At 72.7% G+C, this 55,391-nt stretch carries 54 protein-coding genes, 1 tRNA gene, 1 pseudogene and 1 riboswitch (1 of these 57 cut by a window edge); of the genes and pseudogenes, 31 read left to right on the top strand and 25 right to left on the bottom strand.

Features of this window, described 5'->3' with window-relative positions:
- Together AB0398_RS20690 and AB0398_RS20685 are read left to right on the top strand one after the other, a co-directional pair.
- A protein-coding gene (locus AB0398_RS20690; RefSeq protein WP_366377050.1) for a hypothetical protein crosses the window boundary here: on the top strand, positions 1-145 show its 3' portion. Its footprint begins 254 nt before the window's first position; only the last 145 of its 399 coding nucleotides appear in the window; the start codon falls outside the window, past its left edge; its stop codon occupies positions 143-145.
- A 90-nt stretch (positions 146-235) separates the two neighbouring features.
- Positions 236-637, top strand: coding sequence for an FKBP-type peptidyl-prolyl cis-trans isomerase (locus AB0398_RS20685; RefSeq protein WP_366377049.1), 402 nt, complete (start codon positions 236-238; stop codon positions 635-637).
- Between the two features lie 49 nt (positions 638-686).
- Here AB0398_RS20685 and AB0398_RS20680 read toward each other — a convergent pair whose 3' ends face one another.
- From AB0398_RS20680 to AB0398_RS20670, 3 genes are all read right to left on the bottom strand, one after another.
- Positions 687-1,544: a hypothetical protein gene (locus AB0398_RS20680; RefSeq protein ID WP_366377048.1), complete on the bottom strand. Its 858-nt coding sequence runs from the start codon at positions 1,542-1,544 to the stop codon at positions 687-689.
- Positions 1,545-1,721: 177 nt separating this feature from the next.
- Complete coding sequence (locus AB0398_RS20675; RefSeq protein WP_366377046.1) at positions 1,722-1,919, bottom strand: DUF397 domain-containing protein; 198 nt, start codon at positions 1,917-1,919, stop codon at positions 1,722-1,724.
- Positions 1,901-2,743, bottom strand: a complete 843-nt coding sequence (locus AB0398_RS20670) for a helix-turn-helix transcriptional regulator (RefSeq protein WP_366377044.1) — start codon at positions 2,741-2,743, stop codon at positions 1,901-1,903. Before AB0398_RS20670 ends, AB0398_RS20675 begins: the two co-directional genes overlap by 19 nt.
- Before the next feature lie 175 nt (positions 2,744-2,918).
- Here AB0398_RS20670 and AB0398_RS20665 point away from each other — a divergent pair, with 175 nt between their 5' ends.
- Positions 2,919-3,311, top strand: coding sequence for a hypothetical protein (locus AB0398_RS20665; RefSeq protein ID WP_366377042.1), 393 nt, complete (start codon positions 2,919-2,921; stop codon positions 3,309-3,311).
- Between the two features lie 33 nt (positions 3,312-3,344).
- Here the strand turns inward: AB0398_RS20665 and AB0398_RS20660 are convergent, their stop codons facing one another.
- A complete protein-coding gene (locus AB0398_RS20660) occupies positions 3,345-4,532 on the bottom strand; it encodes a teichoic acid biosynthesis protein C (protein WP_366377040.1) in 1,188 nt (395 codons plus the stop codon).
- 160 nt (positions 4,533-4,692) lie between these two features.
- Here AB0398_RS20660 and AB0398_RS20655 point away from each other — a divergent pair, with 160 nt between their 5' ends.
- Positions 4,693-5,310 (top strand): hypothetical protein, encoded by a 618-nt coding sequence (locus AB0398_RS20655; protein WP_366377039.1) that lies wholly within the window; start codon positions 4,693-4,695, stop codon positions 5,308-5,310.
- 45 nt (positions 5,311-5,355) lie between these two features.
- Here AB0398_RS20655 and AB0398_RS20650 read toward each other — a convergent pair whose 3' ends face one another.
- The 3 genes from AB0398_RS20650 to AB0398_RS20640 are packed head-to-tail and all read right to left on the bottom strand — an operon-like array spanning position 5,356 to position 6,934.
- Positions 5,356-5,961 (bottom strand): GNAT family N-acetyltransferase, encoded by a 606-nt coding sequence (locus AB0398_RS20650; RefSeq protein ID WP_366377037.1) that lies wholly within the window; start codon positions 5,959-5,961, stop codon positions 5,356-5,358.
- Positions 5,962-5,987: 26 nt separating this feature from the next.
- On the bottom strand, positions 5,988-6,566 hold the full coding sequence (locus AB0398_RS20645; RefSeq protein ID WP_366377035.1) for a hypothetical protein: 579 nt from the start codon (positions 6,564-6,566) through the stop codon (positions 5,988-5,990).
- Positions 6,563-6,934, bottom strand: coding sequence for a PadR family transcriptional regulator (locus AB0398_RS20640; RefSeq protein WP_366377033.1), 372 nt, complete (start codon positions 6,932-6,934; stop codon positions 6,563-6,565). Before AB0398_RS20640 ends, AB0398_RS20645 begins: the two co-directional genes overlap by 4 nt.
- 135 nt (positions 6,935-7,069) lie before the next feature.
- On the opposite strand from AB0398_RS20640, the gene AB0398_RS20635 reads away from it, so the two are divergent.
- Complete coding sequence (locus AB0398_RS20635; protein ID WP_366377031.1) at positions 7,070-7,702, top strand: VanZ family protein; 633 nt, start codon at positions 7,070-7,072, stop codon at positions 7,700-7,702.
- On the opposite strand, the gene AB0398_RS20630 is transcribed toward AB0398_RS20635, so the two are convergent.
- A complete protein-coding gene (locus AB0398_RS20630; RefSeq protein ID WP_366377029.1) occupies positions 7,608-10,013 on the bottom strand; it encodes a YfhO family protein in 2,406 nt (801 codons plus the stop codon). The genes AB0398_RS20635 and AB0398_RS20630 overlap by 95 nt on opposite strands.
- A gap of 261 nt (positions 10,014-10,274) precedes the next feature.
- Here AB0398_RS20630 and AB0398_RS20625 point away from each other — a divergent pair, with 261 nt between their 5' ends.
- The 11 genes from AB0398_RS20625 to AB0398_RS20575 all read left to right on the top strand — a co-directional run bounded on the left by AB0398_RS20625 (position 10,275) and on the right by AB0398_RS20575 (position 22,753).
- Positions 10,275-10,952: a SurA N-terminal domain-containing protein gene (locus tag AB0398_RS20625; protein WP_366377027.1), complete on the top strand. Its 678-nt coding sequence runs from the start codon at positions 10,275-10,277 to the stop codon at positions 10,950-10,952.
- A 19-nt stretch (positions 10,953-10,971) separates the two neighbouring features.
- Positions 10,972-11,931, top strand: coding sequence for a nucleoside triphosphate pyrophosphohydrolase (locus tag AB0398_RS20620; RefSeq protein WP_366377025.1), 960 nt, complete (start codon positions 10,972-10,974; stop codon positions 11,929-11,931).
- A 135-nt stretch (positions 11,932-12,066) separates the two neighbouring features.
- Complete coding sequence (locus AB0398_RS20615; RefSeq protein ID WP_366377023.1) at positions 12,067-13,434, top strand: cytochrome P450; 1,368 nt, start codon at positions 12,067-12,069, stop codon at positions 13,432-13,434.
- Positions 13,435-13,528: 94 nt separating this feature from the next.
- On the top strand, positions 13,529-14,662 hold the full coding sequence (locus AB0398_RS20610) for a transglycosylase family protein (RefSeq protein ID WP_366377022.1): 1,134 nt from the start codon (positions 13,529-13,531) through the stop codon (positions 14,660-14,662).
- Between the two features lie 258 nt (positions 14,663-14,920).
- Positions 14,921-15,092: riboswitch (cyclic di-AMP (ydaO/yuaA leader) on the top strand.
- A 3-nt stretch (positions 15,093-15,095) separates the two neighbouring features.
- The gene (locus AB0398_RS20605; protein ID WP_366377020.1) at positions 15,096-15,821 is read left to right on the top strand and encodes a transglycosylase family protein; all 726 of its coding nucleotides are present in this window, start codon (positions 15,096-15,098) and stop codon (positions 15,819-15,821) included.
- A 322-nt stretch (positions 15,822-16,143) separates the two neighbouring features.
- The gene (gene eno / locus AB0398_RS20600) at positions 16,144-17,436 is read left to right on the top strand and encodes a phosphopyruvate hydratase (protein WP_366377018.1); all 1,293 of its coding nucleotides are present in this window, start codon (positions 16,144-16,146) and stop codon (positions 17,434-17,436) included.
- A gap of 102 nt (positions 17,437-17,538) precedes the next feature.
- Positions 17,539-18,009 carry a septum formation initiator family protein gene (locus tag AB0398_RS20595; RefSeq protein ID WP_030215997.1) on the top strand — a complete coding sequence of 157 codons (471 nt, stop codon included), beginning with the start codon at positions 17,539-17,541 and terminating at the stop codon, positions 18,007-18,009.
- A gap of 39 nt (positions 18,010-18,048) precedes the next feature.
- A complete protein-coding gene (locus tag AB0398_RS20590; RefSeq protein WP_366377016.1) occupies positions 18,049-18,591 on the top strand; it encodes a DUF501 domain-containing protein in 543 nt (180 codons plus the stop codon).
- Entirely contained in the window at positions 18,588-19,502 is a 915-nt protein-coding gene (locus AB0398_RS20585) for a Ppx/GppA phosphatase family protein (RefSeq protein WP_366377014.1), read from the top strand. The genes AB0398_RS20590 and AB0398_RS20585 overlap by 4 nt, the downstream gene beginning before the upstream one ends.
- Before the next feature lie 401 nt (positions 19,503-19,903).
- Positions 19,904-21,283, top strand: a complete 1,380-nt coding sequence (locus AB0398_RS20580; RefSeq protein WP_125664989.1) for an NAD(P)/FAD-dependent oxidoreductase — start codon at positions 19,904-19,906, stop codon at positions 21,281-21,283.
- A gap of 168 nt (positions 21,284-21,451) precedes the next feature.
- A complete protein-coding gene (locus tag AB0398_RS20575; RefSeq protein WP_366377012.1) occupies positions 21,452-22,753 on the top strand; it encodes a cyclopropane-fatty-acyl-phospholipid synthase family protein in 1,302 nt (433 codons plus the stop codon).
- An 87-nt stretch (positions 22,754-22,840) separates the two neighbouring features.
- On the opposite strand, the gene AB0398_RS20570 is transcribed toward AB0398_RS20575, so the two are convergent.
- Together AB0398_RS20570 and AB0398_RS20565 are read right to left on the bottom strand one after the other, a co-directional pair.
- Positions 22,841-25,372, bottom strand: coding sequence for an FtsX-like permease family protein (locus AB0398_RS20570; RefSeq protein WP_366377010.1), 2,532 nt, complete (start codon positions 25,370-25,372; stop codon positions 22,841-22,843).
- A gap of 76 nt (positions 25,373-25,448) precedes the next feature.
- On the bottom strand, positions 25,449-26,219 hold the full coding sequence (locus AB0398_RS20565) for an ABC transporter ATP-binding protein (protein ID WP_366377008.1): 771 nt from the start codon (positions 26,217-26,219) through the stop codon (positions 25,449-25,451).
- Between the two features lie 388 nt (positions 26,220-26,607).
- Here AB0398_RS20565 and AB0398_RS20560 point away from each other — a divergent pair.
- The 4 genes from AB0398_RS20560 to AB0398_RS20545 all read left to right on the top strand — a co-directional run bounded on the left by AB0398_RS20560 (position 26,608) and on the right by AB0398_RS20545 (position 29,937).
- Positions 26,608-26,692 (top strand) — tRNA-Leu (locus tag AB0398_RS20560).
- A 230-nt stretch (positions 26,693-26,922) separates the two neighbouring features.
- Positions 26,923-28,431, top strand: coding sequence for a DUF2079 domain-containing protein (locus tag AB0398_RS20555; RefSeq protein WP_366377006.1), 1,509 nt, complete (start codon positions 26,923-26,925; stop codon positions 28,429-28,431).
- A 160-nt stretch (positions 28,432-28,591) separates the two neighbouring features.
- Positions 28,592-29,494 (top strand): Bax inhibitor-1/YccA family protein, encoded by a 903-nt coding sequence (locus AB0398_RS20550; RefSeq protein WP_366377004.1) that lies wholly within the window; start codon positions 28,592-28,594, stop codon positions 29,492-29,494.
- 113 nt (positions 29,495-29,607) lie between these two features.
- Positions 29,608-29,937: a hypothetical protein gene (locus tag AB0398_RS20545; protein WP_366377002.1), complete on the top strand. Its 330-nt coding sequence runs from the start codon at positions 29,608-29,610 to the stop codon at positions 29,935-29,937.
- 52 nt (positions 29,938-29,989) lie between these two features.
- Here AB0398_RS20545 and AB0398_RS20540 read toward each other — a convergent pair whose 3' ends face one another.
- The 3 genes from AB0398_RS20540 to AB0398_RS20530 all read right to left on the bottom strand — a co-directional run bounded on the left by AB0398_RS20540 (position 29,990) and on the right by AB0398_RS20530 (position 33,543).
- Positions 29,990-30,808: a hypothetical protein gene (locus tag AB0398_RS20540; protein ID WP_366377235.1), complete on the bottom strand. Its 819-nt coding sequence runs from the start codon at positions 30,806-30,808 to the stop codon at positions 29,990-29,992.
- 263 nt (positions 30,809-31,071) lie between these two features.
- Positions 31,072-32,292: an acetyl-CoA C-acetyltransferase gene (locus tag AB0398_RS20535; RefSeq protein ID WP_366377000.1), complete on the bottom strand. Its 1,221-nt coding sequence runs from the start codon at positions 32,290-32,292 to the stop codon at positions 31,072-31,074.
- Positions 32,293-32,505: 213 nt separating this feature from the next.
- Complete coding sequence (locus AB0398_RS20530) at positions 32,506-33,543, bottom strand: SGNH/GDSL hydrolase family protein (protein WP_366376998.1); 1,038 nt, start codon at positions 33,541-33,543, stop codon at positions 32,506-32,508.
- A 103-nt stretch (positions 33,544-33,646) separates the two neighbouring features.
- Here AB0398_RS20530 and AB0398_RS20525 point away from each other — a divergent pair, with 103 nt between their 5' ends.
- Positions 33,647-35,035: a cystathionine beta-synthase gene (locus tag AB0398_RS20525; RefSeq protein ID WP_366376996.1), complete on the top strand. Its 1,389-nt coding sequence runs from the start codon at positions 33,647-33,649 to the stop codon at positions 35,033-35,035.
- A gap of 441 nt (positions 35,036-35,476) precedes the next feature.
- Positions 35,477-36,328, top strand: a complete 852-nt coding sequence (locus tag AB0398_RS20520) for a MurR/RpiR family transcriptional regulator (RefSeq protein ID WP_366376994.1) — start codon at positions 35,477-35,479, stop codon at positions 36,326-36,328.
- 29 nt (positions 36,329-36,357) lie between these two features.
- Here AB0398_RS20520 and AB0398_RS20515 read toward each other — a convergent pair whose 3' ends face one another.
- The 6 genes from AB0398_RS20515 to AB0398_RS20490 all read right to left on the bottom strand — a co-directional run bounded on the left by AB0398_RS20515 (position 36,358) and on the right by AB0398_RS20490 (position 40,672).
- Positions 36,358-36,729 (bottom strand): hypothetical protein, encoded by a 372-nt coding sequence (locus tag AB0398_RS20515; protein WP_125667118.1) that lies wholly within the window; start codon positions 36,727-36,729, stop codon positions 36,358-36,360.
- Positions 36,730-36,809: 80 nt separating this feature from the next.
- A complete protein-coding gene (locus tag AB0398_RS20510) occupies positions 36,810-37,313 on the bottom strand; it encodes a roadblock/LC7 domain-containing protein (protein WP_366376992.1) in 504 nt (167 codons plus the stop codon).
- Positions 37,314-37,354: 41 nt separating this feature from the next.
- Positions 37,355-38,137: a transcriptional regulator gene (locus tag AB0398_RS20505; RefSeq protein ID WP_366376990.1), complete on the bottom strand. Its 783-nt coding sequence runs from the start codon at positions 38,135-38,137 to the stop codon at positions 37,355-37,357.
- Positions 38,134-38,541 carry a hypothetical protein gene (locus tag AB0398_RS20500; RefSeq protein WP_366376988.1) on the bottom strand — a complete coding sequence of 136 codons (408 nt, stop codon included), beginning with the start codon at positions 38,539-38,541 and terminating at the stop codon, positions 38,134-38,136. Before AB0398_RS20500 ends, AB0398_RS20505 begins: the two co-directional genes overlap by 4 nt.
- A gap of 161 nt (positions 38,542-38,702) precedes the next feature.
- Entirely contained in the window at positions 38,703-39,221 is a 519-nt protein-coding gene (locus AB0398_RS20495; protein ID WP_366376986.1) for an SRPBCC family protein, read from the bottom strand.
- Between the two features lie 32 nt (positions 39,222-39,253).
- The gene (locus AB0398_RS20490) at positions 39,254-40,672 is read right to left on the bottom strand and encodes a diaminopimelate decarboxylase (protein WP_366376984.1); all 1,419 of its coding nucleotides are present in this window, start codon (positions 40,670-40,672) and stop codon (positions 39,254-39,256) included.
- Between the two features lie 119 nt (positions 40,673-40,791).
- Here AB0398_RS20490 and hutU point away from each other — a divergent pair, with 119 nt between their 5' ends.
- The 4 genes from hutU to hutI are packed head-to-tail and all read left to right on the top strand — an operon-like array spanning position 40,792 to position 46,377.
- Complete coding sequence (gene hutU, locus AB0398_RS20485) at positions 40,792-42,525, top strand: urocanate hydratase (RefSeq protein ID WP_366376982.1); 1,734 nt, start codon at positions 40,792-40,794, stop codon at positions 42,523-42,525.
- A 17-nt stretch (positions 42,526-42,542) separates the two neighbouring features.
- A complete protein-coding gene (locus AB0398_RS20480; RefSeq protein WP_366377234.1) occupies positions 42,543-43,781 on the top strand; it encodes an allantoate amidohydrolase in 1,239 nt (412 codons plus the stop codon).
- Positions 43,772-45,112, top strand: a complete 1,341-nt coding sequence (locus AB0398_RS20475) for a formimidoylglutamate deiminase (RefSeq protein WP_366376980.1) — start codon at positions 43,772-43,774, stop codon at positions 45,110-45,112. The genes AB0398_RS20480 and AB0398_RS20475 overlap by 10 nt, the downstream gene beginning before the upstream one ends.
- Positions 45,113-45,129: 17 nt before the next feature.
- On the top strand, positions 45,130-46,377 hold the full coding sequence (gene hutI / locus AB0398_RS20470) for an imidazolonepropionase (RefSeq protein WP_366376978.1): 1,248 nt from the start codon (positions 45,130-45,132) through the stop codon (positions 46,375-46,377).
- Positions 46,378-46,521: 144 nt separating this feature from the next.
- On the opposite strand, the pseudogene AB0398_RS20465 reads toward hutI, so the two are convergent.
- Positions 46,522-46,681 (bottom strand): annotated as a pseudogene (locus AB0398_RS20465) (IS5/IS1182 family transposase); the annotation flags it as partial.
- Positions 46,682-46,779: 98 nt separating this feature from the next.
- On the opposite strand from AB0398_RS20465, the gene AB0398_RS20460 reads away from it, so the two are divergent.
- The 5 genes from AB0398_RS20460 to AB0398_RS20440 all read left to right on the top strand — a co-directional run bounded on the left by AB0398_RS20460 (position 46,780) and on the right by AB0398_RS20440 (position 50,751).
- Entirely contained in the window at positions 46,780-48,312 is a 1,533-nt protein-coding gene (locus AB0398_RS20460) for a glycoside hydrolase family 6 protein (protein WP_366376976.1), read from the top strand.
- Positions 48,313-48,467: 155 nt separating this feature from the next.
- Positions 48,468-49,208 carry a hyaluronoglucosaminidase gene (locus tag AB0398_RS20455; RefSeq protein ID WP_366376974.1) on the top strand — a complete coding sequence of 247 codons (741 nt, stop codon included), beginning with the start codon at positions 48,468-48,470 and terminating at the stop codon, positions 49,206-49,208.
- A 23-nt stretch (positions 49,209-49,231) separates the two neighbouring features.
- The gene (locus AB0398_RS20450; protein ID WP_366376972.1) at positions 49,232-49,378 is read left to right on the top strand and encodes a hypothetical protein; all 147 of its coding nucleotides are present in this window, start codon (positions 49,232-49,234) and stop codon (positions 49,376-49,378) included.
- Positions 49,379-49,737: 359 nt separating this feature from the next.
- Positions 49,738-50,103 (top strand): hypothetical protein, encoded by a 366-nt coding sequence (locus AB0398_RS20445; RefSeq protein WP_366376970.1) that lies wholly within the window; start codon positions 49,738-49,740, stop codon positions 50,101-50,103.
- Between the two features lie 60 nt (positions 50,104-50,163).
- Positions 50,164-50,751: a hypothetical protein gene (locus AB0398_RS20440; RefSeq protein ID WP_366376968.1), complete on the top strand. Its 588-nt coding sequence runs from the start codon at positions 50,164-50,166 to the stop codon at positions 50,749-50,751.
- A 12-nt stretch (positions 50,752-50,763) separates the two neighbouring features.
- Here the strand turns inward: AB0398_RS20440 and AB0398_RS20435 are convergent, their stop codons facing one another.
- From AB0398_RS20435 to AB0398_RS20415, 5 genes are read right to left on the bottom strand one after another with little or no spacing between them, the layout of a single operon-like run.
- Positions 50,764-51,309, bottom strand: coding sequence for an NUDIX hydrolase (locus tag AB0398_RS20435; RefSeq protein ID WP_366376966.1), 546 nt, complete (start codon positions 51,307-51,309; stop codon positions 50,764-50,766).
- Positions 51,310-51,323: 14 nt separating this feature from the next.
- Positions 51,324-51,674 carry a VOC family protein gene (locus AB0398_RS20430; RefSeq protein WP_366376964.1) on the bottom strand — a complete coding sequence of 117 codons (351 nt, stop codon included), beginning with the start codon at positions 51,672-51,674 and terminating at the stop codon, positions 51,324-51,326.
- 39 nt (positions 51,675-51,713) lie between these two features.
- A complete protein-coding gene (locus tag AB0398_RS20425) occupies positions 51,714-52,067 on the bottom strand; it encodes a hypothetical protein (RefSeq protein WP_366376962.1) in 354 nt (117 codons plus the stop codon).
- A gap of 29 nt (positions 52,068-52,096) precedes the next feature.
- The gene (locus AB0398_RS20420) at positions 52,097-54,037 is read right to left on the bottom strand and encodes a lipopolysaccharide biosynthesis protein (protein ID WP_366376960.1); all 1,941 of its coding nucleotides are present in this window, start codon (positions 54,035-54,037) and stop codon (positions 52,097-52,099) included.
- On the bottom strand, positions 54,034-55,218 hold the full coding sequence (locus AB0398_RS20415; RefSeq protein WP_366376958.1) for a DegT/DnrJ/EryC1/StrS family aminotransferase: 1,185 nt from the start codon (positions 55,216-55,218) through the stop codon (positions 54,034-54,036). Before AB0398_RS20415 ends, AB0398_RS20420 begins: the two co-directional genes overlap by 4 nt.
- Positions 55,219-55,391: the final 173 nt, after the last annotated feature.

Raw genomic sequence — 55,391 nt, 5'->3', positions numbered from 1 at the left:
CGGCAAGGCCGACCTCTTCAAGGTCGTCAAGGTCATCGACGACACCTTCGACGTGAACAAGTGCGGCCAGGAACTGTCGGCGCTCGCCCAGCAGCTGAACTCGGACAAGTTCGTCCTCTGCCTGGAAGAGGTCGCCGCGAAGTAGGCGCGCGTACTTCCCGAAAAGGGCCGGAACCCCTGGCGGGTTCCGGCCCGTCGTCCGTTCCGGTCCGGGCCCACGGGTAGCGTGCACCCGGTGGACAGCGAAGCGACCGCGAAGAGCGGACCGACGAAGCCCGAGGTCGTCCTCCCGGAGGGCGACGCCCCCACCGAGCTGACGACCCGGGACCTCGTCGCCGGGGACGGGGACGAGGCGAAGCCGGGCAGGGTGGTGCGGATCCACTACGTCGGCGTCACCTTCGCCTCCGGGAAGGAGTTCGACTCCTCCTGGGGCCGCGACGAGCCGTTCAAGTTCGCCGTGGGCGGCGGCCGGGCCATCAAGGGCATGGACCGGGGCATCAGGGGGATGAGGGTCGGCGGCCGGCGCGAGATCGTCGTCCCCCCGCGCCTCGGCTACGGCAAGCAGTCGCCCTCGTCCCTGATCCCGGCCCACTCGACCCTCGTCTTCGTGGTGGACCTGCTCTCCGTCTCCGCCTGAGTCTCCGACCGGGCCGGGCCGGGGGCGGCGGCCCGGCCGCTCCGAACGGTCAGTCGGGCAACTGGACGTTCCAGGTGCGGTTGCCCGCCGCCTGGTGGTTGACCGCCACCGCCTCCTCCGGGTTCTCCGCGTCGAAGGCGGACGTCACGCGGTGCACCATCTCGTCGCTCTCCCAGTAAGGCTCGGCCTTGGTGAAGCGTCCGCCCTGCTTCTTGCGGACCTTCCACCGGAACCGGACCGTGTAGTCGACCAGGAAGTAGCCCGCCGACATGCGCGTGCTGGTGGAGAAGCCGGGGTTGTCGACGAAGGTGATCCGGTCGGCCGTGTTGAGGACGTTGCCGTCCTCGTCGTTGTACGGCGGACGGAAGGGACCGTCCACGACCCAGGCCCGGCTGGACTTCTTGGGCCGGTAGTTCGTCGACGACGGAACGATCTGCCGGCTCTCGTCGGAGACCTCCTGCCAGAAGTCGTACGCCTCGGCCGCCGGCGTCTCCATCCCGTTCGCGCGGCGCAGGGTCGCGGTCTGGGCGAAGCCGATGGCGTTGCTGCCGTTCAGCGACTGCTCCTGGTCGCCCTCGTACGCGGAGTTGAAGACGAGGGTCGGGTTGCCGATCTCCTCCTCGACCTTCTTCTCCTTGCCCTTCACCGAGGGCGTCGCCCCGGCCTTCCCGCTGCGAGTGGTCCGGGTGACCGCTCCCGCCTCGGTCTTCTGCTGGTTCGTCGGCGGGCTCTCGCCGCGCTCGACGACCTCGTCCTGACCGCGCTTGGTGCGCGTGCTGGGCGCGGCGTGCGGCACCACCGGCCCGCCCGCGCCCCGCGAGATCATCCGCCCGAGCGCGTCGTTGCCCACCGAGCGCTGCATGACCGCGGCCGCCGCCGGGACGACCGGCTCGAACCCCGCGGACACCCGCCGGTCCCGACCAGGACCCTCCGCGCGCCGCGCCGACTTCCCGGCTCCCTCGACTTCTTCCCGGTGCTTGCGTAATGGCACGGCGCTCACTCCCACGCGTAGATGATCTGCCCCTGCCACACGGTAACCGGGAGCCTCGGGGCACGACAGGGGCCCCGTTTCCCGGCCCGCGCCTCAGCCCCCGGCCTTCACCCCGTCCACGAAGGACGCCCAGGCGCTGGTCGCGAAGACGAGGACGGGGCCGGTCGGGACCTTGCTGTCACGGACGGGGACGTGGGGGAGGCGGTCGGCGACCTCCAGGCACTGGCCGCCGTCGTAGTTGCTGTAAGAACTCTTGCGCCACATGATGGTGCTCAGATCGACGGCTTGCACGCTGCTTCCTCCAACGTCTGCATGATGAACTTCCTGGAATCGGCTGGTGAAAGGGCCAGGTCGCGGACTGAGTCGTATCGAAGTTGGAGCCGATCGACGGCGGCCGTTTCCTCGACGACCTGGCCGGAGTGAGAGGTCTCCACCCAGGCCACCGTCCGGCCGTCCGTGGGCTTCAGGAACATCACGTCCGTGCCTCCGAGGGTGTACAGCCCGAACGAGTGGAGTACCACTTGGATGGTCACGTTCCGACGCTCACCGACTGTGAGGAGGTGCTCCAACTGCTCCTGCCACTGGTCCCGGACCGGTAGTGGCGTGCGGAGCACCGTCTCCGAGAGGATCGTGCGGAACGAGGGGGCGTTCTCACCCTCCAGCAGGGTGCGCCGCCCCCATCGGGCCTCGACCTGTCTGGTCAGTTCGTCGCCTTTGAACCTGCCCAGCTCCAGCACGGCCTGTGCGTACGCCTTCGTCTGGAGCAGGCCGGGCAGCAGGTAGGGCGCGTAATGCCACAGACTGATCGCCTCTGCCTCCAGTGTCATGTATCTCCGGTACCGCTCCTTGAACTGCGTCGGGTCCCCCATCGCCAGTTCCCACAGCGTCAGCAACAGCCCCGGCGTCCCGTAGTACTGGTCCAACGCCTGCACGACCTCCGGGCCGCCCAGCGTCTCCCCGTTCTCCATCTTCGAGAACAGGGACCAGTCCCAGCCGACTGCCTCGCCCAACTTCCTCAGGGGAAGATCCCGTTCGGCCCGCAGCGACCGCAGTTCCTCCGCGAACCGCTTCCTCGGCTCCTGGCTCCGGCCCGTGACCGCCCGTCTCGCCGGCATGGCGCGCCCTCCCCTTGTGGAAGATGTGGAACTACCCGCGCCACCTGCAGAAGTACCGCCCGACCGCGCTCTTCGTCCCCTGGAACCGGGCCATTCTCGTCTCGTACCCGGAACACGCACGGTAGTCCACCCATGGCGCTCCGCGCAGGGTGTGGAGGAGAAGGAGAGAGGGCGCATGGAGTCGCACGGACCGGAGCGCGGGGCGCTCGTGTACGACCAGGTGGCGCGCGTGGTGGGGGAGTTCCGGGGGAAGGCCGGGCCGTACGCGATGCTGCGGCCCGTGGGCGGTGGCCGGGAGTGGCAGGCGGACCCCGCCGACCTGCGCCCGGCCACTCCCGCCGAGCGGCTGAGCGCGGGCGTGCGGGCGGCCAACGACCGGGCCCGCGCGGGGGCGGAGGCGACGGCCCCGGTGCCGGACCTGAGCCACCCGCCCCGACCCGTACCGCACTGCGTGGCCTGCGCGCTGCTCGTACGGGAGCGCCGGGAGGCCCGGGAGCGGTTCGACCGCAGCGCGGAGACGGACGCGAACGTCCTGATGCGCCGCCACCTGGCCCGGGACCACCCCTGAGCGTTCACTCCCGTGCCGGGATGCCCGTGCGCGTCACGAGGGCTGGATGAGCACGGACTTTCCGTAGATGCTCGCCACGCGCGAGCCGGGCTCCCCCGAGGCGAAGCCCATGCCGATGCTGAACACACCGGGCTTGGAGAGGTCCGGAACGTAGACCCCGAGGCCTTCGGGCTCGCGGTAGTCCAGCGTGTACGCGGCCGTGGTGTGGAGGGGGTTGACGTTCTTGTTGAAGGGGGACGGCGGGGCGGGGGCGAAGGTGCCCGTGGTGAGGTCCACGGAGGTGAGGAACGTGTTCCCGATGTCGGGCTTGGAGATCACCACGTCCTGGCCGTCGATGTTCTCGACGAAACCGTAGTTGTTGCCGTGGTACAGGTAGAGGTACCGGCCGACGACGGCGTAGCCCTGGAGGTAGGGGTGGCCGTACGTGGTGAGGGGCCAGCCGGGGACCGAGGTGATCTTCGGCTCGCTGATGCTCGCGAGCGGCTGGGTCCAGATGCCGAGGCGTGCCAGGTCGAGGTCGTGCACCTGGAACTTCATCACGCCGTCCGTATCGCGGTAGCGGACGGCGAGCCGGCCGTAGACCGGGTCGACGCCGGCGGTGTTGATCGTGGAGCCGGGGACCGGCGTGTACTTGGCGAGCGTGGGCGAGGTGGTGTCGAGCACCTGGCCGTTGACGAAGGGGAAACGGGCCAGGCGGGTGCCCCGGTTGGACGGCTTGCCCGAGACGTCGACCACCTCGACGCCGTCGGCTTCGACCCACAGATAGGCCTTGCCGCCGACCGGCTCGACGCCGATGCTCATGCCGTGCCCGAAGCCGCGCAGGTACATGTAGCCGAGGGTGTTCCCGGACATGTCCCACTTGGTGAGGGTCAGGTCGCCGCGCCGATTGCGGTCGGCGCTGCTCACCGGTTCGCTCTCACCCGTGAGCTTCAGGCCTCCCTGCGTGACCTGCGCCAGGTAGATGTGGCCGTTGGCGTTGTCGTAGCCGATCGACTGGAGGATGGTGGAGTCGCGGGTGGGCTTCTCGCGTATCCAGTTCTCCGAGGGGCTGTTCAGGTCGAGCCGGGGGGAAGGAACCAGCAGCGCGGAGCCCGCTGCGGGATAGGTGGCGGCCGAGGCCGTTCCGGTGCCGAGGGACGCGGTCGCGGCGGCGAGCGCGCCGGTGCCGCTCCAGGCGAGCAGGGAGCGGCGGCTGGGGCGGGGGAGCTTGTCGTGGGTCACGACGCCCATCCAAGCGAAGGGCGCGGCCGTACTCAATCCGGTTCTCGCGGAAAGCTGTTGGGCCGGTGCCGGTTCCGACCGCAACCTTTCGCGTTGTCCGAGGGTCATGGGTGGGAAGCGTCCGCGGGGCGCCACGAGGATCGGCGGGGAGCGACCGCGCATGACAGAAGAGACCGCGGTCCGGAGCCGGACGGCCCGGTCCTCCCCGCGTGCGATGACCCTGGCGGCCGGGTGTCTCGTCCTGGCCGGGGCGGTGGGGTGGTGGGCGGATCAGGACGGCGGACTGCTCTGGGCGGCCCGGCTGCTCCACCACCCGCTGCTCTTCGGCGTGCTGACGCTGGGACTGCTGACGGCGGCGCTGATCGTCGCGGTGCGCAACCTGTTCGTCCGCGTCCTGGCGGGGGTGGCCTTCGGGCTCGCCCTCGTCATGACCCTTCCCGTCTTCCTCCTCGTGTTCCTCGACAGGCCCCGGGAGGCGTCGGACACGGCGGCCCCCGGCCGCGACGACCGCGGCCTCGTGATCGTGGAGGGGTCCGCCATGATCGATCCGCTGTGGTGGGTCTACGTGGACGAGGGGTGGGGGCCGATGACGCGGCGCTGGAAGGTGGGTTACTTCAACGGCGACGCCGCCGAGAACGCCCTCGTCCAGGCGACCTGGGAGGGACCCGACCGCGTCCGTCTGGTCACGGGGTACGCCGAGGACGGCACCGAACAGGTCCACCTCATCGACCTCGACCACGAGACGGGCCGCCCGTCCCGCGCGGTGCGGATGGGCTGAGACACCACCGCGCGGGCCCGGCCCGCGCCCGGCCGGGGAAAGGCGTCAGGCCCGCGGCTCGCGTCGCATCGCCCACAGGACCGGGCCGCCGCCCGGCAGGCTGAACTCGTCGCGGACGACGAAGCCGAAGTGCTCGTACACCGGCAGGTTGTCGGGCTTGGAGGACTCCAGGTAGACCGGCAGGCCCGCCGCGTCGGCCTTGGCGAGGCCCGAGCGGAGCAGGGCGGAGCCGTGGCCCCGTCCCCGGGCGGCGGGGTCGGCGCCGATGACGGCGAGGTACCAGTGGGGTTCGGTCGGGCCGTGTCCGGCGGCGGCCGTGACCGCGTCGCGGAAGGCGCCGGCCCGGTCGCCCAGGATCTCCTGGAGCTCCCGGATCGTCTCCGCGTCGGGAACGGCCTTCTCCGCGCCCTCGGGCGACACCCAGAAGGCCGCCGCCGCGTCGGTGCGCTCGCACACGCCGTGGAGGCCGTACTGCCGGGTGAAGAGGGTGGTGAAGTACCGGCCGAGGCCCGCCTCGCGGGTGGCGTCGTCGGGGAAGAACCAGCGCATCATCGGGTCGTCGCCGAAGGCGGAGGCCAGTGTGCGGCCGATGGCCGGAGCGTCGTCGATCACGGCCGTCTTCGGTGCGTTCGTTATGGGCATACGGGTCATTCTGCACCCGTGTTGATCTTGGTCCGTCAGGGGGTCGCCGTCCGGCGGGCCGCGCGGATCAGGCGGACCGCCGCCGTGACGGGGAGGACGACCCCGGCCACGAGGAGGGCGAGCAGCTCGAACACGCCGATGCGTCCCGCCCCGCCGAGCACGAAGGTGAGGAGGAGCGCGAGGGGGGTGAGGGAGACGAGGACGGTCGCGAGGGCCTTGGTGCCCCGCTCCCACGCGTCCGACGTCCACAGCATGACCAGGCCCGCGATCAGGACGGCCAGGCCGAGGAGGGGGTGGGCGTACCCGGCGACGCCGGTGGCGCCGAGCACGACGGCCGTGTGGGTCGTACGGCTCTTGGGTGCGCCCTCGGGCCGGGGCGCGGCGGGGGCCTCGGGCTCCTCCGCGCGGGCGGCGGCGACGATCGCGGCGGGGCTGCCGAGGCGGTCGAGGGCGGCGCGGACGGTCTCCGGGTCCCGCTCGTCGCCGACGGCGACGTCCAGGTGTTCGCGCAGGTCCGCGAGGAGTTCCTCGCGGCGCCCGGCCGGCAGGAAGGACGCCTCCCGCTCGACCGTCTCCAGGTAGTCGGTCACGAGGGGGTGCGCGGTGCGGGTCATGCGGAACCTCCGGGAGATGCGGTCAGGAAGTGGTCGACGCCGTCGCGGAAGCGCGGCCAGTCCTCGGTGAACTCGGCGAGCGCGGCCCGGCCGGACGCGGTGAGCGTGTAGTAGCGGCGGGCGGGCCCGGTGGCCGACTCGCGCAGCTCGGTGTCGACCAGGCCGTCGCGGCGGAGCCGGGACAGCAGGGGGTAGATCGTGCCCTGGCTGGTGGTCATGACGCTGACGGCGGCGAGTTCGTCGAGGATCTCGACGCCGTAGCGGGGGCCGCCCCGGAGGAGTGCCAGGACGCAGTACTCCAGGACGCCCTTGCGCAGCTGCACGGCCACCTTGCCGGCCGCATCGGATCTTGCTTCGCCAGGAACCATGTAATGCAAGGTACCTGGTGGAGTGGCGGGGATCAACGGTCCGCAGGCGGAGCGGATGCTTCCGCCCGTCCCCTCGCGGGCTTGGGCGCCGGGCCTCCGGGTAGCCGCCGCAGGAGATCTTCCGGGAGGCCTGTGGTGGGAACGCACGGAGACGAAGTCCTTTTCTCCGTCTGTCTGACGGTGCTCGCCGTCGCGATCGGCGCCCGGCAGGCGCGCAGGGAGGCGAAGGGCCCTCCGCCCGCCGGTCCGGGGGGCGGACGGGCGGTCTTCGGCCTCGTGGCCCTCCTCGCCCTCGTGCCGTTCCTGCTCATCACGCTCTCGCACGGCTACGGGACGGAGAACCGCATCTCGGCGGTCCCGTTCCGCGAGATCCTCGACGCCTCGGCCCACGCCGACGTGGACCTCTCGGACGTCGCGGCCGTCAACCTCGTCGGCAACGTCCTCCTGCTCGTCCCGTTCGGCGCGGCCGCCGCGTTCGTCTGGCCGGGCCGCCGGCGCGTGCTCAAGACCGCCCTGACGGCGGCGGCGCTCTCCCTCACCGTCGAGGTGGCGCAGTACGCGCTCTCCCTGGGCCGGGTCACCTCCGTCGACGACGTCCTCCTCAACACCTCCGGCGCCGCCCTGGGCGCCTTCCTGGTCCGGCGCTGGACCCGGACGACGCGGGCGCGGCGGCTCACCCCGCCGGCGTCCTCCGCGTCCGGGGCCGGGGCCGGAGGGAGGACGGGGAGAGGGGAGCGGGTCGGCGTCGGGAGGCGTTCCGGAGCCTGAGCAGGACTCCGGCCCGGAGCAGCAGCGCGACCGCCGCCACCGCTCCCGCCGCGAGCCCCGCCCGCAGGCCCGGCGGCCGGAAGGAGCAGGCGAGTTCGGTGCGGCCGTCCCCGAGGGGGACCGCCAGGAGGCCGCCGTACGCGGTCGGCGCCGGGCCCTCGCAGTGCCAGCCCGCGATGCGGGGGGCCGCCACGACCGCCGTGCCGCCGCCCGGCGGGAGGACGGCCCGTATGCCGGACGGGGTGACCTCCACCGAGGTCGCCGCGCGGGCGCGCAGGGCCGTGACCGCCGCCCGGAGGCGGTCGTGGTCCAGGCAGCCGAGCTCGCCGGGGCCCGGCAGGGACGGCCGCAGGCCGGGGGTCCGCTGGAGGCCGAGGGACACCATCGCCGCCTGCCGCTTCGGGCGTCCGCCCAGGAGCCGGACCTCGCGGTCGCCCAGGCGGGCCGGGCCCGTGGCGTCCGGGGCCCAGAGGAAGACCTCCGTGCCGACCCGGCACGCGCCCGCGTGCGGAGCCTCGTACACCCGCGAGCCGAGCAGGAGTTCCTGGTTCCGGAAGGGCGAGCGGCCGTAGGCCGGGGGCGGGCCCGGCGGCCGGACCGTCACCAGGGGCAGGCGCGTGTCCGTACGGACCACTCCGCCGTCCCGCCAGCGCGCGCCCACCGCGAACAGCGCGTCCGTCACCGGGTTGTCCAGGCCGAGCAGGTTCCGGCCCCGCGAGGTCCAGCCGCCGCCGAGCGCGTCGAGGGTGGCGGTGAGGACCGCCGGGGTGTGGCTGCTGTAGTACGCGGCGCCCTGGCCGCCCAGGAGCAGCGGGTCGTTGCCCGCGATCCGGGGCAGGCCCGGGTCCGTGCGGTGGGCGGGCCAGCCGTCCGCCGCCGCCAGGGCCGCCGCCCGCCGCTCCTGCTCCGGGCCGAGCGGCGGGTAGTCGTCGAGCCGCGCGAGCCGTTCCCGGTCCGCGTACGCCGTCGTCGCCGCCGACTGGCCGAGCAGGGTGCCCGTCACGAGGAGCGCGGCGAGCACGCCGTACCGGCCCCGGCGCGGGAGGAGCAGGGCCCCCGCCACGGCCGCGAGGCCTACGCCCGCGAGGACGAGCGCCCAGGAGGTGAGGACCGGGCTCGGCAGCGCCGCCAGGGCCAGGGCCAGGACGACGGCCGAGCCGCCGGCCACCGCCCGGCGGTCCGGCCGTCCGTGCGTCAGGGCCGTCCAGGCGGTCAGGACCAGGACCCCGGAGAGGACGAACGTCTGCCGGTACGGGCTGCCGTTCGGGGTCGCGAAGGCGTGCCAGAGCAGGTGCGTCGGGCCCCACTGCATCGACACCGCCACCACCGCGCACAGGCCCGGCCACAGCCACCGCTCCCGGCCCGGCACGTCCCGGCGGAACGGCAGCGCCCCCGCCAGGAGCAGGACCGCCGTGCAGACGAAGGCCGCCGGGGTCGCGAAGCCGTACGTCACCGGGAGCAGCCGGGCGAGGAAGTCCGTCCCGGCCACCGGGGCGAACTCCCGCACCAGGCCCGGGTGGGCCTGCCGGGAGCCGAGGAGGACGGGGAGGAGGACGGGGGCCGCCAGGCCCACCCCGGTCCCGGTCGTCACCGCCGCCCGCGCCAGGACCCGTACCGGCGTCCGTACCGCCGTCGACTCCGGCGTCCGCACCCGGAAGGAGTCCGTCGCCGCCAGGCGGACCAGGAGGACCAGGGCGGCGCCGAGGGTCGCCATGTACGCCGTGTAGAAGTTCGCGACCCAGCAGACCGCCACCACCAGCGGGCCCAGGAGCGGCCGGCGCCCCTCCCGCACCCACTCGCCCACCAGGCAGAGCAGCGGGAAGGCGATCAGGCCGTCCAGCCACATCGGGTTGTACGTGGCCTCCGCGAGCGACCAGCCGCACAGCGCGTACGAGGCGCCGAGCACCGCCGCCCACCACCACGCCCCCGGCCCGAGGCGGCGCAGGAGGACCGCCATCGCCGCCGCCGCGACCGCCGTCTTCAGGACCGTGATCGCGTACACCGCGTACTCGACGTCCGCGCGCGGGAAGAGCGCCACCAGCGGGGCGAGCGGGCTCGACAGGTACGTGCCGTAGTCGGGCAGGAAGGACGTCCCCCAGCCCGCCCGCCAGTCGAGCAGGAGCCCGCCGTCCGCTCGGCCCCGCAGCAGGTCCCACAGGTGCGCGTGGAACGGCACGAACTGGTTGGCGAGGTCGTTGACGGCCCGGTGGCGCGGCCCGAAGGGGAAGACCCGGGCGACGGCGTCCCCGCCGCAGACGGCGACGGCGGAGAGGAGGGCGGCCAGCAGGCAGGCACGTGTGGTCTTCGGCATGACGGGTCGAATATGCCAGCGAAAACGGGCGAAACCGCAGGACGGAGGGGCAGTTCACGCGATGGTCGCCCGGAGGTCATCCGGCGCCCTCGCGGGGCCCGGGCGGCGGGAGGAACGCGCGGGGCGGGCCGACACCCGGGTGACGGGTGAGTCGTTGGGGGAAACAGTCGCTCCGAAGTGGTGGCTCCGGCCCCGGCGACTCCCTACCATCGATCACCGCAAGGTCGTTCAACTGACGCACGACCAGCCCGGGAGGCTCCTTTGCACCGCCGCACGCAGCCCCGCAAGCCCCGCACGCCCCGCCGCACCGCGCTCGCCGTCTCCGCCGCGCTCCTCGTCGCGGCCCCGCTGCTCACCGCCTGCGGCGGCGACGCCCACCCGGGGGCCGCGGCCGTCGTCGGCGGCGAACGCATCGACGTCGCCAGCCTCCAGGCACAGGTGAAGGACGTCCGGACCGCGCAGGCGGCCTCCCCGGAGTCCGCGCAGCTCGTCGCGGCCACCGGCGACCTCAGCCGCCGCAAGCTCAACAGCATGATCTTCGACCGGGTCGTCGAGAAGGTCGCCCGCGACAACGGCGTCACCGCCAGCCGCGCCGAGCTCCAGCAGACCCGCACCGCCTTCGTCCGCCAGAGCGGCGGCGAGGAACGGCTCGCCGCCGCCCTCCTCCAGGAGCAGGGCGTCGCCCCCGGCCAGATCGACGGGGTCGTCCGCCGCAACGTCCTCCTCAACAAGATCGCCGCCAAGGTGGGCGCCGACGACAGCCCCGAGGGCCAGAAGAAGCTGACGGACGTCTTCACCGCCGCCTCCAAGGGCATGGACATCGACGTGAACCCGCGCTACGGCGCCTGGGACGACGCCCAGATCCGGCTGGCCTCCGCCACCCCGGCCTGGCTGCGGCGGATCAGCCAGGAGCCGAACGCCGCTCCGGCCGGTGCCTGAGGCCGGGTAGGTTCGGGGGGTGACTTCCGAAAGCCCCGGCCGCGTCGTCCTGCTCACCGCCAGCCACCGCGTGGCCCCCGGACTCCTGTCCTGGCCCGCGTGGCAGGCGCTGCGCTCCGCGGACCGGGTGCTCTGCCCCGACGAGCACCACCCCCAGCTGCCGTACCTGCGGGAGGCGGGCGTCGCCGTCGAGCACGCCCTGCCCACCGCCGAGGAGCTGGTCGGGGCCTGCGCCGGGGGCCGCACGGTCCTGCTCCTCGCCTCCGGCGAGGGCGACCGGCGCCTCACCGACGGCCTCGCCCGGCTCGCCGGCTCCGGCCGGGTCGCCATGCCGGAGCTCGAACTGCTGCCGGGCTCGTACGACCTGCCCGGCGCCCGCCTCCTCGACCTCGTCCAGGTCATGGACCGGGTCCGGCGCGAGTGCCCCTGGACCTCGGCGCAGACACACGAGGGGCTCGTGAAGTACGCCATCGAGGAGGCGTACGAGCTGGTCGAGGCGATCGAGGACGAGGACCGGACCGCGCTCCGGGAGGAGCTGGGCGACGTCCTGCTCCAGGTCGTCTTCCACGCCCGGATCGCCGAGGAGGACCCTGAGGAGCCGTTCTCCGTGGACGACGTGGCCGGGACCCTGGTCGAGAAGCTGATCCACCGCCACCCGCACGTCTTCGGGGACGCGACCGCCGAGACCCCCGAGGACGTCCACGCGCACTGGCAGCGGACCAAGGCGGTCGAGAAGCGGCGGGAGTCCGTCACCGACGGCGTGCCGCTCGGACAGCCCGGCCTCGCGCTCGCCGCGAAGCTGGCGGGCCGGGTGCGCGCGGCCGGCCTCGACGTGCCCGTCCCGGCGGACGGGGGCGTCGGCTACGAGCTGCTCGCCCTCGCGGCCCGCGCGGAGGCGGCGGGCGTCGACCCGGAGACGGCGCTGCGGGCCGCGGCCCGGACGTACCGGGACGCGATCCGGGCGGCGGAGGGGCTGTGAGGCCGTAGCGCCGTACGAGGGGGAGGGACCGCGAGGCCGTAGCGCCGTACAAGGGGAGGGCCGTCCCGGCCGGGGCGCGCGGGCCGTCCCGTACGGGCCGCCGGGGCGCACGGGGGCGCGCTGTACGGTCGGGGGGTGAGTGACAGCACCGCCCCGGACCCCGAGCCGCACCCCGCACCGACCTCCTGCCCGGCCTCCGGGGCGGCCCCGGCCCCCGACGCGGCCCCCGCCCCCGGCAGGGGCTCCGCGCCCGAGCTCTTCACCTGGGAGTTCGCCACCGATCCGTACCCCGCCTACGCCTGGCTGCGGGAGCACGCGCCCGTGCACCGGACGACGCTGCCCAGCGGGGTCGAGGCCTGGCTCGTGACGCGGTACGCGGACGCCCGGCAGGCCCTCGCGGACCAGCGGCTGTCCAAGAACCCGGCGCACCACGACGAGTCCCCGCACGCCAAGGGCAAGACGGGCATTCCGGGTGAGCGCAAGGCCGAGCTGATGACCCACCTGCTCAACATCGACCCGCCCGACCACACCCGGCTGCGGCGGCTCGTGTCGAAGGCCTTCACCCCGCGCCGGGTCGCCGAGTTCGCCCCGCGCGTCCAGGAGTTGACCGACCGCCTCATCGACGGCTTCGTGGCGAGGGGGAGCGCCGACCTCATCCACGAGTTCGCCTTTCCGCTCCCCATCTACGCCATCTGCGACCTGCTCGGCGTGCCCGAGGAGGACCAGGACGACTTCCGCGACTGGGCCGGGATGATGATCCGGCACGGCGGGGGCCCGCGCGGCGGGGTCGCGCGGTCGGTGAAGAAGATGCGCGGCTACCTCGCCGAGCTGATCCACCGCAAGCGCGAGGCGCCGGGCGACGACCTGATCTCGGGGCTCATCAAGGCCTCCGACCACGGCGAGCACCTCACCGAGAACGAGGTCGCCGCCATGGCCTTCATTCTTCTCTTCGCGGGCTTCGAGACCACGGTCAACCTGATCGGGAACGGCCTGTACGCCCTGCTCCGCAATCCCGGACAGAGGGGACTCCTCCAGGCCTCCCTCGCCGCCGGCGAGACCGCGCTCCTGGAGACCGGGATCGAGGAGCTGCTGCGGTACGACGGGCCCGTGGAGATGGCCACCTGGCGGTACGCCACGCGGGCGCTGACCATCGGCGGGCAGGAGATCCCGGCGGGCGACCCGGTGCTCGTGGTGCTCGCCGCCGCCGACCGGGATCCGGAGCGGTTCGACGGGCCCGACGTGCTCGACCTCGCCCGGCGCGACAACCAGCACCTCGGGTACGGCCACGGCATCCACTACTGCCTCGGCGCGCCCCTCGCCCGCCTCGAAGGACAGGTCGCGCTCGCCACCCTGCTGACCCGTCTGCCGGACCTGCGGCTCGCCGCCGATCCGGCCGAACTGCGGTGGCGCGGAGGGCTCATCATGCGCGGTTTGCGCACGCTTCCGGTGGAGTTCTCCCCGTCCGTACCCCTCTCGCACACTGACGGACCGTCAGAAATGTGATCTTCATGTGATCGGGTGGCCATCGACTTGTGACGAGCGTTCGAATGCCGCTACGTTTCGCCGCAGTCTCAGCCGTCACGCGAAAGGCGTACCTATGCGTTCCGGGAACGGACGACACCGTCGCCCCCGTCAGGCCCCCGCCCTCGTCGTCGCCGCGGGCGTGACCGGATCCGCCATGGCGCTGCCCCTGCTCGCCACCGGATCCGCGTCCGCCGCCGACGCCGCCACGTGGGACCGCGTCGCCGAGTGCGAGTCCGGCGGCCAGTGGACCGCCAACTTCGGGAACGGGATGTACGGCGGCCTCCAGTTCACCCAGGGCGACTGGGAGCGCCACGGCGGCCTGGCGTACGCGCCCAGCGCCGACCTGGCCAGCCGCGCCCAGCAGATCGCCGTGGCCGAGAAGGCCCTCGCCAAGGGCAGCGACGCCTGGGCGACCTGCGCGCCGATCGCCGGCCTGGCGAACGACGGGAAGCCCACCGGGGTCGACCCGGGCCCGGCCACCGCTCCGGCGCCCTCCGTGGCGCCCGTCCCCGAGTCGAACTGGAACTCGGGCTCGCCGGACGTCTCCGGGACCGCGCCGTCCACCGCGACGCCGGAGTCCCCCGCCACGCCGTCCGCCCCCGCCACGTCCACGGCGCCGGCCGCGCCGACGGCTCCCGCCGTCCCGGCGGGCCCGACCGCGCCGACCGCCCCCGCCACGCCGTCCGCGCCGTCCGGGTCGACCGGGTCGACGGATCCGGCGGATCCGACGCTCCCGGCCGACCCGACGCTCCCGGTGGACCCGACGGCTCCCGTCGCCCCCGAGGAGTCCGTGACGCCCGGCACGCCCGTGACGCCCGGTGTTCCGGGAGACGGGGGAGCGTCGGCCACGCCCGGTACGGGCAAGCACCGGGGCGAGGCCGCCCCGGAGGAAACCGACAAGCCGGACAGCTTCGCCGAAGCCGGTAGACATGCCTCGGACAAGGACAAGTCTTCCGAAGGGTCCGAATCGCTCCCCGTCGCTGACGAAGCGAAGAATGCGGACACAACGGACAGTCAGGGCTCTTCGGGTGAATACGTCGTGCGTCCGGGTGACAGCCTTTCGGGTATCGCCCAGGCGAACGAACTGCCCGGAGGCTGGACCGCCCTCTACGACGCCAACAAGCGGACCGTGGGCATCGATCCGGACCTCATCCTCCCTGGTCAGAACCTCGATCTGACGGCGGGTCCGACCTCGGTGGAGGGGTAGTTCGCGGGCGTATGTCCGGTTCTGGACGAGTGAGACATGGGTCTCTTTGTCCCAACTGGCGTGTCGCGCCCGCAAACTCCGCTTCCGTCACCTCCTACCTGCGCAAACAGTCCCCTCCGAAGGGCAAGAAGAGGCGAAATTCGTCGTATGAGCCTCTTTGAACTTCGGGGGGTTCTGTGTCTACGGTCATCACCGCTCGCCACCGCGGGCCCCGTCGACCGAAACGCCGAATCCTGCCGTCGGTCGATGGGAACAGTCGTCGCGCAAGCGCCGAAGGCAGGAGCGGGGGACCCAAGGTAAGTGCCGGCCCCGGCCGTCGAGAGACGGCCGACGACCGGCTTGGGGTGAAGTCGCGTGCTAGGACACGCGGCCGGGCAACTCTTCGGCCCGAACCCGACAGCTCACCTCGCAGGCGTCGGTGAGGAGAATCCCCATGCTGTTTTCCACCAAGGGCAAACACCGCCGTCCCTCCAAGGCCACCCAGATCGCCGCGCTCGTCGGCGTCACCGGTGTCGCCGTCGCCGCCCCGCTGATGACCGCGGGCGCCGCCTCGGCCGCCACCTCCTCCGAGTGGGACCGCGTCGCCCAGTGCGAGTCCGGCGGCAACTGGTCCATCAACACCGGCAACGGCTACTACGGCGGCCTCCAGTTCTCGGCCTCCACCTGGGCCGCGTACGGCGGCACCGCCTACGCCTCGACCGCCGACCAGGCGTCGAAGTCCCAGCAGATCGCCGTCGCCGAGAAGGTCCTCGCGGGCCAGGGCAAGGGTGCCTGGCCGAGCTGCGGCGTGGGCCTCTCCGGCGCCTCCTACGACGGCGGCTCCGCCGAGAGCGCGCAGGAGCAGCCGAAGCCGAAGAAGAAGCAGAAGAAGCAGCGCACGGCCGAGCAGCCGACCACCCGCAGCGAGCAGCGCCAGGCCCCGAAGCAGGAGCGCCAGTCCGCTCCGGGGGCCGAGGCCGGGAAGACCGTCACCACCCCGACCGGCGAGACGGTCGAGAAGGGCGACGGCGAGTACAAGGTCGTGACCGGCGACACCCTCAGCAAGATCGCCGAGGCGCAGGGCGTCGAGGGCGGCTGGGCCGAGATCTTCGAGCTCAACAAGGACATCGTCGACGACGCCGACCTGATCTACCCGGGCCAGCAGCTCCACCTGAAGTGAGCCCGGCGGGTCGCGTGAGTCCGGCGGCTCACGCGTCCCCCACGACCCTCCCGCGGTGACCCACCCCGGTCCGGCGCGCCCGTCCCCCGTGCGCGCCGGACCGGGGTTCCGTCTTTCACCGGCCTCCCGGGGCCCACCTGATGGTTACCGTCCAGTAGATCTGGGGCCTTTCGCCCCGCTGTGCGTGCCCTTGGGTCCTTTTTCGTCCCAGGGGGCGGGCGCCCGGCCGGTCGGAGCCTCCGGGGCGGTTAGGCTCTTGTCGCAAGGCCAAGCGACCCCGCATCGACCTTGCGTCACATCCAGCGTCACATCCCAGAAGGAGATGCTCGTGCCGTCCATCGACGTCGTCGTAGCCCGGGAAATCCTGGACTCCCGAGGCAACCCCACGGTCGAGGTCGAGGTCGGCCTCGACGACGGCAGCACCGGCCGTGCTGCCGTTCCGTCCGGCGCCTCCACCGGTGCGTTCGAGGCCCTGGAGCTCCGCGACGGTGACCCCAACCGTTACCAGGGCAAGGGTGTCGAGAAGGCCGTCCTCGCCGTCATCGAGCAGATCGGCCCGGAGCTCGTCGGCTACGACGCCACCGAGCAGCGCCTGATCGACCAGGCCATGTTCGACCTGGACGCCACCCCGGACAAGTCCTCGCTCGGCGCCAACGCCATCCTCGGCGTCTCCCTCGCCGTCGCGCACGCCGCCTCCGAGGCCAGCGACCTCCCGCTCTTCCGCTACCTGGGCGGCCCGAACGCGCACCTGCTGCCCGTTCCGATGATGAACATCCTCAACGGCGGGTCGCACGCCGACTCCAACGTGGACATCCAGGAGTTCATGATCGCCCCGATCGGCGCGGAGTCCTTCTCCGAGGCCCTCCGCTGGGGCACCGAGGTCTACCACACCCTCAAGTCCGTCCTGAAGTCCAAGGGCCTCTCCACCGGCCTCGGCGACGAGGGCGGCTTCGCCCCGAACCTCGGCTCCAACCGCGAGGCGCTCGACCTCATCCTGGAGGCGATCAAGCAGGCCGGCTACGTGCCCGGCAAGGACATCGCGCTCGCGCTCGACGTCGCCGCCTCCGAGTTCTACAAGGACGGCTCGTACGAGTTCGAGGGCAAGTCCCGCTCGGCCGCCGAGATGACCGAGTACTACGAGGAGCTCGTCTCCGCGTACCCGCTGGTCTCCATCGAGGACCCGCTGTTCGAGGACGACTGGGCCGGCTGGAACGTCATCACCGAGAAGCTCGGCGAGAAGGTCCAGCTCGTCGGCGACGACCTGTTCGTCACCAACCCGGAGCGCCTGGCCCGGGGCATCGAGGAGAAGTCCGCGAACGCCCTGCTGGTCAAGGTCAACCAGATCGGCTCGCTGACCGAGACCCTCGACGCGGTCGAGCTGGCCCAGCGCAGCGGCTTCAAGTGCATGATGTCCCACCGCTCCGGCGAGACCGAGGACGTCACCATCGCCGACCTGGCCGTCGCCACCAACTGCGGCCAGATCAAGACCGGCGCCCCGGCCCGCTCCGAGCGCGTCGCCAAGTACAACCAGCTGCTGCGCATCGAGGAGATCCTCGACGACGCCGCGGTGTACGCCGGCCGCAGCGCCTTCCCGCGGTTTCGCACCGCGAACTGATCGGCACGGCAAGGGCTGACACCCGCTCTCATCCGTACGTCCCCGTACTCGGTCCCGTACCGTGTGCGGGGACGTCCGCGTGAACAGGGGAGGCGACACGACATGGCCGTGAAGGACCGGGACCGGTTCTCGACCGCGACCCGGCTCAGGCTGCTCGGCGAGCAGACCGCCGCCCGTGTCTACCGCTCCCAGACCCGCCGTCAGGCCCGCCGCTCCCGGCTCACCGGCCGCGCGGCCTTCCTCGCGCTCGTCGTCTGCTCCCTGGTGGTGGCCCTCGCCTATCCCATGCGGAGCTACGTCTCCCAGCAGGGCGAGATCGCCGAGCAGGAGCGCAGGGCCGCCGAGGCGGCCCGGCGGGTGCAGGAGCTGAGGGACGAGAAGGCCCGCCTCCAGGACCCGGCCTACGTCCGCCGCCTCGCCCGCGAGCACCTGCACTACGTGCTCCCCGGCGAGACCGGCTTCACCGTGAACGACCCCGGCGCGGAGCAGCGGCCCCGCGCCGACCAGGGAGCGGCGGACCGCCCCTGGTACGACAACCTCTGGGACGGCGTGGACAACGCCGACCGCCGCTGACCTCCCGTACGACCGACGACCTAGGCACCCAAGGCAGACATGCAAACGCCCCCTCCGAAGACCGAACGCACCGAGCCCACCGAGGCGGACGTCGCCGCCTTCGAGCTCCAGCTCGGCCGGCCGCCCCGCGGCCTGCGCGCCATCGCGCACCGCTGCCCCTGCGGGCAGCCGGACGTCGTCGAGACCGCGCCCCGGCTCCCCGACGGCACCCCCTTCCCCACCACGTACTACCTGACCTGCCCCCGGGCGGCCTCGGCCATCGGCACCCTGGAGGCCAACGGGGTCATGAAGGAGATGCAGGCCCGGCTCGCCACCGACCCGGAGCTCGCCGACGCCTACCGGGCCGCGCACGAGGACTACCTCGCCCGCCGCGACGCCATCGAGGTCCTGGAGGGCTTCCCGAGCGCCGGCGGCATGCCGGACCGGGTCAAGTGCCTGCACGTCCTCGTCGGCCACTCGCTGGTCGCGGGCCCGGGCGTGAACCCGTTCGGCGACGAGGCGCTCGCGATGCTGCCGGAGTGGTGGGCGAAGGGCCCGTGCGTCACGCCGTGCGGCGACGAGGAGAAGGAGACCGCCGAATGACCAGGGTCGCCGGAATCGACTGCGGCACGAACTCCATCCGCCTGCTCGTCGCCGACGTGCACCCGGAGACGGGCGAGCTGGTCGAGCTGGACCGGCGGATGACGATCGTCCGGCTCGGCCAGGGCGTCGACCGGACCGGCCGGCTCGCCCCGGAGGCACTGGAGCGCACCTTCGCCGCCTGCCGCGAGTACGCCGCCGTGATCGAGGAGCTGGGCGCCGAGCGGATCCGCTTCGTCGCCACCTCCGCCTCCCGCGACGCCGAGAACCGCGACGAGTTCGTGAACGGGGTCGTGGAGATCCTCGGCGTCGAGCCCGAGGTCATCACCGGCGACCAGGAGGCCGCGTTCTCCTTCGTCGGCGCCACCGGCGAGCTGCCCGGCACCGAGACGTACCTCGTCGTGGACATCGGCGGCGGCTCCACCGAGTTCGTCACCGGCACCGACCACGTGCAGGCCGCCCGCTCGGTCGACATCGGCTGCGTCCGGCTCACCGAGCGGCACGTCCGCCACGACCCGCCGACCGCCGAGGAGGCCGAGGCGATCCGCGCCGACGTCCGGGCCGCGCTCGACCTGGCCGCCGAGGCCGTGCCGATCGACACGGCCGACGTCCTCGTCGGACTCGCCGGCTCCGTGACCACCGTCGCCGCCATCGCCCTCGGCCTCCCGGAGTACGACTCCGAGAAGGTCCACCACTCCCGGATCTCCGCCGGGCAGGTCGCCGAGGTCACCGACCGGCTCCTCGCCTCCACCCACGACGAGCGGGCCGCGATCCCCGTGATCCACCCCGGGCGGGTCGACGTGATCGTCGCCGGGGCGCTCGTCCTGCGGGAGATCGTCGAGCGCGTCGGCGCCCGCGAGGTGGTCGTCAGCGAGCACGACATCCTCGACGGGATCGCCCTGTCCGTGGCGTAGACCTCGATGGGAAGGCTCTATCCGCCGCATAGAGGTGCGCTATCGAGCCTTCCCACGGGGTTCCGCCGGGAAAGTTCGTGAAGTTCTTCACAAGGAAAAGGGCCCTGAGGGAGTCCGAAGGGGGTCGTTGGGCCCTCCGAGGGGTGTCTCAGGGCCCTTTCGCAGGCGCGGAGGCCGATCCGCCCGGTGTTTCCATCGCGTGAACGGGGCCTCCGGTTCAGGGTTAACGGAGGCTCTCCGGTCCAGTTCACGGGGGGTGAACAACGTTCGCCACTGCACCCCGGTTCCTTTGCAGGAACATGACGTGGATCACGTGGGCGGCGGAGTGTAGCAGAGGTGTCCACCAACCTTGTGAAGGGGCGCACGAACGCACCCCCCGGGCGGGGTGGATACTCGATGGCATGAGCACCACGGAGCGTCCCAGGATCCTCGTAGTAGGCGGCGGGTACGTAGGCCTGTACGCAGCTCGGCGCATCCTCAAGAAGATGCGCTACGCGGAGGCGACCGTCACGGTCGTCGACCCGCGGTCGTACATGACCTACCAGCCCTTCCTCCCCGAAGCCGCCGCCGGCAGCATCTCCCCGCGCCACGTCGTCGTCCCGCTGCGACGCGTCGTCCGCGGAGCCGAGGTGCTCACCGGCCGGGTCACCACCATCGACCAGGACCGCAAGGTCGCCACGATCGCCCCGCTCGTCGGCGAGGCGTACGAGCTGCCCTTCGACTACCTCGTCATCGCGATGGGCGCGGTCTCCCGCACCTTCCCGATCCCCGGCCTCGCCGAGCAGGGCATCGGCATGAAGGGCATCGAGGAGGCCATCGGCCTGCGCAACCACGTCCTCGAGCAGCTCGACAAGGCCGACTCGACCACCGACGAGGAGGTCCGCCGCAAGGCGCTGACCTTCGTCTTCGTGGGCGGCGGCTTCGCCGGCGCGGAGACCATCGGCGAGGTCGAGGACCTGGCCCGCGACGCCGCGAAGTACTACCAGAACGTGTCGCGCGAGGACATGCGCTTCGTCCTGGTCGACGCGGCCGACAAGATCCTTCCCGAGGTCGGCCCCAAGCTCGGCCAGTACGGCAAGGAGCACCTGGAGAGCCGCGGGATCGAGATCTACCTCGAGACCTCCATGGACTCCTGCGTCGACGGCCACGTCGTGCTGAAGAACGGCCTGGAGGTCGACTCCAACACGATCGTGTGGACCGCCGGCGTCAAGCCGAACCCGGCGCTCTCCCGCTTCGGTCTGCCGCTCGGCCCCCGCGGCCACGTGGACTGCAACGAGAAGCTCCAGATCAACGGTCTCGACTACGCGTGGGCCGCGGGCGACAACGCCCAGGTCCCCGACATGGTCGGCCGTCGCGCGGGTAACCCGAACGCCTGGTGCCCGCCGAACGCCCAGCACGCCCTGCGCCAGGCCAAGGTCCTCGGCGACAACGTGGTGGCCGGCATGCGCGGCTTCCCGCAGAAGGAGTACAGCCACGCCAACAAGGGCGCGGTGGCCGGACTCGGTCTGCACAAGGGCGTCGCCATGATCGTCATGGGCAAGGTGAAGATCAAGCTCAAGGGCCGTCTCGCCTGGTACATGCACCGCGGCTACCACGGCATGGCGATGCCGACCTGGAACCGCAAGATCCGCGTCTTCGCCGACTGGACCCTGGCGATGTTCCTCAAGCGCGAGGTCGTCTCGCTCGGCGCCATCGAGTCGCCGCGCGAGGAGTTCTACGAGGCCGCCAAGCCCGCTCCCGCCCCGGCCGCCCCGGTGCAGGAGAAGGCCAAGGCCTCCTGAGGCCCCGTCCGTAGCAGCAACCCGCAAGGGCCGTCCGCCATCCGTGGTGCGGACGGCCCTTCGCGTGTTTTGCCGACTCGTTGCGCCGCGGGGGGAGTGCGCACGCCCACCGGCGGTGTTCCCTTGGTGACGGACATTTCTGGGGCACCGATCACGGAGGTGGGCACCATGGCCGACGCCGCGTCGCGGCTGACGACTCTCGCGGAAGAGCTCCTCGGAGGACCGCTCCCGGTCCGGCTGCGGGCCTGGGACGGCAGCGAGGCCGGTCCCGCCGACGCCCCCGTGCTGATCCTCCGCGACCGCCGCGCCCTGCGCCGGATGATCTGGAAGCCCGGCGAACTGGGCACGGTCCGCGCGTGGGTGGCCGGCGAGCTCGACGTCGAGGGGGACCTGTACGAGCTCCTGGACCGGCTCTCCGGACTCCTCTGGGAGCGTGACGGCGACTCCCCGGGCCTGTTCGCCGCCGCCCGCGACCCCCGGCGGCGCGCCGCCGCCCGCTCCCTGCTCCGGCTCGCCGGACCCGTGCCGCCGCCCGCTCCGCCGGCCGAGGAGGTCCGCGGCCGCAGCGGCGGCCGGCACACCAGACGCCGCGACCGGCAGGCGATCGGCCACCACTACGACGTGGGCAACGACTTCTACGAGCTGGTCCTCGGCCCCTCGATGGTCTACTCGTGCGCCTACTGGACTCCCGGCGGCACCCTGGAGGAGGCCCAGCGGGACAAGCTCGACCTCGTCGCCCGCAAGCTGGCCCTGAAGGAGGGCGACCGGCTCCTCGACGTGGGCTGCGGCTGGGGCTCCATGGCCCTGCACGCCGCCCGCGAGTACGGCGCCCGGGTCGTCGGCATCACCCTCTCCCGCGAACAGGCCGCCCACGCCCGCAAGCGGATCGCCGAGGAGGGCCTGGCGGACCGGATCGAGATCCGCGTCCAGGACTACCGGGACGTCACCGACGGCCCGTACGACGCGATCTCCTCCATCGGCATGGCCGAGCACGTCGGCGCCGTGCAGTACCGGGAGTACGCCGACGTCCTGTACGGGCTCCTCCGGCCCGGCGGGCGGCTCCTCAACCACCAGATCTCCCGGCGCCCCGAGCCCGACGAGGCCGCCTACGCGATCGACCCCTTCATCGACGCGTACGTCTTCCCCGACGGCGAACTCGCCCCGATGGGCCGCACCCTGACGACCCTGGAGGACGCCGGGTTCGAGGTCCGGGACGTGGAGGCCCTCCGCGAGCACTACGCCCTGACCCTGCGCCGCTGGGTGGCCAACCTGGAGGCCGGCTGGGACCGGGCCGTCCGGCTCGTCTCCCCGGGCCGGGCCCGCGTCTGGCGGCTCTACATGGCCGCCTCCGCCGTCTCCTTCGAACGCAACCGGATCGGCGTGAACCAGTTCCTCGCGGTGAAGCCCTCCGCGTCGGGGACGAGCGGGGTGCCGCTGCGGACACGGGCGTGGACCGAGGGGACGGACTGACGTACGTACGGGCGCACGCGCGCGTACGTACGGGAAAGGGCCGGCCTCCCGGGTGGGAGGCCGGCCCTTCGCCGGTGGTGCGGGCGGCTACTCGGCCTTGATGGCGGCGAGCATGTTCAGGCGGGCCGCGCTGCGGGCCGGCCACAGCGAGGCGAGGACGCCGACCAGACCGGCCAGGAGCAGGAAGACGCCGATCCGCTCCCAGGGCAGCACCAGGGCGTAGCCCGGCAGGCTGCTCTTGAAGGTCTCGCCGATCGCCCAGCCGAGGAACGCGCCGAGGCCGATGCCGACGATCGCGCCGAACACCGAGATGACCACGGCCTCCAGACGGACCATCCGCTTCACCCGGCGCCGGTCGAGACCGATCGCGCGGAGCATGCCGATCTCCTGCTGGCGCTCGAAGACGGACATCGCGAGGGTGTTGACGACGCCGAGGACGGCGATCACCAGGGCCATGCCGAGCAGGCCGTAGACGATGTTCAGGAGCATGTTGATCGGGCCGCCGAAGGCGTCGCGGATGTCCTTGTGGTTCATCACGGTGATGCCGGGGTTGTCGCCCATGGCCTTCGACAGCGCCTTGGCGTTGGCGTCGGAGGCGCCGCCGTCCATCGCGACGAAGATCTGCGGGGTGTAGGCCTGCGGGTCGTGGGCCTCGATCACCTCGTGGTCGATCAGGACGGGGGAGACGAACTCGCTCTCCTCGTAGATCGCCCCGACGGTCAGCTTGCCCTTGACCTTGTCCGTGTACTCGACCGGGACCGTGTCGCCGACCTTCAGGCCGCGCTTCTCGGCGGTCTTGTCCGCCACCGCGATCTGTCCCTGCTTCAGGGCGGACAGCGAGCCGTTCACGACGTGGAGGTTGAGCACCTTCTCGATGTCGCCGGGCGTGACGCCGGAGGCGGAGACGAACTTCCCCTCGATGTCCAGGGCGCCGGCCTGCTGCGGGGAGACGGCCGTGACGCCGGGGGCCTTCGCGAGGGCGGTGAGCGCCTCCTCGCTCAGGCTGTCGCCGCTGGCCATGGTGACCATGTAGTCGGCCTTGATCTGGTCGACGGTCATCCGGTCGATGGCCGAGCCGACGGTCGCGCCGATCACCGACAGGCCGGTGACCAGGGTCAGGCCGATGGCGAGCGCGGAGGCGGTGGCGCCGGTGCGGCGCGGGTTGCGGACCGCGTTCAGTCCGGCGAGCTTGCCGGAGATCCCGAACAGGCCGACGAAGAGCGGGCGGATCAGGGCGATCACGGGCCGCGACAGCATCGGGATCAGCACGATCACGCCGATGAGGGTGACGAACGCGCCGCCCGCGATGAGCATGCGGCCGTCGTCCCCGCCCTTGCCCGCGCCGAGCACGATCAGGACGGCGCCGAGCGCGGTGAACGCGGCACCGACGGAGTTCCGCACGACGAGCGACTTGGTGCTCGCGGTGGCGTGCACGCTGTTCATGGCGGCGACCGGCGGGATCTTCGCGGCGCGGCGGCCGGGCAGCCAGGCGGCGAGCATGGTGATCAGGACGCCGACGGCGAACGCGGAGACGACGGGGGCGGCGCCGATGACCAGGCCGCCGGCCGGGATCTTCAGGTCGAAGGCGTTCATGGCCGACCGGAGCGCGACCGCGAGGCCGACGCCCAGGACGAGGCCGACGGCCGAGGCGACCAGACCGACCAGACCGGCTTCGGCGAGGACGGAGCGGGTGATCTGCTTGCGCGAGGCGCCGACCGCGCGCATCAGGGCCAGTTCCTTGGTGCGCTGGGCGACCAGCATCGTGAAGGTGTTGGCGATCAGGAAGACGCCGACGAAGAGCGCGATGCCCGCGAAGCCCAGGAGCACCTGGTTGAGCGCGCCGAGCCCGGCCTCGATGTCCTCGGCCTGCCGGTCGGCGAGGGCCTGGCCGGTCTGGGCGGTGGCGGCCTTCGGGACCACCTTGAGGACCTCGTCGAGCAGCTTGTCCGCCTGCGCGCCGGGGGCGGCCGTGACGGTCAGCTCCTGGAAGAACCCGGGCTTCAGGTACAGCTTCTGGGCCACGGAGGCGTCGAAGAGGACCAGGCTGCCGCCGGCGTTGACGGCGCCGTCCTCGGTGGTGAAGACGCCGGAGAGGACGTACTCCTTGACCGGGCCGTTGGTGGCCACGCGGACGGTGTCGCCGACCTTGTAGCCGCCCTTGTCGGCGGAGGCCCTGTCGAGCGCGATCTCGTTGTCGCGGGTCGGCCCGTCGCCGGTGGCGAACGCGTACGCGCGGTCCTTGCCGTCCTTGCCGGGGGCGAAGTTGGTGCCCTTGTTGGACCAGCCGACGCCGATCAGCTTGCCGTTCTTGTCGGGCACGCCCGCGAAGCCGCCGACGCGCGGGGCGACGGAGGCGACCCCGTCGAGCCCGGCGACCTTGTCGACGTCCTTCTGGGAGAGACCGGGGGCCTGCCGGGCCTGTTCGGGGTCCGGGTGCATCTCGACGGCGACGGCGACGTCGTCGTAGCTCTTCGCCGACTGGTTGCGGAAGGCCTGGGAGAGGGTGTCGGTGAAGACGAGGGTGCCGGAGACGAAGGCCACGCCGAGCATCACGGCGAGGACGGTCATCAGCAGTCTCGCCTTGTGCGCGAGCACGTTGCGCAGGGCGGTACGGAACATGGGGTGTCCTGAACGGAGGGTGGGACGGACGGAGGTCGGGGGCGCGGGGCGCGCTACGGGGCCGCTTCTCGCGGCGTCAGCTCGTACGGCCCTTGGCGTCGAAGGCCTTCATGCGGTCGAGCACGCCGTCCGCCGTCGGGTTCAGCATCTCGTCGACGATCCGGCCGTCCGCGAGGAAGATCACGCGGTCCGCGTAGGAGGCGGCGACGGGGTCGTGGGTGACCATGACGACGGTCTGGCCCAGCTCCCGGACCGAGTTGCGCAGGAAGCCGAGGACCTCGGCGCCCGAGCGGGAGTCCAGGTTTCCGGTGGGCTCGTCGCCGAAGATGATCTCGGGGCGGGAGGCGAGCGCGCGGGCCACGGCCACGCGCTGCTGCTGGCCGCCGGAGAGCTCGGTGGGGCGGTGGGTGAGGCGGCCGGAGAGGCCGAGCATGTCGATGACCTGCTGGACCCACTGCTTGTCGGCCTTGCGGCCCGCGATGTCCATCGGCAGCGTGATGTTCTCCATGGCCGTCAGCGTCGGCAGCAGGTTGAAGGCCTGGAAGATGAAGCCGATCTTGTCCCGGCGGAGCTGGGTGAGGTGCTTGTCCTTCAGGGTGGACAGTTCGGTGTCGCCGAGCCGCACCGAGCCGGAGGAGAAGGAGTCCAGGCCGGCGACGCAGTGCATGAGCGTCGACTTGCCGGAGCCGGAGGGGCCCATGATGGCGGTGAACTCGCCCTGCCGGAAGTCCACGGTGACGTGGTCGAGCGCGACCACCTGGGTCTCGCCCTGTCCGTAGACCTTCGTGAGATCCGTGGCGCGGGCGGCCACCGCGGTGGCGCGGGACACGGTGGGGGAGGTGGGCACGAGGAGGACTCCTGTCACTGCGGGGCTGTTTCGGGAACCCCTCCATCGTGTCGAGCGTTCCGCCTCCGGACGTCCGCCCACGTGCCCGTTCCCGGGGCAGTCTGGAGTCGGACCGGAGCCCTGCTTCCTCCTCCTGAGGTATGACCGGGCCCCTGAGAGGCGCCGGACCGGGCGCCCCGGACCGAGGTGACACAAATCCGACGACTTTTCGTCATTCCCGGGGGTGCCGGTTTGCGCCTGCGACCCCTGTCACAGTTCGGCGAAAAGGCCCCCACCTGCACTGACGCACCCTCAGACCTCAATAAAATAAGACAACATCAGGGGCGATGTTCGGCTGAACGAGGGAAGCGCCCCGATAGGCTCATGTGCCAACGCGGAGCATCGCGACGCCCGGATGGTGGAATGCAGACACGGCGAGCTTAAACCTCGCTGGCCTTCGGGCCGTACCGGTTCGAGTCCGGTTCCGGGCACCACCGACGACAGCACCGCCGACCGGCGGGGGCGGCCGTTCTCCACCGGCCCCTCCGGGCCCTCGCGGGAGGTCGGGAGCGTGCCCCCGGTGCCCCGCCCGTACGGAGCGGATCCCTCCGTTTTCGCGCTCGTCCGCAGGTCCGCCCGGCCGCCCGCAGCGCCCCGGGAGGCCGTCGAGCACCCCTGTTACCCTGAGGGACCCCTCCGCCTCCTGTTAGGTTCTCATGCCGTCATGAATATCCTGAACCTTTCGGCAGTGCCCTCTCAGCGGCGCGCACCGGAAGGGGGCGGAGCGGCACCCGCGGGGAATGCGCCGAAACCGGCGGAGCGGTATTCGAAGAAGCCCGCCCTTCTTCTCTCCGGTGTTTTCTTCCTGGTCTATCTGGCCCTGTCCGCCCGGCGTCACGCGATACATCTGACGACCGGATACGACCTGGGCATCTTCACCCAGATAGCGAAGTCCTATTCGGAGTTCACGGCTCCGTACGCCCCTCTCAAGGGGACCGGATACAACGCGCTCGGGGACCATTTCCACCCGATCCTCGCGGTTCTCGGACCCCTCTACAAGGTGTTCCCGTCGAGCTATACGCTCCTGGTGTGCCAGGCGGCCCTGATCGCGGTCTCCGTCATTCCGATCACGCTGTGGGCCCTCGACGTCAAGGGTCCGAGATTCGCCTACTGGATCGGAATCTCCTACGGGGCCTCCTGGGGCATCGCGGAACTCGTCCAGTTCGACTTCCACGAAGTGGCCTTCGCGGTGCCGCTCCTCGCGTTCTCGGTGTGCGCCGCCGGCCGCGAGAAGTGGCGCGCGGCCGTCCTCTGGGCGATCCCCCTGGCCCTGGTCAAGGAGGACCTCGGGCTCACGGTGGCGGCGATCGGCGCGTACGTCGCGTGGAAGGGGCCCCGGCGCGCGGGGATCCTGCTGGCCCTCTTCGGCGCGGTGGCGACGGCCCTCGCGATGTTCGTCGTCCTGCCGTCCGTCAATCCCCTCGGCGAATTCGCCTACTGGCCGCCCGCCGAACCGCAGGAGAAGAGCCTCCTGGTGAAGGCCGCGGCGACTTTCTGGCCGCCGGTCAAATGGCTCACGCTGCTCATGATCGTGGCCCCCACCGGATTCCTGGCGGTCCGTTCCCCCCTCCTGGTCGTGATGCTCCCCACCCTCGGCTGGCGCTTCACCTCGGATTTCCCCAACTACTGGGGAATGGACTTCCACTACAGCGCGGTCCTGATGCCGGTCGCCTTCGCCGCGGCGGTCCACGCCGTCGCCTCGGGGCGGACGATCACCCGCAGGCTCCTGCACGCCGGGGTGATCGGAGCGGTGGCCACCGGCGTCACCTTCTTCACCTCGCCGTTCCACGAACTCGTGCTGCCGCGGACGTGGATCGCGTCCGAGCACGTGCGCGTGACCGACGAAATCCTCGGGAAGATCCCCGACGGCACGACGGTGGCCGCGTCCAATCGCCTCGCGGCCCAGCTCGCGTACCGGACCACCGTCAGCGAGGTGTGCCTCTTCCCGCGTTCCTTCGAGCCGAAGGAACGGCCCCGCTGGATGGTCTACGACAACGCCGATCCGTCCGATCCGGAATGCGCGACCGGGAAGTCCCTGGAATCCGGCGCTCCGCACGTCCCCGGCTACCGGCTCGTCGAGCGCCGGAGCGGGATCTCCCTGCTCGAACGGGTCGACGAGCGGGGCGACGGACAGGCCGGCGAGCGGGTCGGCGCCCCCGCCGAGCGGCCCTGAGGACGGGGGTCCCGGCGGCGGGGGCGTACACCCCGCGACTCCGGAGAGGAAGAGCGGGAAGATGAGGGAAAGATCCTCCCCGAGCACTAGGGAGTTTCTTTTGCCTACGCATTACCCTTGACGCAAGGCCGCGCCGTGCGGTCTGCCATGGAGGAGTGAGATGAGGAGCAGCAACCCGGTCTTCTCGCGACGGGGGTTCAGCCGCGACAACGGCTACGCGGGCTTCAACGCGCAGCAGCCGCAGGCCGGGGGCCCCGCCGTCGGAACCAACCCGTACGCCACCGGCACCCCGTACGCCGGTGACGCGACGAACCCGTACGCGACCAACCCGTACGCCCCGCAGGACACGCAGCTCGGCGCCCCGCAGCAGGCCCGCGGCAACGTGATGACGATCGACGACGTCGTGAGCCGCACGGCCATGACGCTCGGCACGGTCGTGCTCACCGCCGTCCTGTCCTGGCTGCTGCTGCCGGTCGACTCGGCGAACCTGGGCAAGTCCTACGGCATCGCCATCGGCGCCGCCCTGGTCGCCCTCGTCCTGTCGCTCGTGCAGTCCTTCAAGCGCAAGCCGTCGCCCGCGCTGATCCTGGGCTACGCCGCCTTCGAGGGCGTCTTCCTCGGAGTGATCTCGGCCGCCGTCTCGACGTACATCGCCGACGGCGTCGTCATCCAGGCGGTCCTGGGCACCATGGCGGTCTTCGCCGGCGTGCTCATCGCCTACAAGATGGGCTGGATCCGGGTCAACCGGCGCTTCTACGGCTTCGTGATGGCCGCCGCGATGGGCTTCATGCTCCTCATGGTGACCAACCTGCTGTTCGCGGTCTTCGCCGGCGGTGACGGCCTCGGCTTCCGCAGCGGCGGCCTCGGCATCCTGTTCGGCGTCATCGGCATCATCCTGGGCGCCTGCTTCCTCGCCCTCGACTTCAAGCAGGTCGAGGACGGCGTGAACTACGGCGCGCCGCGCGAGGAGGCCTGGCTGGCTGCCTTCGGTCTCACCATGACCCTGGTGTGGATCTACCTGGAGATGCTGCGTCTGCTGTCGATCCTCCAGGGCGACGACTGACGCACTGCCTCTGACTCGGGGGGAAGGGCCCGTCCGGCTTCGCGCCGGGCGGGCCCTTCCGCGTTCCCGGGTGCCGCTGGCACGGGGTCCCGGGCGGCGCGTAGGGTCGCGGGGTGCTTGATACGAGTGACCTGACCGCCGCCGTGGAGCGGTTCGCCGACCGGCTGCGCGCCGCCCCGCAGAGCCGCCTCCAGCGGGGCGCGGCGGCCGAGGGGCTCGCCCTCGCCCGCGAGCTCGCGGTGCGCGCGCAGCGCGCCGAGGAACCGGACCGGGAGCCCCGGACCATGCCGGACGCCGGGGTCTTCGCGGTGGCCGACCAGCTCGCGGTGGCCGGGAGCGACCTGGCCGAGGCACTGCGAACGGCCCCGGCCGGCTCCCGCGAGGGGGAGCTGGACGAGGCCGTGGGGCTCGTACGGGAGGCGGCGGCGCGTTCGGGGCTGTAGGGCCTCTCCGGCGGATCAGGGGCGGGATAGGCCCTGGAGCCCGTTCCTGGCCCTACAGGGAGGCGATCACGCGGTCCGCGAGGATGTAGACGTTCTCCTCGTCCGAGTCGCCGTACGAGAAGGTCAGGGCGAAGGCGCCGGAGACGCCCGAGCCGCCGAGCAGCACCGGGGTGCGGCCCGCGCGCAGGGCCTCCGCGAGGCGCTCCGCGGTCTCGCGGTGTCCGGGGGTCATACAGAGCGTGGTGCCGTCCGCGAAGACGTAGACGTCCAGGGTGCCCAGTGGGCCCGGCCGGACGTCGGTCAGGGCCGTGCGCGTGTCGGCCAGCTCCTCCAGGCGCGCCACCGTCCGCTCGTGGTCGGTGACGACCGGGGTCTGCACCGGCACGAAGTCCGGGTGCGAGGGGTGCCGACGCCGGGCCGCGGCCAGCTCCGGGGAGTCCTCGGGGAACTCGTCCAGCGGCTCCGCCGCGCCGTCGAGCGCCGCCGCCTCGGCCTCCATGGCCTCCAGGGCCATCGCCTCCAGGCCCACGAAGTCGGTCTGGCGCGGCACGAAGAAGGAGCCGTCCTCGGCCGGGCCGCCGAGGCCGCCGAGCAGGGACGGGGCGTCGGCCGCGTCCCGGGCCTCCTGAGCCGCCCAGAAGGCCCGCGCCTCGGCGAGCTCGCGCTCGCGCTCCTCGGCCAGCGCCTCCGCGACCGCGGCCCGTATCTCGGCGGCGGGCGTGGCACGGGCGGCGGGAACTGTCACGCCGTGCCCGGCGGCCAGCTCGCGCCGCAGGGCGGTGACCTGCTTGCGGAGACCGTGGACGGCGTGCAGGGCGGCAGCGCCCACGGCCGTGGCGGCGGCCGTGGTCAGCAGCAGGGCAAGAGGCATGGCGCTCACTGACGTACTCCCGATTCCGAGTCGATCCCCCGACTTCCTACCTCAGCTTGTCGTGAGGCGGGGGCCGCTGTCAGTGCATTACGTCACGAATTGGACAGGTATTTCAGCCAGGTGTTTAGTCCCGAAACCAGTCTGACCTGCGAAAACGAACTCCCCCGGGACGTAGGTCACATCCTGGGGGAGATTCGGTCACGGCTGGGACGCGGTGCGGTTGACCCCTCGGGGGCCGGGGGACGCGCGCCGATCGCCGCGGCTCAGCTCAGCCGCTCGATCACCATCGCCATGCCCTGGCCGCCGCCGACGCACATCGTCTCCAGGCCGAACTGCTTGTCGTGGAACTGGAGGCCGTTGATCAGGGTGCCGGTGATGCGGGCGCCGGTCATGCCGAAGGGGTGGCCGACGGCGATGGCGCCGCCGTTGACGTTCACCTTGTCCAGGTCCAGGCCCAGCTCCTGGTAGGAGGGGATGACCTGGGCGGCGAAGGCCTCGTTGATCTCCGCCAGGTCGATGTCGCCGATGGTGAGGCCGGCGCGCTTCAGGGCCTGCTTCGACGCCTCGACCGGGCCGAGGCCCATGATCTCGGGGGAGAGGCCGGAGACGCCGGTGGAGACGATCCGGGCCAGCGGGGTCAGGCCGAGCTCGCGGGCCTTGGTGTCCGACATGATCACGAGCGCGGCGGCGCCGTCGTTGAGCGGGCAGCAGTTGGCGGCCGTGACCAGGCCGTCGGGGCGGAAGACCGGCTTGAGGCCCTGCACGCCCTCCAGGGTGACGCCCGCGCGCGGGCCGTCGTCCGCCGAGACGACCGTGCCGTCCGGCAGCGTCACCGGGGTGATCTCGCGCTCCCAGAAGCCGTTCTTGATGGCCTGCTCGGCGAGGTTCTGCGACCGTACGCCGAACTCGTCCATCTCCTGGCGGCCGATGCCCTTGAGCCGGGCCAGGTTCTCGGCGGTCTGGCCCATCGCGATGTACGCGTCCGGGACGACGCCGTCCTCGCGCGGGTCGTGCCAGGTGGAGCCCTCGGAGGCGGCGACCTCGGCGGTGCGGGCCTCGGCCTCGGCGAAGAACGGGTTGTGCGTGTCGGGCAGGGAGTCCGAGTTGCCCTTGGTGAAGCGGGAGACCATCTCGACGCCGGCCGAGATGAAGACGTCGCCCTCGCCCGCCTTGATCGCGTGCAGCGCCATGCGGGAGGTCTGGAGCGAGGAGGAGCAGTAGCGGGTGACCGTGCAGCCCGGCAGGTGGTCCATGCCCATCTGCACGGCCACGATCCGGCCCAGGTTGTTGCCCTGCTCGCCGCCGGGCAGACCACAGCCCAGCATCAGGTCGTCGATGTCGCGCGGGTCCAGCTCGGGCACCTTCGCCAGGGCGGCCTGGACGATGGTCGCGGTGAGGTCGTCCGGGCGCAGGTCCTTCAGGGAGCCCTTGAAGGCCCGGCCGATGGGGGAACGGGCGGTCGAGACGATCACGGCTTCGGGCATCACGGCTCCATGAGGGTGCGGAGTGGGCGGACTGAAAGGGAAGTTACCCGTACGTACCGCACGGGGTCACCGGGACGGGCGTGTGATGCGGGCCTCTTTTCTAAGCGGTCGCTCAGGAAGTGAGCCCTCCTCGGGAACGGCGCCCGCCGGGGCTTTGTTCCCGGCTCCCGGTACACAGTTCTCGGCTCCCGGTACTCGGCTCCCGGCGGGCGATCAGTTGGCGGGAGCCTCCGACGCGGGAGCCTCCGGCGAAGGGGCGGGCTCCGCCGGGGCCTCCGCCGCCTCCGCCGCGACCGGCAGCCGCCGCCTGCGGCGGTGCTTGAGCAGGGCCCACGGCGCCCGGGCGCCCGTGACCTCGGTGCCCGCCTCCCGTACCGCCTCGGCCGCCGCCTTCGCCACCGGCAGCATGTTCTCCCGGCGCGCCGGCTCCAGCCGGTCGGCCTCCGGCCACGCGCCGAGCACCGCGCAGACCGTCGGCAGCACGGCCATCGCCGCCGTCGCGTACCCCTCGGCCGACGGATGGAAGCTGTCCACCCCGAACATCTCGCGCGGGTTCGCCGCGAACTCCGGGCCGAGCAGGTCCCCGACCGACACCGTCCGGCCACCCTGCTCCACCACCACGATCGTCTGCGCCGCCGCCAGCTGCCGCGACGCCCGCCGGGCCAGCCAGCGCAGCGGCTGGTAGACCGGCTCGATCGTGCCCAGATCCGGGCAGGTGCCGACGACCACCTCCGACCCGGCCGTCCGCAGCCGCCGCACCGCCGCCGCCAGGTGCCGCACCGACTCCGTCGCCGGCATCCGGTGCGTCACGTCGTTCGCCCCGATCATGATCACGCACACGTCCGGCGGTCCCAGGGGCTGCGCGAGCAGCAGCGACACCTGCCGCTCCAGGTCGTCCGAGCGCGCCCCCGACAGGGCCACGTTCCGCAGCAGCACCGGCCGCTCCGACACCGCCGCGAGCCCCGAGGCGAGCAGCGCGCCCGGCGTCTGCCCGGTGCGGCGCACGCCCTGGCCCGCCGCCGTGGAATCACCCAGAAGGGCCAGTCGTAGCGGATCCTCCGTCCCGAACGCCCGCCCGTAGAGCCCGTCCGCCACGGGCGGCAGCGGAGCCGCCCCGCCCCCGACGGTCCGCTTCGCGAGGTGCGCCTCGGCGAGGAGGACCCCCACCGTCGCGACCCCGAGGAGCCCGATGCTCCCGCCGCCGTACGCCGCACCCGCCGCGATCCGCCGCGCCACCCTCGCCCTCGACATGGGGCCGTCACCTCCTTCAAGCCGTTCACGGTGTAACTGCCCCGTAACCCGCTCCGACTACGCATACGCTGGCCACACCATTACGGAGACCCCGGAGATTACGGTGCAATTCCACGACTCGATGATCAGCCTCGTCGGCAACACCCCGCTGGTGAAGCTCAACCACGTCACAGCGGGCATCCAGGCGACCGTCCTGGCCAAGGTCGAGTACTTCAACCCCGGCGGCTCGGTCAAGGACCGGATCGCGCTGCGGATGATCGAGGCGGCCGAGCGCAGCGGCGAGCTGAAGCCCGGCGGCACCATCGTCGAGCCCACGTCGGGCAACACCGGCGTCGGCCTGGCGATCGTGGCCCAGCAGAAGGGCTACAAGTGCATCTTCGTCTGCCCCGACAAGGTGTCGCTCGACAAGATCAACGTGCTGCGGGCGTACGGCGCCGAGGTCGTCGTCTGCCCCACCGCCGTCGACCCGGAGCACCCGGACTCGTACTACAACGTCTCCGACCGGCTCGTCCGCGAGACGCCGAACGCCTGGAAGCCCGACCAGTACTCCAACCCGAACAACCCGCGCTCGCACTACGAGACCACCGGTCCCGAGCTGTGGGAGCAGACGGACGGGAAGATCACCCACTTCGTCGCGGGCGTCGGCACCGGCGGCACCATCTCCGGCACCGGCAACTACCTCAAGGAGGCCAGCGGCGGCGCCGTCAAGGTCATCGGCGCCGACCCGGAGGGCTCCGTCTACTCGGGCGGCTCGGGCCGTCCGTACCTGGTCGAGGGCGTCGGCGAGGACTTCTGGCCCAGCGCGTACGACCGGAAGGTCGCCGACGGGATCGTGGCCGTGTCCGACAAGGACTCCTTCCAGATGACCCGCCGCCTCGCCAAGGAGGAGGGCCTCCTCGTCGGCGGCTCCTGCGGCATGGCCGTGGTCGCGGCCCTGGAGGTCGCCCGCGGCCTCGGCCCCGACGACGTCGTGGTCGTGCTGCTCCCGGACTCCGGCCGCGGCTACATGTCCAAGATCTTCAGCGACGAGTGGATGGCCGACTACGGCTTCCTGGAGGACACCTCCTCCGCCACCGTCGCGGACGTCCTGCGCCACAAGGAGGGCGGTCTGCCCTCCCTCGTCCACATGCACCCGGACGAGACCGTCGGCCAGGCCATCGAGGTGCTGCGCGAGTACGGCGTCTCCCAGATGCCCATCGTGAAGCCGGGCGCCGGCCACCCCGACGTCATGGCCGCCGAGGTCGTCGGCTCGGTCGTCGAGCGCGAGCTGCTCGACGCCCTCTTCACCAAGAAGGCGTCCCTGGAGGACCCGCTGGAGCGCCACATGAGCGCGCCGCTGCCGCAGGTCGGCTCCGGCGAGCCCGTAGCCGACCTGATGGCCGTCCTGGGCGAGGCCGCCGACGCGGCGACCGTCCTGGTCGAGGGCAAGCCGACCGGTGTCGTCAGCCGCCAGGACCTGCTGGCCTTCCTGGCGGGCGGCGGCGCGAAGTAGCCCCGGGGGCGGGCGGACGGCCCTGCGGGGCGGGCCCGGAAACGGGCGGTCGGCGCCGCGGGGCGGGCCCGGAAACGGGGCGCGCGGGCGAGTTCGCGCAACTGGTACGAGCGCGACACGTCCGCGCAGCACCCGCTTAACACGCGTCCGGCAGATTGTTCCTCGTCGGCGTCACGGACTTCCGGAGCGGCTCCCGGGCCTCCACAGACGCCGCCGGACGCGGACCGGCCCTGACCCGGGCCCGTGTCCCTCGCGGGGACCGCCGTCGTCCCGCCCCCCGGCAACGGGGGTGCGGCGGTCCCCGCGCCAAGCCTGACGGAAGGGCCCCTCGCAGCGGTGAGGGGCCCTTCCGTCATCCTCTTTCCAGGACCGCCCGCAGCAGATCGTGCATATCCTTATGCAGAGCGACGCGCGAGTGAATAGATGAAAGGGGAGGGCGACGTGAGCGACAGCCCGGCCGGTCGGCTCCAGGCCCTCTTCGAGGGGCACCGGCTGACGCCGACCCAGCGGCGGATCGCGCACTGCATGGTGCGGCGCGCGGGAGACGTGCCGTTCCTGTCCAGCGTGGAACTGGCCGAACTGGCCGGGGTCAGCCAGCCCTCCGTCACCCGTTTCGCCGTCGCCCTCGGCTTCGACGGGTACCCGGCGCTCCGCCGCCACCTGCGGGAGGTCGCGCCCCCCGAGGCCGACTCCGGGGCCGGAGCGGACGGGGGCGAGGCGTTCAACGAGTACCAGCAGGCCGTGCTCGCCGAGATCGGGAACCTCCGGCACCTCGCCGGGCTGCTCGCGGACCCCGGGCCCGTCGAGCGGGCCGGGCGGCTCCTCGCCGGCTCCCGTCCGCTGCCCGTGCTCGGGCTGCGGGCCGCCTCCTCGCAGGCGCGCGGCTTCGCCTACTTCGCCGCCAAGGTCCACCCGGACGTGCGGCTCCTCGACGAGGGCGGCTCGATGCTCACGGACCGCGTCGACGCGGCCGTACGGGCCGGAGCCACGGCCCTGCTCTGCTTCGCGCTGCCCCGGCACCCGCGCGAGGTCGTCGAGGCCCTGGAGTACGCGCGGGCGGCCGGGCTGGCGGTCGTGACCGTCGCCGACTCGGCGTTCGCGCCCGTCGCCGCCCACAGCGACCTGCTGATCCCGGCCGCCGTCGGCACCGGACTCGCCTTCGACACCGCCTGCGCCCCCATGATGCTCGGCCGGGTCCTCCTGGAGGCGATGGCCGACGAGCTCCCCGACGCGCAGGCGCGTCTGGAGGAGTTCGACGCGAAGGCGGCGGCGCGGGGCCTGTTCGTCGAGTAGGCCCTGTCCGGCGGGCGGCCCTCCCGCCGTCAGACGTCCAGTTCGGCCTCGATCTTCTTCAGCTGGTGGCGGGCCATCGCCAGGTTCGCACGGTCCTTGTGCAGGGCCAGGTAGAGGAAGAGGCCGTTGGTGTTGCGCCCCTTGAGCAGCCGGATCAGGTGGTAGTGGGTGCCGAGGGTGATGAGGATGTCCTCGATCTCGTCGTTGAGCCCCAGCATCTCCATCGCCCGGACCTTGGCGCGGACGACGTCGGTGTTGCCGGCGGCGGCCACGTTCAGGTCGAGCTCCTTGCCGCCGCCGATCGTGCCGAGCGCCATGCCGCTGGTGTAGTCGACGAGGGCAGCGCCGATCGCGCCGTCGATGGAGGCCGCTTCCTTGAGGGAGGTCTCGGTGTTCGCCATGGTGTCGTACTTCTTCCTTCTGGGGTGACGTGCTTCTCGGGTGATGGCCTCTCGGGCCGTGGGTCTCTGGAAGTGCCGGGCTACGGGCTCCTCGGGTGGCGGACCTCGCGGACCGGGGGCCTCCCCGGCAGCGGAGGACTCCCGGGGTGCGGGGGCTTGCCGGGATACGGGGGCGGGAGCTGCCCGAGCCGGGTCGCCGGCTCCCTGCGCTCAAGGGCCCCGTCGACCAGCTCGCCTATCCGGGCGCTGGACCGGCGGGCCTCCAGATGGAGCCGCCCCACGTTGATCCGGGGCTCCGCGAGCAGCGTCAGGACGGCCGAGCCGCCCGCCGCGTACGTCGCCACGTAGCCGCTCTCGCCGCGTACGAGCAGTTCGCGGAAGCGGCCCTGGCCGGTGGAGTCGGTGAGGCGCTGGCCGACGCCCAGCGCCGCCGCGGTCAGCGCGGCCACGCTCTCGGCCTCGCCGTCCACGGTGTCGTGGGCCAGGACGAGTCCGTCGGCGCTGGCCGCCAGGGCTCCGGTGAGCTGGGGCAGTCGCGCCCGCAGCCGTCTCAGCTCGCCGAGGACCTCGGCTTCTGCCGTCATGAGCTGTCTCCTCTCGGCGCGCATGCGCAGGGCACGCCTCATCACAGGTGTGCCTCCAGGGCGTCACGGAGCCGGCGCAGCAGGGCGATGTCGGGATCGGGCACCGGCAGGACGGGTAAGAGGGCCGGTGCCGGTGGCACGGGGTCGTGTTCGGGTTCGGGGGTGAGCGGGGTCTCGACGAGTCCGGCGGCGGCGAGCCGCCGGACGTCGAGGAGCGTGTGGAAGGCGGGGCGGCCGAGCAGCCGGGCCAGCTCGGCCGGGTTCCGCTCGCCGTCGGCCGCCGCGAGCAGGGCGCGCTGCCGGGCCCCCACGGTCTGGCCGGGGGCGGCGGGGCGGGGGACGACCGGGGCGGTGTCCACGGCGGGGTACGGCCAGACGGCGTCGAGGAGTTCGCGGCGGCGCACGGTCTCGCGCTCGACGGCCTCGGCCGAGACCGGCCGCACCGTGCCGAACCAGTGCCCCACCCCGTACCGGAAGCGGGTCGGGCCGCTGGTGGGGGAGAGGGCGAAGAAGGCGGCGTCGAAGACGGCGCCGAGGTGGCAGATCTCCAGCTCCCCGTCCTGGAGCCGCCCGCTGTCGACGAGGAAGCGGCCCACCGCGCGGTGGGCCCCGGCCCGGTCGACCGCCTCGTCCCAGTTCTCCCGGGGCAGCCGGCCGCCGGTGGTGAGGAGGACGTCGACGCCGGGAGCGGCGGGACTCTCGGCGTGCACGACCCGGCCGTCCACGAGGTAGAGCGTGCCGTGGTCGCGCAGCAGGGCGCCGGTGGCCTTCTCGGCGGCGAGCCGGACCAGCATCGGGGAGACGGGGGTGGCGACCGTGCTCATCCGAGGACCAGCTTCTCGGCTATGTCGCGGAGTCTCATGCGGGCGAGGGCCAGGTTGCCGGTGTCGCGGTCGAGCCAGAGGTGGAGGAAGACGCTGCTGTCGAAGGAGGTCTCGACGAAGCGGAGGACGTGGTAGCCGGCCCGGGTGGTGACGATCAGGTCCTCGACGGGGGGCCCTTCGTCGTCCCCCGCCCCTCCGGCGTCGTCGTCCGTCGCCAGGAAGGTGTCGAATTCGGCCGCCGAGCGGGCCAGTTCGGCGGTCTCGGCGGCCGTGGTCTCGTGGTCCCCGACGGGTGAGTCGCCCGCCGTCCCCAGCGCGAGCCCGCTGGTCCAGTCGACCAGGGAGGCGCCCCGAGCACCCGGTAGGGTCATGGCCTCCGTTAGGCACTCGTCGATTCCGGGCACGCGGATTCCCCTCCCGATGCGGCGTGCGAACGTGCGGCAGTAACGGTGACGCTACTGAACGTTCCGCTCCGGGGGAGGTGTTCTGGCATTTTCCATCGGAACATGCCCGGGTCTGACGGAAATTGATCCCTTGCCCTCGGCGGGCGGATGTGGTGGGCCCGTCAGACCCGGGTCTCCACGGCGTTCGCGACGTCCGACAGGTCCTTCGCGAGCGCCTTGGCGACGGCCTTCGCCCCGAGGCGGGCGAACGCCCGGCCGAGGAGGCCCGGGGCGCGCCCGTGCGCGGGACGGGCGGAGAAGGACATCCGCAGGACGGTGGACCCGGTCCCGTCGGGCGCGCGCCCGGTCCCGTCGGGGGTGAGGGTGAGCTCGGAGACGTAGTGCATGCCGTGGGAGTCGGCGACCGTGACGTACCGGTCGGGCGGCTCGCACGCGGTCACGGTCATCTCCTCGGTGGCCTCCCGGCCCAGCATCCGCCGGGTCTCGCGCCAGCGCGTGCCCACGGCGAAGCCGCCCGGGGTGAGCACCTCCACCTTCCGGACGCCGGTCAGGACGCGGGGCAGGCCGGGGAGGTCGGTGATCGCCTCCCAGACCCGCCCGGGGGAGGCGGCGACCCGGCGCTCGACGACGACGGAGGTGGTGCCGTCCGTACCCGTTCCGGTCATGCCTTCACCACTCATGTCCTCATGGAACCCGGGGCGCGGGGGCGGCGCTACCGGACTGTCGGCCCTCTTTCTGTTCGACCCCTCCGCCCGGCCGGTCCGGCCGGTTCACCGGGTTCGACCGCCTCGACCTGCTCGGCCGGCGTGCGCACCAGCGCGTCCGCCAGGTCCCCGCCCGCCTCGGCGACGATCTCCTCGGAGGTCTGGGCCCTGCGCACGGCCGTGAAGGCCACCGTCCCGTCGCCGGCCACGGCGAAGCCGTGGATCCCCGGCCGGGGCAGGCTGTTGTACGCGTAGTGATGGGCGAAGTAGTACGCGCCGGTGTCCGGCACCGCCACCACGTCCCCCGGCCGCAGCAGCGGCAGCTCGCGGCCCGTGGCGATCAGGTCCCCGGCGAAGCAGGCGGGGCCCGCCACGTCCTGGACGGCGGTCTCCCCGGTGCGGGGCCGGCCCTCGGAGTCGTACGCGAGGACGCGCAGCGGCCAGGAGCCGGGGGCGTAGACCGTACGGGTGGCGAGCTGTACGCCCGCGTGGGTGACGGCGATCGGGCGGCCCCCGGAGCTCTTGGTGTACTCCACCCGGGCGAGGACCGTGCCGTGTTTGGCCAGAAGTGAGCGCCCGAACTCGGTGACGAGGCGGTAGCGGCCGTCGAAGAGGCCGGGGACGGCGTCGGCGAGCAGCCGGGCGTACTCCGCGTACGTCGGCGTCTCCTCGTCGGAGGCGAAGTTCACCGGGAGGCCGCCGCCGATGTCGAGGGTGTCGACCTGCCGCCGGCCGGCGGCCCGGTTGATCTCCTCGGCGAGCGCGTACGCCTCCCCGACGCCCTGTGCCATCAGGGCGAGCGGGACGCCCTGGGAGCCGGTGTGGGTGTGCAGCCGGGTGAGCCAGGGGCGGTCCAGGTAGGCCTGGACGACGGTCTTGCGGGCGCCCTCGTCGCGGAGCGCCACGCCGAACTTGGAGGTGGCGGTCGCGGTGGAGAGCGCGTCGATGGAACCGGCTCCGACCTGCGGGTTCACCCGGAGTCCGAGGGGCGAGGCGGTGGGTCCGGAGGCGACGAGGGCGTCGAGCCGGTCCAGCTCCTGGAGGTTGTCGGCGTTGACCGCGATCCCGAGCGAGAGGGCCCGGCGCAGCTCGTCCGGGGTCTTGGCGGGGGAGTCGAGCACGGTCCGGTCCGGCGGGACCCCGGCGGCGCGGGCGAGGGCCAGCTCGCCGGGGCTCGCCACCTCGGCCCCGATCCCGGCCTCGTGCAGCAGGCGCAGTACGGGGACGAGCGGGGCGGCCTTCACGGCGAAGGCGTGCAGTACGGGCGCGTCGGTGACGGCGGCGAAGGCGCTGGTCAGAGCGGCGGCGGAGGCGCGGATGCCGGCGGTGTCGAGGAGGGCGACGACCGGTTCGGCGGGGGAGAGGAGTCCTTGGTCGACGGAGGCGCGGACGGCGAGATCGCGACGGGAGGAGGCCATGGGTCCCATCGTCGTCCATCGGGGGTGGGAGCGGGAGGGGAGCGCGCGATGAGGGCGGGCCCTGTTGACTACAACTATTCATCACGCCAGGATGTGAATATCTGAACGACATTCGAGGAGGCACCGCCATGTCAGGACCCCGCCCGGTACGGGCCCCGCGCGGTACGGAACTGAGCGCCCTGGGATGGCAGCAGGAGGCCGCCCTCCGGATGCTCCAGAACAACCTGGACCCCGAGGTCGCCGAGCACCCCGACAAGCTCGTCGTCTACGGCGGCACCGGCAAGGCCGCCCGCGACTGGCGCTCCTTCGACGCGATGGTCCGCACCCTGCGCACCCTCAAGCAGGACGAGACGATGCTCGTCCAGTCCGGCCGCCCGGTCGGCGTCATGCAGACCCACGAGTGGGCCCCGCGCGTCCTCATCGCCAACTCCAACCTGGTCGGCGACTGGGCGAACTGGGAGGAGTTCCGGCGCCTGGAGCAGCTCGGCCTCACCATGTACGGCCAGATGACGGCCGGCTCCTGGATCTACATCGGCACCCAGGGCATCCTCCAGGGCACCTACGAGACCTTCGCCGCCGTCGCCGCCAAGAAGTTCGGCGGCACCCTGGCCGGGACCATCACCCTGACCGCCGGCCTCGGCGGCATGGGCGGCGCCCAGCCGCTCGCCGTGACGATGAACGACGGCGTCGCCATCTGTATCGACGTCGATCCGCGCGCCATCGAGCGCCGCATCGAGCACCGCTACCTGGACGTGAAGGCCGACGACCTCGCCCACGCCCTCCAGCTCGCCGTCGAGGCCCGCGACGCCCGCCGCCCGCTCTCCATCGGCCTCCTCGGCAACGCCGCCGAGCTGCTTCCGCAGATGCTTGCCGAGGGCGCCCCGATCGACATCGTGACGGACCAGACCTCCGCCCACGACCCGCTCTCCTACCTCCCCGTCGGCGTCGCCTTCGAGGACATGGCCGACGCGGCGGCGAAGGACCCGGCCGGGTTCACCGTCCGGGCCCGCGAGTCGATGGCCCGGCACGTCGAGGCCATGGTCGGCTTCATGGACGCGGGCGCCGAGGTCTTCGACTACGGCAACTCGATCCGGGGCGAGGCGAAGCTCGCCGGCTACGACCGCGCCTTCGCCTTCCCGGGCTTCGTCCCGGCGTACATCCGCCCGCTGTTCTGCGAGGGCAAGGGTCCGTTCCGCTGGGCCGCGCTCTCCGGCGAGGCCTCGGACATCCACAAGACCGACAAGGCGATCCTCGACCTCTTCCCGGAGAACGAGTCGCTGCACCGCTGGATCAAGATGGCCGGCGAGCGCGTCCACTTCCAGGGCCTGCCCGCCCGCATCTGCTGGCTCGGCCAGGGCGAGCGCGACAAGGCCGGCGCCATGTTCAACGACATGGTCGCCGACGGCACCCTCGCCGCCCCCCTCGCCATCGGCCGCGACCACCTGGACTGCGGCTCGGTCGCCTCCCCGTACCGCGAGACCGAGGCCATGCTCGACGGCTCCGACGCCATCGCGGACTGGCCGCTGCTCAACGCCATGGTCAACGTCGCCTCCGGCGCCTCCTGGGTCTCCCTCCACCACGGCGGCGGCGTCGGCATGGGCCGCTCCATCCACGCGGGCCAGGTCTCGGTGGCCGACGGCACGGCCCTCGCGGGCGAGAAGATCCGCCGCGTGCTGACGAACGACCCGGGCATGGGCGTCATCCGCCACGTCGACGCGGGCTACGACATCGCCGAGCGGGTCGCGGACGAGAAGGGCGTCCGCGTCCCGATGCGCGAGGGCGACGACGCTTCCGGTTCCCACACGTCAGGTTCCGACGCGTCCGGTTCCGACGCGTCCGGCTCCGGGGAAGGCTCCGCGTGAGCGAGACCTTCCACGCCATGTGGCGCTCGCTGCGGCCCATCGGCCGCAGCGACGCCTCCGGCGGCTACCGGCGCCACGCCTGGACCGGTGCCGACGCCGACTGCCGCCTCTGGTTCCGGATGCAGGCCGAGGCCCGCCGCCTGGACGTCGAGACCGACCGCAACGGCAACCAGTGGGCCTGGCTCGGCGACCCGACGGCCGGCGACGCCGTCGTCACCGGCTCCCACCTGGACTCCGTCCCCGACGGCGGCGCCTTCGACGGCCCCCTCGGCGTCGTCTCCGCCTTCGCCGCGCTCGACGAACTGCGCGCCCGGGGCGTCTCGTTCAGGCGTCCCCTCGCCATCGTCAACTTCGGCGACGAGGAGGGCGCCCGCTTCGGCCTCGCCTGCGTCGGCTCCCGCCTCACCGCCGGACGCCTGACGAAGGAGCAGGCGTACGAGCTGCGCGACGGCGACGGGATCAGCCTCCCGCAGGCCATGGAGGCCGCCGGGTACGACCCCGACGCCATCGGCCCCGACCCCGAACGGCTCGCCCGCATCGGCGCCTTCGTCGAACTGCACGTCGAGCAGGGCCGGGCCCTGGACCTGTCCGGCGACGCCGTCGGCATCGCCTCCGCCATCTGGCCGCACGGCCGCTGGCGGTACGACTTCGCGGGCGAGGCCAACCACGCCGGCACCACCCGGCTCGTCGACCGCCGCGACCCAATGCTCACCTACGCCGAGACCGTCCTCGCCGCCCGCCGCGAGGCCGAACTCGCGGGCGCCGTCGCCACCTTCGGCAAGATCGCGGTCGAGCCGAACGGCGTCAACGCCATCCCCTCCCTCGTCCGGGGCTGGCTCGACGCGCGCGCCGCCGACCAGGACGCCCTGGACGCGGTCGTCACCGGCGTCGAGACGGCGGCCCGCGACTACGCCGACCGGCACGGCATCGACCTCACGGTCGTCCGCGAGTCCTTCACCCCGGTCGTGGACTTCTCGCACGCCCTGCGCGACGAGCTGTCCCGGATCCTGGGCGACGCCGCCGCGCGGACCACCGGCGCCACGGGCGCCACGGGGCCCTCGGGCAAGGTCCCGGTCCTCGGTACGGGCGCGGGCCACGACGCGGGTATTTTGTCCGAATCGATCCCGACCGCCATGCTGTTCGTGCGCAACCCCACGGGCGTCTCGCACTCCCCGGCCGAGTTCGCGGCCGAGGACGACTGCCTGGCCGGGGTCCGCGCACTCGCCGACGTACTGGAGGAGCTGGCGTGCCGCTGACGACCGCGTACTGGCTGGAGCACGCCTGGATCGACCCCGCCGTCGAGCCGGGCGTCGTCCTGGAGGTCACGGACGGCCGGATCACCTCGGTCCGCACGGACGTGGAGACCCCGCCCCCGGGCGCGGAGGTCCTGCGCGGCCTGACGGTCCCCGGCCTGGCCAACGCCCACTCGCACGCCTTCCACCGCGCCCTGCGCGGCACGGTCCAGGTCGGCTCCGGCACGTTCTGGACCTGGCGCGACACCATGTACAAGATCGCCCAGCGCCTCACCCCCGACAGCTACTTCGCCCTCGCCCGCGCGGTGTACGCGGAGATGGCGCTCGCCGGCATCACCTCCGTCGGCGAGTTCCACTACCTCCACCACGCCCCCGGCGGCGCCCCGTACGCCGACCCCAACGCCATGGGCGAGGCCCTGATCGCGGCCGCCGCCGAGGCGGGCGTCCGCATCACCCTCCTCGACACCGCCTACCTCTCCTCCGGCTTCGGCGCCGCCCCCGAACACCACCAGCTCCGCTTCACCGACGGCACGGCGGACGCCTGGGCCGAGCGGGCCTCGGCGCTCAAGGAGCGGGACGGCGTACGGATCGGGGCGGCGATCCACTCCGTACGGGCGGTCCCGGCGGACCAGCTCGCCACGGTGGCCGACTGGGCCCGGCGCCGGGAGGCGCCCCTCCACGTCCACCTCTCGGAGCAGACGGCCGAGAACGACGCCTGCCTGGCGGCCCACGGCCTCACCCCCACGCGGCTCCTCTCCGAACACGGCGTGCTCGGCCCCCGGACGACGGGCGTCCACAACACCCACCTGACCTCCGACGACATCGCCCTCATCGGCTCGTCCTCCACCGGCACCTGCATGTGCCCGACGACCGAACGCGACCTCGCGGACGGCATCGGCCCGGCGGTGGACCTCCAGCGCGCCGGCTCCCCCCTCTCCCTGGGCAGCGACAGCCACGCGGTCGTCGACATCCTCGAAGAGGCGCGGGCGATGGAGCTGAACGAGCGCCTGCGCACCCACATCCGGGGCCACTGGACCGCCGCGTCCCTGCTCCGCGCGGCGACGGCGGACGGCCACGCGGCCCTCGGCTGGCAGGAGGCGGGCGAGCTGACGCCGGGCGCCCTCGCCGACTTCACGACGATCGCCCTGGACTCCGTCAGGACAGCGGGACCGGCACCGCGTCTGGCAGCCGAGACGGCGGTATTCGCAGCGTCGGCAGCGGATGTGCGTCACACGGTCGTGGGCGGTCGTCACGTCGTACGGGACGGGGTCCACTCGTCCGTACCGGACGTGCCCCGGGCCCTCGCCGACTCGATCGCCGCCCTGCGCGGCTGAAGGAGACACCCCCCACCATGAACACCGGCCCCGAGGCGAGGAACAGCGCGGCGGCGACCTCCGCCCCCACGAGCGCGAACAGCGCCGTGGCGACGCCCGCCACCGCCATCGTCAACATCGCGAGCCTGGTCACCAACGATCCCTCCCTCGGTGATGGAAGTCCTCTGGGTCTGATCCGGGACGCGGCCGTCGTCGTCGAAGGCGACCGCGTCGTCTGGGTCGGTGAATCCAGCAAAGCACCGACCACTGACAACCGGGTCGACGCGGGCGGCCGGGCCGTGATCCCCGGCTTCGTCGACTCCCACTCGCACCTGGTCTTCGCGGGCGACCGCACGGCCGAGTTCAACGCCCGCATGTCGGGGCAGCCGTACAAGGCGGGCGGCATCCGCACGACGGTGGCGGCGACCCGCGCGGCGAGCGACGAGGCCCTGTCGGCGAACGTCGCCCACTACCTGCGCGAGGCCCTCGCCCAGGGCACGACCACCTTCGAGACCAAGTCCGGCTACGGCCTGACGGTCGAGGACGAGGCCCGCTCGCTGCGCATCGCCGCCGGGCACACGGACGAGGTCACGTACCTCGGCGCGCACATCGTCTCCCCCGACCACGCCGACGACCCGGCGGCCTACGTCGACCTGGTCACCGGCCCGATGCTGGATGCCTGCGCCCCGTACGCCCGCTGGGTGGACGTCTTCTGCGAGAAGGGCGCCTTCGACGGCGACCAGGCCCGCGCGATCCTCACGGCGGGCAGGGCGAAGGGCCTCCACCCCCGCGTCCACGCCAACCAGCTCTCGTACGGCCCCGGCGTCCAGCTGGCGGTGGAACTGGACGCGGCGAGCGCGGACCACTGCACGCACCTGACGGACGCGGACGTGGACGCGCTGGCCTCGGGCAACACGGTCGCCACGCTCCTCCCCGGCGCGGAGTTCTCCACCCGCGCCGAGTGGCCGGACGCCCGCCGCCTCCTGGACGCGGGCGTCACGGTGGCCCTCTCCACGGACTGCAACCCCGGCTCCTCCTTCACCTCCTCCGTCCCCTTCTGCATCGCCCTGGCGGTCCGGGACATGCGCATGACCCCCGACGAGGCCCTCTGGTCCGCCACGGCCGGCGGCGCGGCGGCCCTCCGCCGCACGGACGTCGGCCGCCTCACCCCCGGCGCCCGGGCCGACCTCACCCTCCTCAACGCCCCGTCTCACGTCCACCTGGCCTACCGGCCGGGCGTGCCGCTGGTGTCGGAGGTGTGGCGGAGCGGAGTGCGGGTGGTCTGAGGGTCCGGTCCGAGAACCGTCGCGGCGCAGGATGCCGGGGTGAACTCCACACCCGATGCGGCGAGTTGGAGAACACGCTGATCAGAAAGGGTGTTCCGGCCGACGGCCTCGTGCACGAGGCCGTCGGCGTGAGCGGCGTCCGCCGAAGCATCCGAGCCTGCGCCAAGGGGTGTTACGCACCCGTCGGGGCTCGTGGAGCAGCCGGGGAACATGCTCGACCAGCTCGCGCGGGACGTCGGGCATGGCAGGATGCGGAAACCTTCAGGGCCCCTTCGATCGCTGATGTGCCGAGTGGGATCAGCACGCCGACGACGAGGGGCCCTGCCTCGTCACCACGCCCTCTGAACAGCCCCTTCCACCCTCCAGCACCGGGTGGAAGGGACTCATCGAAGGAAGTCGAGCATGAGACGTCTCTCCCTGCCCCTCGCCGCCCTCGCCGCGTCGGCGCTCACCGCAGGTCTTCTCACCCTTCCGACCCCCACGGCCCAGGCGGCCCCGGAGCAGGCCGTATACGGCGAGCTGGCCCAGAACGGTACTTTCACCACGACCACCGAGCACTGGTGGGGAACCCCCGGCGCGTCGGTGAACTCCGTCGGTGGCGCGCTGCGGGCGACGGTCGAGCCGGCTCCCGCGAGCCAGGTGGGCCAGCTCTACCGCACGGTCGTGGGCCAGAACGACATCAAGCTGCGCCGGGGCGCCCGGTACACCCTCTCCTTCGACGCCAGGGCGTCCACGGCCGCGAAGATCAAGTCGACCGTTCAGCTGGGCACCGACCCGTATCCGGAAACCCTGGCGAACACCCTCGACCTGACCACCACCACCCAGCGCTTCAGCTGGACCTTCACCTCCTCGTTGGCCTCGGACGACGGCCACATCGACTTCCAGGTGGGCGGCCAGCCCGTACGGACCGACATCACCCTCGACAACGTCTCGCTGACGACGTCGACGGCGCGCGAGGGCTTCTTCGTCGATCCCGACTCCAACGCGCGCAGGTGGGTGGACGCCCACTCCGCGCCCCACCCCGTCGACGCCCGTGCCGCCAGGATCGGCAGCCAGGTGGCCGACCGGACGACCGTCAAGTGGTTCGGTGGCTGGAACACGGACATAAAGACGGCCGTCGACGACTACGTCACCAGATCCACGGCCGCCGGACAGCTGCCGACGCTCGTCGCCTACAACATCCCGGGCCGTGACTGCGGCGGCGCCTCCGGCGGCGGCGCGAAGGACGTGGACGCGTACAAGGCCTGGATCAACGGCTTCGTCGCCGGCATCGCCAAGCGGCCGGCGCTCGTCGTCCTGGAACCGGACGCCGTGGCCCAGGCCGACGTGGAGCAGAACTGCCTCACCCCGCAGGGGCGCGAGGCCCGCTTCGACATGCTCTGGTACGCCAACCAGCACCTCGACGCGCAGGGCCCGCACGTCAAGACGTACATCGACGCCGGCAACGCGACGTGGACGCTGGGCGCGCGGCGCGAGGACAACCCGGCGGACCAGGGCATCGGCCTGAGCGACATGGCCGACCTGCTGGGCCGTTCCGGGATCTACCTGGCCGACGGCGTGGCGGTGAACGTGGCCAACTACCACTCCACCGACATCTCCAACGACTACGGCCGCCGACTCGCCGCACGGGTCAAGGAGCGACTGGGCGTCGACACCACCTGGGTCGTGGACACCTCCCGCAACGGCAACGGCGCCTACAGGGTCCCCGGGAACGAGACCAGCGGACAGGTCGGCTTCTGCAACCCGCCGCTGCGCAAGCTGGGCCCGGCATCCCGAGTCGGTGAGGGCGGCGCCGCGTACTACCTGTGGATCAAGAACCCCGGCGACTCCGACGGCCGGCACCTCGACGACGCGCGCTGCCCGGTGGACGGCCCCCAGTACAAGGCCGGTGACTTCTCACCCGAGTTCGCGGAACGCCTCATCGACGGCAGCTGACGGCCCGGAACGGTCCGCCCCCACCACACCGTCGTCACCGCCACCGAAGCGGGCACGTGGGGGCGGAACGACCAGCGAAAATCGCCTGACCACACTTGTGCGCAGGGTGAGTTCTGGCGTGAAATACGCTTCCGCTTCCAGAACAAGGAGACACCATGACTGTGGGACGCAGGATTTTCCTCGGCGGCTTCACCGCGGGAGCCGTGACGCTGGCGGCGGCCGGCACCGCGGCCGCCGCTCCGGAGGCGGCGCCGGGGGACCCGACCGTGTTCGACGGGCCGGTCGTCGCCAAGAACTTCCGCGCCGATGGGACGGCGAACGCGGCCTTCCTCAAGACCACCTCGACGACCGAGCACGCCCTGACGGTCTACCAGGCCGGTACGTCGGGCTCCGGGGTGGCCCTGAACATAGTCTCCGACAACCCGCAGACCTCGGCGGTCTACCTGACCGGCCGTGAGGTCGACCGCGGCACCCTGAAGATCAGCCACGTGGGCCGCCCCGACGGCACCGACACGGGCGCCTCCGCGATCTCCATCGACCTGAAGACCGCCGGCACCGCCAGCCAGGGCATCTTCCTCACCGCCACCGAGGGCCCGACCACCGGCAACCTCATCACCCTGCGCAACAACCCCGGTGTGGAGGACCTCGCCGTCAAGGGCAGCGGCCGCATCGGCATCGGCATCGAACGCGGCGCGACCCCCTACGCCCAGGTCCACATCGTGCAGCGGCCCACCACCCCGGCCGGCCTCCTCGTCGAGGGCACCGTCCGCGTCGGCAACGCCGCCACCGTCCCCACCGGCATCGACTCCAAGGGCGGCGGCGCCCTCTACGCCAAGGACGGCGCCCTCTACTGGCGCGGATCCGCCGGCACCGTCACCCAGATCGCGTCCGCCTGAACGGTCACCCCACGGAACACACCATGCAACTGACACCCGAGCAACTCGTCTCGGAGTTCCACGACGCCGTCATGGAGCTCTACTTCGCCCGCAAGCGGATCGCCGTCCTTGAGGAGGAGAACGCGGCCCTGCGCACGGAACTCGACCGTGCGTCCAGCACGACCGACTGACCGAAGCCGGTACCGCGCGGCGGACTCAGGTGCTCCCCGGAGCCGCATCACTGCGGGCCCACCTCCCTGTGGATCGGCTCCTGACCTCGTCCGCCGCGATCACCATTACGTCCCCGAGCCGACTCCTGGGACCACCTTTCCGATCATGCGATCGTCGGCCCGATCCCGATCCCGATCCCGAAGCGACGCGAATGCCCCGAGCTCGTCACACGATCTTGTCGATCACCTTGACGGGCTCGTGTCGCTCGTAGACTCCGCTCCCTGTGCGACGAGTTCGGTCCCTTGAGCCGCGACCACCGCGTGGCGGACCTGGGGAGCGAGATCGCCGCTCTGAGCACGCCGTGACGAGAGGGGTAGGCATGACGCAGACCGAGGGTGCACGACTGTTCCGGGAAACCTGGATCGCGGGAGTGCGCCGGCACTTCCCCGGCGAGCCGAAGGCCGGTTACGTCACGCCGTGGGACGACACCCCGCAGTGGGAGCGCGAGGCGGCGGGTGCCGTGTACGAGCAGGTGCGGCAGTTCGTCGAGATCAGCGGCGGTACGACGGCCCGGCTGTCCCGCGAGCAGAAGGGCCGCTTCGTCGCGACGTGCTGGACGGCGCAGATGTACAAGCACTTCGAGGACCCGAAGCCCGGATACGTGGCCGACTGGCCCGAGCTGCCCGTCTGGCAGCAGGAGACGGACGCCGACGTCTTCGAGGCCGTCGAGAAGTCGCTGAGCTGACGAACCGGTCGCGCGAAACGCGGTGGCGGGCGCCCGCCCGGGCGTGTGACCGTTCCGGGCATGGGTGATTCGAGGGCGTACGCGGTCTTCCGGACCACTGACGCGGCGACGGCGTACGCGCGGGCCGAGCGTCTGTGCGGGTTGCTGGAGGAGAGGGACGACGAGGTCGGGCTCTTCGCCGAGCTGCGGACGGTCGCGGAGCTTCGGGCCATGGCGGAGGTCCTGCCCGGGGCGAGGTACGACTACGTGAACCGGCGCACCGGGCCGGACGGAGAGGACGTCTGGTTCGACCTGGACGTCGACGCGACGGACGACGCCACGTTGGAGCCGCACCTTCCGCTGGACCTCTTTGAGGACGCGCCGACCGGGAGCGTGGAGGATCGCTTCGTCAGGGTTCTCGGCCGGGGCACGGCCGCCGTCGACTGGCACGGCCTGTGGCCGGACGACCCGGAATCGGACCGGTCCCCGTCGGCGAAGTACGACGGCGTCCAGGTCGTGTTCCACGGCGAGGACGCCCAGTGGGGCCGGTGGGCCGAATACCACACCGTCTTCGTCCACGTGAGCAAGTTCGGCGACCTGTCCCGGGCCCGGAAGCTCGCCTCGTACATCGGCGGCGAGGTGCTGGGCGAGCCGCAGCTCGGCTGGTGACGGCGCGGCGCCTCAGCCGCCCGCCGTGCCGGGCGGCTCGTCCAGCAACAGCTGCAACAGTCCCACCAGGGTCGCGCCGCTCACGATCTCGCGACGGGCGATCATGCCCCGGACGTCCGCGAGGGGGATCCACTCGATCCGGTCCGACTCGTTGAGCTCGGTCGGCGGGCCCTCGTGCACGGCGCCTGCGGCCCGGAAGACGTGGTGCCGGGCGTCGGTGATGCCGTTGGCGGGTTCCGAGTAGATCAGCGGGGTGAGGGGGCCGGGGCGCCAGCCCGTCTCCTCCAGGACCTCGCGGGCCGCCGCCTCCGCCGGGGTCTCGCCGTCCTCGACCAGGCCCATCGGCAGTTCCCAGGCCCACACGTCGGTGACGAAGCGGTGGCGCCACATCATCAGGACCTCGCGCCGGTCGTTGACGACGGCCGCGACGGCGAGATCGCGGAGCTTGACCACGTAGTACTCGTCCCGCTGCCCGTCGGGCCGCTCGACGTCGGCGAGCCACAGGTTCACCCAGGGGTACTCGTGGAGCGGACGCTCCCCGTGGACCTTCCAGCGCATGGCGACGGCTCCTCTCAGGCCCGGTGGCCGAGCACGTTGACGACCCGGCCGTCCGGGTCCCGCACGAAGAAGCGCCGCACGCCCCAGTCCTCGTCCGTCAGCGGGTGCACGACCTCCGCGCCCGCCGCCCGCACCGCCGCGTACACCGCGTCCACGTCCTCCACCTCCACGCTCAGGTCCGGGGTGACCGGGGCGGTCAGGTCCGCGCCCATCAGGCTGACCTGGGCGGCGGGGACGGCCGGCGAGGCCAGGGTCGCGATCCAGCCGTGGTCCATGACCTGCTCGAAGCCGAGGAGACCGTAGAAGTCCCTGTTCTCCTCCGGGGATTCCGTACGGAGGTTGGGGACGACGCGGCGCACGCTCATCGGGTACTCCTCGGCACGGGAAACGGCGATCGACGGCTTTCAGCGGAACTCGTGGACCACCTGGATCTCCCCCACGATATGCGCGTTGAACTCCTCCAGCTCCCCCGCCGGCACCCACAGCTCCAGGATCGTCCGCCCGCCCGCCTGCTGGACCGGGTACCTGCCCAGGAACTCCGTGTCGACCTCGAAGCGCGTGACGAAGCCCGCGCCGTCGTGCTTGACGTTCCAGTCGCGGGCGATCCGGATCGCGTAGTCCTCGTTCATCACCGGATAGAAGATCGGCTGCTCCGGAAGCCGCGGCGGCCAGGCGCGCCAGCCCGACTCCCGGACGAGGTCCAGCTCCACGGGGCCCGTGGGGCGCCAGAGGGTCGTCGTCGGGCGGGGGGTGGTCATGGCGTCGCCTTCTTCAGGGAAAGGGGAGCTCAACGGTAGCGACGGGTCTGTCGCCGTGACCACGGGTTTTTCGGGGCGGTGGGCGAGAAGTCCCTTTCTGAGTAGGGCACTTCGCCGTGTCCCCGTCTTCGCGGGTCAGTCACGGAAAGACCGGGTGTCCCTGTCTCCGGGCGTTGCGGGCCGGTACCGTCCTGTCCTGGCAGGACTCGGGGGGGGGAGAGAGACCGGGGGGTCGGCAGGGTGAGCGCTGTCCGCATGCGGGTCGTGAGGCCGGGGGAGTTGAGCGCGCGCGAGATCGGGGCCTGGCGGGAGCTGCGCGCCACGTCCGGCGCGCCCGCCAATCCCTTCATGGAACCGGAGTTCACGCGCGCGGTCGCCGAGGTGCGGCCCCGCGCCCGGGTCGCCGTCTGGTGGGAGGGGGACGAGCCCGTCGGGTTCTTCCCGTACGAGAAGGGCCCGGGGGCGGGGGCGCGCGGCCGTGGCGCGTCCACGGAGGTGCCGTACGCGGGCGTCACCGCGTCCACGGGGACGCCGTACGCGGGCGTCACCGCGTCCCGGGCGGCCGTGGCGCGTGAACGGGCCCTCCGCCGCGCCCAGTCGGTGCCGTACCCGTCGTCGTCGGGGGCGGCGGGCGCCCCCGGCTCCCGCCCCTTCAGGACGGCCCGCAGCCCCGGCGCGCACGCCGCGGCCGTCACCGTCATCCCGCCGAGGACCGCCCAGCCGGCCCCGCTGATGCCGTACGGGCCGAGCAGCACGGCCGCGCCGCCCAGGACCAGGACGCACATGCCGGCCTGGACGGCGGCGAGCACGCCGGTGCGGCCCTGGACGCGCAGGACGCCGATGTACAGCTCCACCACGACCCGGGGGAGCGCCCCGGCGGCGAGCAGCCGCAGCACCGTGGAGCCGTGGTCGGTGTAGCCCCGGCCGAAGGGGGTGAGGACCAGCGGCGCGAAGAGGACCAGGACGAGGACGACCGGGACGAGCAGCAGCACCATCCGGCGCAGCGCGCCCCGGACGCCCTCGGCGAGGGACTCGGGGCTGTGCGAGGCGTGCGCGGTGAGCGGGGAGGCCATGTTGATGGCCATGAACTCCATGGTGCCGTCGACGGTGTACGCCGTGTAGAAGAAGGCGTTGTGCGCGGCGTCGAAGCGGACCGCGACCATGACCGGCAGCAGGCTGATCATGGCCAGGCTGAAGAAGGCGCCGGCCGCGTCCCCGGCGACGAACCGCCCGATCTCGCGGTACGCGGGGGTTTCGCGGTCCCGGTCGGCGCGGACCTGCTGCGGGATGAGCCGGCGGAAGACCAGCCAGGCCAGCGGGACCGTGGAGAGCGCGATCGCCGCCGCCCAGGAGACGAAGACGCCCAGGACGGGCAGGGCGGCGGCGAGGAGGACGAGCAGGACCAGCTTGCCGAGGGAGAAGACGGCGTTGCCCACCGGCACCCAGAAGGCCTTCCGCAGACCGGTGAGGACCCCGTCCTGGAGGGTGAGCAGCGCCCAGCCGACGGAGGACAGGACGAAGAAGAGGCCGGCGGAGAGGGTGCCGAGCGGGGCGTACGAGGGCCCCCACAGGTCCAGGGTGAGCAGGAAGATCCCGGAGGCGGCGGCCACCACGACCGTGCTGAGCAGGTAGAGGCGGGCGACGAGCGGGCCGGTGGCGCGGCCGGCCCGGGGGACGTAGCGGACGACCGCGCCGGAGAGGGTGGTGGCGGTGACGGAGGCGAGCATCCGCTGGGCGGCGATGGCGGCGGAGCCCTGTCCGACGGCCTCCTCGGTGTAGTGACGGGCGGCGATCAGCCAGAAGCCGAGGCCGAGGGCGGCGGAGACGCCGGTGGAGAGCATGAGGGCGTAGGCGTTGCGGAAGAGCGAGTCCTCGCCGCGGGAGCCGCCGTCGCCGCCCTTCGTCCCGGGGGCGCCGGGCCGCCCGGGGGCGTCCGGGGCGGCGCCCCGGGGCGGTCCGGCCCCGGTCACCGGGCGCCGCCGGGGACCGCCGACGGGTGCGCGGGCCGCACCCCGGCGGCCCGCAGGGCGGCGAGGGCGGCGCCGGCGCGGCGCGGGTCGACGGGCAGGGCGTGCCGGGCGAACCAGGCGGCCCGCTCCGGCGCGGGGGAGGGGTCGGTGAAGCGCGCGCCCGCGTAGGCGTCGAGCGGCGGGTCGTAGAGGTAGCCGGTGGTGATCCTGCGCCGGGCGAGGGCGGCGACGGCCGCGTCCCGGTCCTCGACGAGCAGCGGCACCCGGAAGAGGGGCCGGGCCTCGCCGCCGGAGCCGTACTCGCTGGCCAGGAGCCGGGCGGTGCCCGCCCGGTGGGCGTCGAGGACGGCGTCGAGCCGGGCCAGCCGGCGGCCGGTGCGGCGGAGCCGGGCGGCGCCCGGCCGGAGCCGGTGGTCGTGCAGGTCGACGCGGATCCAGGAGTGGAAGGGGTCGAGCGCGGGCGCGGCCGGGAGGGCCCGTTCCAGGGTGCCGGGGCGGAGCGCCATCCGTATCCCCTCCCGCTCCTCCCGGCCGAGCGCCCGCAGCGCGGCGCGGGCGGCCCCGGTCAGGCGCAGTCCGCGCACGGCGGCCTCCGCGTACGGCCGTGCCAGGTGGGCGAGTTCGGCGGTGGTGCGGGCCGGGTGGAGCAGCGCGTCGCGGGCGGCGGCCGGTTCGTCGCGCAGGGCCGGGCCGGCGAGCGCGAGGAAGCCGCCGGTCCCGGCGCGGGCGTGCTGGGAGAGGCTGAAGACGGACGCCTCGCCGTACGTGCCGACCGGGCGTCCGCCGACGGTGGAGCCGATCGCGTGGGCCGCGTCCTCGATCAGCGGGACGCCGAGCCGGTCGCAGCGCTCCCGCAGCTCCGGTGCCGGGTCGGGGTTCCCGTACAGATTGGTCGTGAGGACGGCGGACAGGCCGCTCCAGACGGAGCCGGGGACGGCCGCCGCGTCGAGGGAGCCGTCGCGCGGGTCGAGCGGCGCCTGCACCGGGCGGAGGCCGGCGGCGAGCACGACGAAGAGGATGACGTCGTCGTTGACCGGCGACATCAGCACCCGGCCGCCGGGGGCGCACCAGTGGCGCAGCGCGAGGTGGAGACCGAGGCGGCACGACGGCAGATAGAGGCACTCCCTGCCCCCGAGCCGGTCGCGCATCCGCCCTTCCAGTTCCGCGTACGCGGAAACCATGCGATTCCCCCCTGGAATCCCCGGGCTCGACGTGGCCCGGTCCGGACGGCGCGTCGACCACGCGGCCCGGCCGCGGGGGGGGGGGGCGGGGGGCGGGGGGGGGGCGCCGCCGGGGCCCCTTGGCCCCGCGGGCGGGAGCGACCCCCCCCTCGGGATGGCGGGGGGGGGCGCGC

Origin of the sequence: Streptomyces sp. NPDC086147, from assembly GCF_040702165.1 — a bacterium.
Lineage (GTDB): Bacteria > Actinomycetota > Actinomycetes > Streptomycetales > Streptomycetaceae > Streptomyces.
The sequence above is the reverse complement of the archived record's forward strand: the minus strand, read 5'-3'. Positions and strand labels throughout refer to the sequence as shown.

Bases quoted from the DNA above. Each gene is read 5' to 3' on its own strand.
- AB0398_RS20670 (WP_366377044.1), bottom strand. From the start codon at position 2,743: ATGCCGGCGAGACGGGCGGTCACGGGCCGGAGCCAGGAGCCGAGGAAG.
- AB0398_RS20665 (WP_366377042.1), top strand. From the start codon at position 2,919: ATGGAGTCGCACGGACCGGAGCGCGGGGCGCTCGTGTACGACCAGGTG.
- AB0398_RS20655 (WP_366377039.1), top strand. From the start codon at position 4,693: ATGACAGAAGAGACCGCGGTCCGGAGCCGGACGGCCCGGTCCTCCCCG.
- AB0398_RS20650 (WP_366377037.1), bottom strand. From the start codon at position 5,961: ATGACCCGTATGCCCATAACGAACGCACCGAAGACGGCCGTGATCGAC.
- AB0398_RS20645 (WP_366377035.1), bottom strand. From the start codon at position 6,566: ATGACCCGCACCGCGCACCCCCTCGTGACCGACTACCTGGAGACGGTC.
- AB0398_RS20640 (WP_366377033.1), bottom strand. From the start codon at position 6,934: ATGGTTCCTGGCGAAGCAAGATCCGATGCGGCCGGCAAGGTGGCCGTG.
- AB0398_RS20630 (WP_366377029.1), bottom strand. From the start codon at position 10,013: ATGCCGAAGACCACACGTGCCTGCCTGCTGGCCGCCCTCCTCTCCGCC.
- AB0398_RS20610 (WP_366377022.1), top strand. From the start codon at position 13,529: ATGCGTTCCGGGAACGGACGACACCGTCGCCCCCGTCAGGCCCCCGCC.
- AB0398_RS20605 (WP_366377020.1), top strand. From the start codon at position 15,096: ATGCTGTTTTCCACCAAGGGCAAACACCGCCGTCCCTCCAAGGCCACC.
- eno (WP_366377018.1), top strand. From the start codon at position 16,144: ATGCTCGTGCCGTCCATCGACGTCGTCGTAGCCCGGGAAATCCTGGAC.
- AB0398_RS20595 (WP_030215997.1), top strand. From the start codon at position 17,539: ATGGCCGTGAAGGACCGGGACCGGTTCTCGACCGCGACCCGGCTCAGG.
- AB0398_RS20590 (WP_366377016.1), top strand. From the start codon at position 18,049: ATGCAAACGCCCCCTCCGAAGACCGAACGCACCGAGCCCACCGAGGCG.
- AB0398_RS20585 (WP_366377014.1), top strand. From the start codon at position 18,588: ATGACCAGGGTCGCCGGAATCGACTGCGGCACGAACTCCATCCGCCTG.
- AB0398_RS20580 (WP_125664989.1), top strand. From the start codon at position 19,904: ATGAGCACCACGGAGCGTCCCAGGATCCTCGTAGTAGGCGGCGGGTAC.
- AB0398_RS20575 (WP_366377012.1), top strand. From the start codon at position 21,452: ATGGCCGACGCCGCGTCGCGGCTGACGACTCTCGCGGAAGAGCTCCTC.
- AB0398_RS20570 (WP_366377010.1), bottom strand. From the start codon at position 25,372: ATGTTCCGTACCGCCCTGCGCAACGTGCTCGCGCACAAGGCGAGACTG.
- AB0398_RS20555 (WP_366377006.1), top strand. From the start codon at position 26,923: ATGAATATCCTGAACCTTTCGGCAGTGCCCTCTCAGCGGCGCGCACCG.
- AB0398_RS20550 (WP_366377004.1), top strand. From the start codon at position 28,592: ATGAGGAGCAGCAACCCGGTCTTCTCGCGACGGGGGTTCAGCCGCGAC.
- AB0398_RS20540 (WP_366377235.1), bottom strand. From the start codon at position 30,808: ATGCCTCTTGCCCTGCTGCTGACCACGGCCGCCGCCACGGCCGTGGGC.
- AB0398_RS20535 (WP_366377000.1), bottom strand. From the start codon at position 32,292: ATGCCCGAAGCCGTGATCGTCTCGACCGCCCGTTCCCCCATCGGCCGG.
- AB0398_RS20530 (WP_366376998.1), bottom strand. From the start codon at position 33,543: ATGTCGAGGGCGAGGGTGGCGCGGCGGATCGCGGCGGGTGCGGCGTAC.
- AB0398_RS20515 (WP_125667118.1), bottom strand. From the start codon at position 36,729: ATGGCGAACACCGAGACCTCCCTCAAGGAAGCGGCCTCCATCGACGGC.
- AB0398_RS20510 (WP_366376992.1), bottom strand. From the start codon at position 37,313: ATGACGGCAGAAGCCGAGGTCCTCGGCGAGCTGAGACGGCTGCGGGCG.
- AB0398_RS20505 (WP_366376990.1), bottom strand. From the start codon at position 38,137: ATGAGCACGGTCGCCACCCCCGTCTCCCCGATGCTGGTCCGGCTCGCC.
- AB0398_RS20495 (WP_366376986.1), bottom strand. From the start codon at position 39,221: ATGAGTGGTGAAGGCATGACCGGAACGGGTACGGACGGCACCACCTCC.
- AB0398_RS20490 (WP_366376984.1), bottom strand. From the start codon at position 40,672: ATGGGACCCATGGCCTCCTCCCGTCGCGATCTCGCCGTCCGCGCCTCC.
- hutU (WP_366376982.1), top strand. From the start codon at position 40,792: ATGTCAGGACCCCGCCCGGTACGGGCCCCGCGCGGTACGGAACTGAGC.
- AB0398_RS20480 (WP_366377234.1), top strand. From the start codon at position 42,543: ATGTGGCGCTCGCTGCGGCCCATCGGCCGCAGCGACGCCTCCGGCGGC.
- hutI (WP_366376978.1), top strand. From the start codon at position 45,130: ATGAACACCGGCCCCGAGGCGAGGAACAGCGCGGCGGCGACCTCCGCC.
- AB0398_RS20460 (WP_366376976.1), top strand. From the start codon at position 46,780: ATGAGACGTCTCTCCCTGCCCCTCGCCGCCCTCGCCGCGTCGGCGCTC.
- AB0398_RS20455 (WP_366376974.1), top strand. From the start codon at position 48,468: ATGACTGTGGGACGCAGGATTTTCCTCGGCGGCTTCACCGCGGGAGCC.
- AB0398_RS20450 (WP_366376972.1), top strand. From the start codon at position 49,232: ATGCAACTGACACCCGAGCAACTCGTCTCGGAGTTCCACGACGCCGTC.
- AB0398_RS20445 (WP_366376970.1), top strand. From the start codon at position 49,738: ATGACGCAGACCGAGGGTGCACGACTGTTCCGGGAAACCTGGATCGCG.
- AB0398_RS20440 (WP_366376968.1), top strand. From the start codon at position 50,164: ATGGGTGATTCGAGGGCGTACGCGGTCTTCCGGACCACTGACGCGGCG.
- AB0398_RS20435 (WP_366376966.1), bottom strand. From the start codon at position 51,309: ATGCGCTGGAAGGTCCACGGGGAGCGTCCGCTCCACGAGTACCCCTGG.
- AB0398_RS20430 (WP_366376964.1), bottom strand. From the start codon at position 51,674: ATGAGCGTGCGCCGCGTCGTCCCCAACCTCCGTACGGAATCCCCGGAG.
- AB0398_RS20425 (WP_366376962.1), bottom strand. From the start codon at position 52,067: ATGACCACCCCCCGCCCGACGACGACCCTCTGGCGCCCCACGGGCCCC.
- AB0398_RS20415 (WP_366376958.1), bottom strand. From the start codon at position 55,218: ATGGTTTCCGCGTACGCGGAACTGGAAGGGCGGATGCGCGACCGGCTC.